Origin of the sequence: Paenarthrobacter sp. NPDC090520 (assembly GCF_044769205.1) — a bacterium.
GTDB lineage: Bacteria > Actinomycetota > Actinomycetes > Actinomycetales > Micrococcaceae > Arthrobacter.
In genome coordinates, this window is the sequence record NZ_JBIVXM010000022.1 from 1 (window position 1) to 55,292 (window position 55,292).

Genomic DNA, 55,292 nt, shown 5'->3' on the forward strand with positions numbered 1-55,292 from the left:
GAACCCACACACCGTATATCGGACAGACCCCGGCCGGACCCGTGGGAAGTGAGAGAGCGTCGGGCTTTTAGGGCTGTTTGGTGAGAGAGCGTCGGGTTTTAAGGGCTGTTTGGTGAGAGAGCGTCGGGGGTGAGGGCTTGGACGAAGTGCGGGGGCCAAGGCTGCGCTGTCGCGTACCCGGCGGGGACGTGCGCCGTCGTGACCGTTCCGTAAGAGGCCACGACGGCGGCTGCCGGGCTGCCGGCTGCCGGGCTGCCGGCGTCGGGGGTTCCTGCCGAGGCCGGCAGCGGGTGGCCGAGTACCTCGAATTCCAGAGTGAGCGAGGTCCGGCCGAGCGCTTGTACCCGCACCGACGCGGTGATGCGCTGGCCGAACCACAGCTTCGCTTTGTAGTTGATGACCTGCTGGACGCGGGGCGCGCTGGGGAAGTAGTCGGGCAGCTCCAGCGAGCGGAACAGCTCGGCCTCGGCGGCCTCCACCCAGCGCAGGATCGCCGAGTTGTGCTGGTGGCCGGAGGCGTCGGTGTCCACCCACTCCACCGTCCGCTGGACGCTTGCTTCCGGCATGGTTCTCCTAGCCGACGCTGACCGCCGCGTCTTGCTCGTCGGGGTCAGCGGTTGCTTTCCCTTCGGTCACCCGCGCTTCCTGCTGCGGCTTCGGGATAAGTGCGACGGCGGCAGCGGCCAGGACCGCGATACCGGCGAAGATTCCGAAGTTCGCCTCAAACGGGAGCTTGGAACCTGCGATCCACCCTCCGATCAACGGCCCGGAGATAGCGCCAAGCCGGGCGAAGCTGAGTGCCCAGCCCGTCGCCGTGCCGCGGACCTTTGCCGGGTAGTAGTCGGCGATGTACCCCGTGAGGACCAGCGACGTGGAGATGGAACCAACGCCGGCGAAGGCCACGAGCAGCAGGTTGACCACCATGGTGTTCGGGAAGACCAGGAGCATGATGCCCAGGCCGCCGAGGATGTAGAACACCACCAGGATGAGTTTCTTGCCGTATTTGTCTGCCGCCCGGCCCAGAAGCAGGCCACCGATCGCCGAGGCGAGGCTGAAGACCAGGAGGAACGTCAGGGACGAACCGAGATCGTAGCCGGCCTTCTTCATGATGCTCGGAAGCCAGGTGTTGAGGCCGTAGACCAGGAGCAGGCCGCAGAACAGCGAGATCCAGAAGAAGACGGTCGAGCGGAGATACTGCAGGGAGAACATGGTGGTGATGGTCTTCCACCACGGGTCTGCGGCTTGGTTGCTAATGGGCTTGGCGGCCACCACCGGGCGGTAGTCAGTGATTCCGAGCCTGGCAGCCAACGTCTTTGCCTCTGAACTGCGGCCCTTCGACTCTAGGTACTCAAGGGATTCCGGCAAGAACTTCCAGATGACCGGCAGCAGGATCACGGGGGCTGCGCCGATCGCGATCACCGCCCGCCATCCACCCAGCGGAAGGACGAACAGGGCTGCCAGCGCGGCCGCGACAATCCCCAGCGAGTACCCGGAATACATGAGTCCATAGTTATAAGAGCGCTTGTTCGGAGCGGAGTACTCGATGGTCAGCGCCGCTGCCACGGGGATCACGCCGCCCATGCCGAGCCCACCGATCAGGCGGAAGAGGCCGAAGAGTTCAGGCGTAGGAGCCCAGGCTGCACCGGCCTGCGTCAGCGTGAAGATGATCATGGACGCAAGCAGCATCTTTTTGCGGCCCACAAGGTCGCTGAGGGTGCCGATGAACAAGGCACCGATAAGCATGCCGATCAGGGCATATGACCCCAAGCCGCCCAGAGCCAGCGGCGAGAGGTTCCACTCTTTGTACTCGGCGAGGGCCGGGAGGACGGCTCCCAGCACTCCGACGTCGTAGCCTTCGGCGAGAATCGCCAGCCAGCAGCAGAGGAGCACAACACCTGTGGTGCGCTTAGGCACGTTCCAGGTGTTCAAAGGTGCGGCGGCCACGGCTACTTCACCAGGACCGATGCTGCGGCGGCGGCAGCAGGGGTCCAGCGCAGGTGCGTGATGGCTTCCTCGGCGTCCGGTTCCTTGAGCAAGGACAACCGCGGTCGGACAGCGTCGGTGCGGGAGCTCGGGGGCTTGCGGCGTCCGGCGCGGAATTGCGGGATCCACTGGGCACCCGGGCCGTGGTACTCCTGCTCGGCGGCTGCGTGGAGGGTCCATTGGGGGTCGTAGAGGTGCGTCCGGCCGAGTGCGATGAGGTCGGCGCGGCCTGCGAGGAGGATCGAGTTCACGTCGTCGTAGCTGGAGATTGCGCCGACGGCAATCACTGCCACTCCTGCCGGGGCGGCGACTTCCTGGCGGATGCGGTCCGCGAACGGGGTCTGGTAGCTGCGGCCGAACGCGGGCTTCTCTTCCTTGGCCACCTGTCCGGTGGACACGTCGAGCCCGACTGCGCCGTGCTCAACGAAGGCCTTCGCGATCTGCAGCGAGTCGTCGGAAGTGTTGCCGCCGTCGATCCAGTCCGTCGCGGAGATGCGCACCGTCACCGGCCTGTTGGCAGGCCACGCCGCCCGGACGGCGTCGAACACTTCCAGCGGGAACCGCAGCCGGTTCTCCAGGCTGCCGCCGTATTCGTCCGTGCGCTGGTTGGAAACGGGAGACAGGAAGGAGGAGAGCAGGTAGCCGTGGGCTGCGTGGATCTCCAGGAGGTCGAAGCCGGCTGCCTCGGCGCGCTGCGTCGCGGCGACGAACTCGGCCTTGATGGCGTCCATCCCGGCGCGGTCCAGTTCCAGCGGGGTCTGGTTTTCGGGGCCGTACGGCAAGGCGGAAGGCCCGACGGCGGTCCAGTTGCCGGAGTCGAGCGGCTGGTCGATGCCTTCCCACATGAGCTTGGTGGAGCCCTTGCGGCCGGAGTGTCCCAGCTGGGCACCGATTTTCGCGGTGGAGCGGGTGTGCACGAAGTCGACGATTTCCTTCCAGCTCTCGCGCTGTTCGTCGGTGTAGAGGCCGCTGCAGCCTGGGGTGATGCGGCCGGATTCGGAGACGCAGACCATTTCGGTCATGACCAGCCCTGCACCGCCCAAGGCCTTGGAGCCGAGGTGGACCTTGTGGAAGTCGCCGGGGACGCCGTCCGTCGCGGAATACATGTCCATCGGGGAAACAATGATCCTGTTCTTCAGCTCGAGTTCGCCGATGCTGAAGGGCTGGAACATGGCCGGTGCCACCTGGCTGAGGCCCTGCGAAGAAGCGAAGTTCCGGTCCACTGCCTCCGCGAATTCGGGGTCGCGCAGGCGCAGGTTCTCCTGGGTGATGCGGCGGCTTCGGGTGAGCAGGTTGAACGCGAACTGTGTGGGGTCCTGGTCCTTGTACTGGCCGATCCGTTCGAACCACTCCAGCGAAGCTTGCGCGGCACGCTGGGTGGACGCGACCACGGGGCGGCGCTCGGCTTCGTAGGCTTCCAGTGCCTCTGCGACCGTGGGGTGCTCGTGCAGGCAGGCAGCCAGTGCGAGGGAGTCTTCCATGGCCAGCTTGGTGCCCGAGCCAATGGAGAAGTGAGCCGTGTGCGCGGCGTCGCCCAGCAGGACCACGTTGCCCTTGCGCCAGCTCTGGTTGCGGACAGTGTTGAAGTTCAGCCACTTGGAGTTGTTGGACAGGACCTCGTAGCCGGCCAGTTCCTCGGCGAAGATCTCGCGGATCTTAGCGATGGCCTTCTCGTCGGAGACTCCTGGTGCGAAGACCTCGTCGGCGGTCTCGTCGAAGCCGGCCGCGTGCCAGACGTCCTGGTGCATTTCGACAATGAACGTGGAGCCTTCATCCGAGTACGGGTAACCGTGGATCTGCATGACGCCCCACTCGGTTTCCTTCACGAAGAACTTGAAGGCCTCGAACACCTGGTCTGTTCCGAGCCACATGTACTTGTTGGTGCGCGGGTCCAGGTCCGGGCCGAACGCGTCAGCGTACTTGGCGCGGATCTGCGAGTTCACGCCGTCCGCGGCAAGGACCAGATCGTAGCCGGCTTCGAGTTCCTCGATGGCGGGGGCCATGGTGCTGAACCGGACATCGACGCCGAGTTCGATGCACCGGCGCTGCAGGAGTTCCAGGAGTTCCTTGCGGCTCATCGCGGCGAAGCCCTGGCCGCCTACGGTGATCATTTCGCCGCGGAAGTGGATGTCGATGTCCGACCAGCGGGCGAAGCGCCGGCTCATGTATTCGGCGACCACGGGATCGGCGTTGCCGATGCCACCGAGGGTCTCATCGGAAAACACGACGCCGAAGCCGAACGTGTCGCTCGCGGCGTTGCGTTCCCAGAGGGTGATGTCGTGGGACGGGTCCAACTGCTTCATCAGTGCTGCGAAGTACAGGCCACCCGGGCCGCCTCCGACGATTGCGATTTTCATGGTGGTGCTCCTTCTACGCCTGGCCCTGGCCGGCGGGGGTAAGTTCGTGGGTTGCTGTTTCCTCTGCGAGGACACGGTCGCGCAGCTTGAAGTGCTGCAGCTTGCCGCTGGGGTTGCGGGGCAGTTCGGTGACGAATCGGATATCCCGCGGGTACTTGTACGGGGCGATGGTCTGCTTCACGAAGTCCTGGATTTCCTTGCGCTTCGCGGGGTCGCCAATGACTCCTTCGCGCAGGACCACGAACGCGCACACGATGCTGCCGCGCTGCTCGTCCGGAATGCCGACGACAGCGTTCTCCACCACGTCCGGGTGCTGGTCGATCGCGGCCTCAACCTCGGGGCCGCCAATGTTGTAGCCGGACGAGACAATCATGTTGTCCGAACGGGCCTGGTAGGTGAAGTAGCCGTCCTCATCCATGGAGAAGGTATCTCCGGTGACGTTCCAGCCGTTCACGACGTAGTTCAACTGCCGGGGATCGTCCAGGTACCGGCACCCGGTGGGCCCGATGATCGCGAGGCGTCCGGACTGTCCCGGGCCGAGTTCCTTGCCCTCGGGATCGAGGATCGTGGCTCGATAGCCCGGCACCGCCTTGCCCGTAGTGCCGGGGCGGATGTCATCCCCTGCAGCAGAAATGAACACGTGCAGCATTTCCGTGGCACCGATCCCGTTCACCAGGCTCAGTCCTGTGGCTTCATGGACGGCTTCCCACGTTTCCTTGGACAAGTGCTCCCCGGCGGAAACGGCAATCCGAAGACGGCTCAACAGCTCGCCGCGGTTCTCCTTGAGGATGGCCCGGTACGCTGTCGGAGCCGTGAACAAGATGGTGGCTCCCGCCTCGGCAGCGCGTTCGGCCAACTCCACCGGACCGGCCTTCTCGGTCAGCAAGGCAGAGGCCCCGAACCGCAGCGGGAAGACCACCAGTCCACCCAGGCCAAACGTGAAAGCCAAGGGCGGGGAACCGGCGAACACGTCGTCCGCAGTGGGCTGCAGGATGTGGCGGGCGAACGTGTCCGCGTTCGCCAGGATGTCCCGGTGGAAATGCATGGTCACCTTGGGCACACCCGTAGTTCCGGACGTCGGGCCCAGCAGGGCAACATCGTCCGAGGACGTGTCCACCGCCGTGAACTCCCCACTCTTGCGCCCGCAGCGGGCGGTGAGGTCGCCGTCGTCGTGCGCTCCATAACTGAGGACGGCAACGTCATCCCCGGCAGCGACAGCGAGTTCGTCGACGAAGCGGTGGTCCGAGATGGCGACCACGGGCTTGGTCAGCTGGATGATGGTGGAAACCTCAGTGGAGCGCAGCATCGGCATGGTGGTCACCACCACGGCTCCGGCCTTGATCACGCCGAGCCACGCCGCGACGATCCACGGGTTGTTCGGGCCGCGGAGCAGGACCCGGTTGCCGGGGACGATTCCGAGATCTTCGGTGAGGACCTGGGCCACCTGGTTGGAGCGGGTCTGGAGTTCCCCGTAGCTCCAGACTTCGCCGTCCGGGGTACGGAGTGCCGGGCGGTCTGCGCCGAACTGTTCGACAGCGTCGTCGATCAGCACTGAGGCGGCGTTGAGCCGGTCCGGGTAGTTGAGTTCGGGGAGGGTGAATTCGAACGCCGGCCAGGTTTCGGCGGGCGGCAAGTGGTGGCGGGTGAACGTGTCCACGTGGGCCGATGGCAACATGCTCATGGCCGTTCCTTTCAGTGGTGCGTCGTTGGGGCTGGGTGTGGGTGAGTCAAGCGCGGATCATGCCTTCTTGGGCGACCGTGGCCAGGAGTCTGCCTTGCCGGTCGAAGAAGCGGCCCATAGCCAGGCCGCGGTTGCTTTGGCCGGAGATGGCTTCCTGGGCATATAGGACCCAGTCGTCCACGCGGCCGTCGCGGTGGAACCACATGGAGTGGTCCAGGCTGGCGGTAGCGAGTCCGGGGCTTGACCAGTTCAGGCCGTTCACCCGGAGGAGCGGTTCGAGGATGGTGTAGTCGCACACGTACGCGAGGGCAGTGCGCTGGAGGTTGGCGTCATCCGGGAGCGAGTCGAATGCCTTGACCCAAATGGCCTGCTGTGGCGCGGCCCCGCCCTCAAGTTCGATATATACCGGACCGGGAATATGCCGCATGTCGAAGCTGCGACCGGTACCCCAGTAGTCGGCGGCGCTTCCTTCGATACCGGCCAGCACTTCCGCTGCCGAGCGAAGGGATTCAGGTTCGACGGCGGCAGGCGCCTGGGGCTGGAAGTCCGGGCCGTCTTCGGGAACCTGGAAGGAACCCATCGCGGCATACAAGGGCTTGCCGTTCTGGAAACCCCGGACGGTACGGGTGGAGTACCCGCGGCCATCCCGCAGCCGCTCCACTTCGTAGCGGACCGTGGAACCAATATCCACCGGGCGCATGAAGTAGCTGTGCATCGAGTGGAGCTGCCGGTCGGCATCCACCGAGCGCATCATTGCCGCTGCGGCCTGGGCCACCATGTCTCCACCGTAAGCCTTGGGCCACGGAACGTACTGCGTGGTCGCTTCGTAGGCCTCGTCGAAGACCTGCGCCTCGGTTTCCGTGAGCTCGACGGCCCGGAGGAACGTCTCCGAGGTCAGGGTTCCCGTGATCATGGCTTAAGCCCGGCGGTAGTCTGCGAGAGTTTCGTCCGGGACGTCCTCGAGGTTGACCACGAGGTTTTCCGGGGTCCGGGCGGTCAGCCAAACAAGCTCCTCGGTGACGGACATGTTCGCTTCGACGTGCGGCATGAACGGGGGCACGAACACCCAGTCGCCGGCCTTCATGTCGATGAACTCTGAGTAGTTTTCGCCAAAGTAGATACGGCCGTGGCCGCGCAGCACGTAACCGCCGGTCTCAGCTTCGCCGTGGTGGTGCGGGAGGGAACGGTAGCCGGGAGTGTTGGAAACCTGCCCGAACCAGATCTTGGTTGCCGGGGTGTGCTGGATGCTGACGCCGGAAACGCGGACACAGTCGCCGGACTGCATCGTGTTGGTGTCCTCCTCACCGGCACGGGTGACGACGGGGACAACCTTGCCGTCGGGCTGGGCGTAGATGGAGTTGTCGCCTTCGAGGCGGTACTCGGTGGTGGTCTGGCTCATGGGTTTCTCCTTGTGTCTCTTACGCTGAATGTCTCTTACGCCGAAGCGGTTACGGGTGCGTGGATGCGGAACTGGTTCTCCAGCCGGCCGATTCCGTCGATTTCGGTGACCAGGATGTCGCCGTCGTTCAGGAAGCGCGGCGGGGTCATGCCCATCCCCACTCCCCCGGGCGTTCCCGTCAGGACGAGATCGCCCGGGCGAAGGACGGTGAACTGTGAGATGTAGGAGAGCAGCTGTGCGGGGTCAAAGACGAGCGTCTTGGTGTTCCCGTCCTGCACGAGTTCGCCGTTGACATAACCGCAGACTCGGAAGTGCTCTCCGGCTTCATCTGCCGTGACCATGACCGGCCCTACGGGCGTCGTCCGGTCCCACGCCTTGCCTTGGAACCATTGCAACGTGCGGCTCTGCCAGTCGCGCATGGAGACATCGTTGGCCACGGTGTACCCGGCAATGGCGTCCCGGGCCTGGTCCTCATCAGCCCGGTACAGCTCCGAGCCCACGACGACGGCCAATTCGGCTTCCCAGTCGACGCGGGCACTCCCCTGGATTTCCACGGCATCGTTCGCGCCAACCAGGGTGTCCGCGTACTTGGCGAACAACGTGGGGTACTCGGGAAGGTCGCGGCCCATCTCCTGGATGTGGTCCCCGTAGTTCAAACCGCAGCAGATCACCTTGCCCGCGCTGGGCACGAGGGGCGCGAAATCGGGGTTGGTCAGGACTTCCCCGCCCGCTGCTTCGGCCACGGTCTTTTCAGCCACTGTCCGCCAGTTTTCCTGGGCCAGGAGCGCGCCAACGTCACTGGCCGGGAGCGCGAGGTATGTGCCATCGCCCGCGGCGAGTGCCGCCGTCGTACGTCCGTCTGCGGTGCGCAGAGTGGCAAGTTTCATCGGTTGGTTTCCCTTCGATTTTTTGATGTGTCGACTTTTTTACGATCGTCACATATGCTCAACGTAGCAGGGCGGGAATGATCTGCATAGGGGCTTTTCAAAACTTTTCGCAACTGCCACAACTGAGGAGGACCACCATGAGCCACAAGACCATCAACCCGGAATCACTGCCCAAGCCATCGGGTTTCGCGCACGGCATGCTCGCCGGAAATACCGTGTTCCTGGGCGGGCAGACAGCTCTTGATAAGGACATGAACATCGTGCCGGGCGGCATCGTGGAGCAGTTCACGCAGGCCTTTAGCAACGTTCTCACCACGCTCCGCGAAGCCGGCGGACAGCCCGAGGACCTGGTCAACGTGACCATCTACCTCACCGACGTGGACGATTACATGGCGAACGGCCGGGAAATCGGGCGCATCTGGCGCGACATGGCCGGCTCGCAGTACCCGGCGATGGCCGGTATCGGCGTCACGCGCCTGTGGCAAAAGGAAGCGATGATCGAGATCCAGGGCATCGCCGTCATTCCGGAGCGGTAAGCCTCTGGCCTTGGCTCTTGGGCGTGCGGCAGCATAGCCGTATGGGAACCGTCACCGAGTACTTGGAAAACGTCAGTGCTGCCAACCGACCGGCGTTGGACCGGATTGTTGCCATTGCGCGAGAGCTTGCGCCGGACGCCGAGGAAGGCACCAGTTACGGCATGCCTGCTCTCATGGTTGGGGGCAAGGGATTCGTGAGCGTCCTCGAAACCAAGAAGCACTTGGCGCTGTATCCGTTCAGCGGGCAGATCCTGCCTGAGATGTCCGAGGAGCTGGGTGGGTACTCGTGGTCGCCGGGCACGCTGCGGTTTTCCGTGGACAATCCCGTGCCCGATTCGCTCGTCCGACGGATCCTCGAGACCCGGCTGGCGGCGATCCGCAAGTAAGCACTCCCCGCGCCCAACTGGGTCGCAATTAAGCGCGTTTTGACCGCTGAAAACGCGCTTAACTGCGACCTACTTGGGTCAGTGCTTGGCGGAAACGTCCTGGGAGATCGCGTCCGCAGTTGCCACGACTTCCGCGCGGACCGAATCGAGGTAGCCTTCCGGCTGGGCCGCGACGGCTTGGGCCTGCAGGGACACGTTGATGGCCGCGACAGTGTCGCCGTTGTTGCGGTTGTGCACGGGCGCCGCAATGGACATGAGGCCGAGCTCCAGCTCCTGGTCCAGCAGGCACCAGCCTTGCGTTCGGACGCGCTCGACGGCGGCCCTCAAGTCGGTCGCGTTGGCTACGGTTCGCGGGGTGAGGGGCGTGAGTTCGGCCTTCTCCAGGTAGGCGTCGAGCTTGGCCGGCGGCAGGCCGGCGAGCAGCACCCGGCCCATCGACGTCGCATATGCGGGGAAGCGGGTGCCCACGGTGATTCCCACGTTCATGATCCGCTTGGTAGCGACTCGGGCAACGTAGAAGATGTCCTGCCCGTCCAGGACCGCAGCCGACGTGGACTCCCCCAGCTTCAGGCTGAGTTCTTCAAGGTGGGGTTGGGCGAGCTGCGGCAGGGACAGAGCTGAAAGGTACGAGTACCCCAGCTGCAGCACCTTGGCCGTGAGCGCGAAGGTCTTGCCATCCGTGCGGACGTAGCCGAGTTCAACCAAGGTGTGCAGGAAACGGCGGGCCGTGGCGCGGGTCAGGTCTGTTCGGGCCGCGACTTCGCTGAGGGTCATCACCGGGTTGTTCGCATCGAAGGCCCGGATCACTGCAAGACCCCGAGCCAACGACTGAACGTACTGGTCGCTGGCCTGTGGGGTCGTTGCGGATTCGCTCATGGTTACCAATCGTAGTTTGCGTTGTGGGGCCTGCTGTGCGGGCCAATTCCTGCGGGCAGGGTGTTCTGCGGGCCCCACAACGGGAGTTACTCGGCCTTTGTGAGGGCCAGGGGCACGAGTTCCTGGATTTCCTCAAACGTGCAGCCGAAGGTTTCGCGGACGGTGACGCCTTCGGGGCCGGTGAGGAACACGGCTTTGTCGGTGTAGACGCGGGTGACGCAGCCGACGCCGGTGAGCGGGTACGTGCAGGCTTCGACGAGTTTGGAGGCACCGTCGCGGGTCAGCAGGGTCATCATGACGAACACGTCCTTGGCTCCGGTGGCCAGGTCCATGGCACCTCCGACGGCGGGAATCGCATCGGGCGCGCCGGTGTGCCAGTTCGCGAGGTCACCGGTCGCGGAGACCTGGAAGGCCCCAAGGACGCAGATGTCCAGATGCCCGCCGCGCATGATCGCGAACGAGTCGGCGTGGTGGAAGTACGAGGCTCCGGGGAGTTCGGTGACGGGGATCTTGCCGGCGTTGATCAGGTCACCGTCGACGTCGTCTCCTTCCGCGGCGGGGCCCATGCCGAGCATCCCGTTTTCCGTGTGGAGGGTGATGTTCTGTTCTTCTGTGAGGTAGTTCGAGACCAGGGTCGGTTGCCCGATGCCCAGGTTCACGAACGAGCCCGGGGCGATGTCTCGGGCCACCAGCTGGGCGAGTTCGTCGCGGCCAAGGGGCTTTTCGGACGTTTGGATGCTTGTCTCGGTGCTCATGGTCAGGCCACCTTTCCTGTTGTTCCGGCAGATCCGACCCGCACCACCGCATTGACGTAAATACCGGGCGTCACCACGTTCTCCGGGTCCAGCGAACCGGTCGGTACGATCTCGGAGACCTGGACGATGGTGTGCTTCGCCGCGGCGGCCATGATCGGGCCGAAGTTCCTGGCGGTCTTGCGGTACACCAGGTTGCCCTTCCCGTCCGCTTTCAACGCCTTGATCAGTGCGACGTCGGCGTGGATCGGGGTTTCGAACACCTGCCATTTCCCATCCAGGAAGCGGGTTTCCTTACCTTCGGCCAGGGTGGTGCCGTACCCGGTGGGTGTGAAGAACCCGCCGATACCGGCCCCGGCGGCGCGGATACGCTCGGCCAGGTTTCCCTGCGGGACCAGCTCCAGCTCGATCTCCCCGGCGTGGTACTTCGCGTCAAAATGCCAAGAGTCGGACTGCCGCGGGAAGGAGCAGATCATCTTCTTCACGCGGCCTTCCTTGATCAGCAAAGCCAGGCCCTGATCGCCTTGGCCGGCGTTGTTGTTGACCACGGTCAGGTCTTTGGCACCGCAGTCCATCAGCGCGTCGATCAGCTCGAACGGCTGCCCGGCGTTGCCGAACCCGCCGATCATCACCGTGGAACCGTCCTTGATCCCGGCCACGGCCTCGCCAACAGTGTCAATGAAAGTCAACATTGTCCCTACGCTCCTTCAACGCCAGCGGTTACGTTTTCCAGCACCACGGCCAGGCCTTGCCCCACGCCGATGCAGATCGCCGCGACGCCCCATCGCTGCCCGGAAGCCTGCAACGATCGTGCCAGCGTGCCCAGGATGCGGGTACCGGAGGCCCCCAGCGGGTGGCCCATCGCGATCGCGCCGCCGTGACGGTTCACGATGGACGGGTCGATCCCCCACGCGTCCACGCACGCCAGGGACTGGGCGGCAAACGCCTCGTTAAGTTCGACGGCGCCAACCTGGTCCCAGCCGATGCCCGCCTTCGCGAGGGCCTTGTTCGCGGCCTCCACCGGGGCGAACCCGAAGAACTGGGGGTCGTTCCCGTGCGCGCCGCGCCCGGCGATGCGCGCCAACGGTTCCAGGCCGAGGATCGACGAAGCAGCCTCGGACCCGATCCACGCCGCCGAAGCACCATCAGACAACGGCGAGGCATTCCCGGCGGTGACCGTGCCGCCGTCGGGCCCTGAACCTTCGGGACGGAACACCGTCTTCAACCCGGCCAGCTTCTCCGCGGAAGACCCGGCACGGATCCCCTCGTCACGAACCAAGTCAGTGCCCGGAACCGCGGTCACCAGGTTGTCGTAGAAGCCTTCGTTCCACGCGGCATCAGCCAGGTTGTGCGAGTCCGCCGCAAACTGATCCTGCCGCTCGCGCGTGATCCCGTACTTCTCGCGCAGTCGTTCGGTGGCCTCGCCCAGTGAGATGGTCCAGTCCTTGTTCATGGCCGGGTTCACCAAACGCCAACCCAACGTGGTCGAGGCGAGGGTCATGTCCCCTGCAGGGTACGGCTTGGACGTCTTGGGCAACACCCACGGCGCACGGGACATCGACTCCGCGCCGCCGACCAGCATGAGTTCAGCGTCGCCAGCGCTGATCTGCCGCGACGCGATGATCGCCGCGTCCAATGAGGAACCGCAGAGACGGTTCACCGTCGTGCCAGGAATCGAGACTGGCAGGCCCGCCAGCAGCGTAGCCATGCGGGCAACGTTGCGGTTTTCTTCGCCGGCGCCGTTCGCGTTGCCGAACACCACCTCATCGATCCGCTCAGGATCCAGTCCGGGAGCCCGGCGAACGGATTCACGGACCACGTGCGCGGCCAAATCATCGGGGCGGACAGCAGCCAGCCCCGAGCCGAACTTGCCAAACGGCGTGCGCACGGCATCGTACACAAAAGCCTGGTTCATAAGATTTCCTTCGTTTCTACGTACCCAACTAGGGGACAGTAAACGTCGCTATGGGCGTTCAGTGGGACGTTTGCTGTCCCCTAGTTGGGTGAGAGGGGTTAGTTGGGGGTGGGGGACGCCTCAGAGGCAGCGTCGATGTCCTGGAATACTTTCTGGGCCGTCTTGAACGCCGAGTTAGCCGACGGAACGCTGCAATAGATCGCAGTCTGCAGCAGGATTTCCTTGATCTCGTCCCTGCTCAGGCCGTTGTTGAGGGCCGCCCGGACGTGCATGGCAAGCTCCTCCCAGTGACCGTGCGCCACCAACGCCGTGAGGGTGACCGCGGACCGCATCTGCCGGCTCAGGCCGGGCCGCGTCCAGATCCCACCCCAGGCGATCCTGGTGATCATGTCCTGGTAGTCCTCGGTAAAGGAATCCGTGTTGGCGTTCGCCCGGTCCACGTGCGCGTTGCCGAGTACTTCGCGGCGAACCACCATGCCGGCGGCGTAGATCTCCTGGCCGGTGGCCTCGGGCTGCACGGCTCCGTAGCGCGACGGATCACCGCTCCGCTGGGGGTTTACTGCGTTCACAGCCCGTTCTCCTTCATGAAGTTCCGCATCAAACCAGCCACGACTGAAGGCGCCTCGGCCGGCGCAAGGTGCCCCACGCCGTCGAGCGCTTCAACAACGGCAGTACCGCCCCCGGCGCGAATGCCGGCAGCAGTCTCCTCAGCCACCGACGGCGGCGCCACCGAATCCTCGACGCCGGCAATCGCCTGCGTGGGGACGGTGATGCTCCCGAGTTGCTCGCGGACGTCGAATGCGGCGAGGGCGTCGCAGCAGAACGAGTAGCTGAAGCGGTCGGCGTCGCGGAGGGCGTGCAGGAGGCGGCTGCTGATGTCCGGCTGGCGGTCCATGAATCCCTTGGCGAACCAACGTTCTGCCGAACCCTGGATCATCACCGGCGTGCCGAGCGAGCGGACGGTTTCCGCGCGCTCCAGCCAGCCTTCGGGTGTGCCGAGCTTCGCGCCGCTGCACTGGACGGACAGGCTGCGGAGCCGGTCGCCGTGCTTGATGCCGAGCTGCAGTCCGGTGGCCCCGCCCAGCGAGACGCCAGCGTAGTGGAACCTCGCGCCCGGCACTACAGAGTCGACAAGATCGACGACGGCGTCAGCCAGTTCCGCTACATCGAAGCCTTCCGAGGCGGTCGGCGAAATGCCGTGACCGGGCAGGTCCCAGCCGATGACGTCGAACTCGTCACCGAGCAGGGCAGCGGTCTCGGACCACAGAATGGTGGACGTGCCCAGCGACGGGCCGACCACCAGGAGCGGCTTGGCTCCCAGTTCGCGCTGCGGGGACAGCAGCACAGCCTTGACGGTTGGCTTAGCCACGTGGGGCTCCCTTCGTTGAAGAAGTGAAATCGGGGTAGGCGGCGAGGATGCGACGGCTGATTTCCGTGGCCTCGCCCAGGTAGCTTGCGGGATCCAGGAGGGCGTCGAGCTCATCGTCCGGGAGCTTGTCGGCGGGTATCGCTTCGCGCAGGAGCTTGCGGTAGGTGTCCGACTGCTCGGATGGCGGTGCCATGAGCGTTTCGTCGACGACGGCCTGCAGCTTCTGCTTTCCGTCATCGCCCAGGCGAGGTGCGACGGCGGCCGACACACCTTCGCTGACGAGCAGCGGACCCGAGATCTCCAGGTTCCGGCGCATCGCGTCGGGGAATACCCGGAGGCCCTCAGTGAGTTCGCGGAGCTGGATGGCAGCCCCGATGGTGAGCGCGAGAAGGCGCCGCAGGGCCGGCCATTCCGTGTGCCACGCGCCGTCGGGGCGCTCATCATTGAAGGTCGCTGCAGCCAAGTGCAGCTGTGATGCGAGGCCCGGCGCCTGGAGTGCCGCACTGCGGACCAGCACGGACAACACGGGGTTCTGCTTCTGCGGCATGGCCGAGGAAACACCGCGGCCGGCAGCCAGGGGTTCGCCGAGTTCGGCCACCTCCGGGCGGCTCAGGAACAGCAGGTCGGCGGCGATCTTGCCGAAGGAATCCACGAGTGCGGCCAGTCCATCGCCCAAGCCGGTGACGGCCAAGCGGTTGGTGTGCCACGGGGCAACTGCCGGCGAGAGCCCCAGCTTGGAAGCCAAGGAATCGGCCAGCGTGAACGGGGTTGAGCCCGAGCCGGAGGCTGGGCCGGAACCCGAGCTAATCGCGGAGGCTGCGCCGGAACCCGGGCTAACCGCCAGGCTTGAGCCGGCAGCCGAGCCAGAATCGCCGGTCAGCTTGGTACCGGAGGCCAACGTTCCGCCCGCGCCGCCGAACTGCACGGGCAACTCCAAGGAAGTGAGCCGCGATGCAGCGGCCGCCACACCCTGGAACCACTGCGCGGACCTGAGCCCAAAGGTGTACGGAAGCGCATGCTGCGTCAGGCTCCGGCCCACGCACAGCGTGTCTGCGTGCTGCTCCGCCGAGGCGGCGAGCGCCGTCGTCGTTCCTTGCACCTCGGCGAGCAGCGCCGAAACGGTACGGCTGGCCAGGAGCATGAGGGCGGAATCGAGCACGTCCTGGCTGGTGAGAGAGGTATGCACAGCGGAAGCTGCCCCGATGCCGTCAGCGTCCAATTCGCGGACCTTCGCACGGAGTTCGCCGAGGAGCGGGATCACCGGGTTGGCGCCGCCCTGGGCACGCTCGGCAAGGAGGGCGAGGTCGTAGTGACCGGGATCGGCGGCTTCGGCCACCACAGCGGCGGACCCTTCCGGGGCGAGCCCGGCATCCTCAAGGACGGCCGCCCAAGCGGACTCGACGTCGAGGATTGCCGCGATCACGGCACGGTCGCCCGTCAACGCCGTCACGGCAGGTGAGGCGGTGACGGGGCTGAGGAGGCCGAAGTCGCCGTCGATCATGGCTGTTCCGAAAGGTCCAGCGACCCGTCCTGCTGGAAGTCCAGGAACACGGTCTCGTCGCCGCCCTGGAGGCGGATGTCCCAGGTGAGTCCACCATCGGCGTCGCGGCGCGCGATGAGGGTCTTGCGGCGCTCGGGATCGAGGGAGCTCAGCAGCGGATCGTTGGCCAGTGCTTCCTTGTTTTCCGGGAGGTACACGCGGGTGAAGAGGCGGTTCATGAGGCCGCGGGCGAAGACGGCCACGGAGATGAAGGCCGCAGCGCCAGGCTTGGTCGGACCGGGGTTGACCGTGGTGAACGTGTAAACGCCCGAGTTGCCCACCGATCCGCGGCCCCAGCCGGTGAAGGTGTAGCCGTCGCGGACCAGCGAGCCGGTGCGCTGGACGATGTTGCCTTCTGAGTCCGGCTGCCAGATCTCAAGGATGGCATCCGGGATGGTGTTGCCCGCGCCGTCGTACACCGTGCCCTGGAGGCGGATGCTGCCGGGGCTGCCGGGTGCCAGGAGCTCGTTGTCCTTGGTGAAGGGGAGGGCGTAGCCGTAGAAGGGGCCAACGGTCTGGCCCGGTGTGGGTGTCAGCTTGCTCATGTGCTTACTCCTCGTCCCCGGCGTCGCCGTATGCTTCGTTTTCGGTCCAGGTCCGCTTGGAACCCGTCAGGATGATGTCCCACTTGTAGCCGAGGGCCCATTCGGGGCTGGTGAGCTCGTGGTCGTACTGGGCTACGAGCCGGTCGCGGGCGTCCTGGTCAACGATCGACTGGTAGATCGGGTCCAGCGGGAAGAGCTGGTCGCCCGGGAAGTACATCTGGGTGACGATGCGCTGGGTGAACTCCGAGCCGAACATGGAGAAGTGGATGTGCGCCGGACGCCAGGCGTTCAGGTGGTTCTTCCACGGGTAGGCGCCGGGCTTGATGGTGGTGAAGGAGTAGGAGCCGTCCTCGCCGGTGATGCAACGTCCGACGCCGGTGAAGTTCGGGTCGAGCGGGGCGGGGTGCTGGTCACGCTTGTGGATGTAACGGCCGGCGGCGTTGGCCTGCCAGATTTCCACGAGCTGGCCGGCAACCGGGCGGCCGTCGCCGTCGAGCACACGGCCGGCAACGATGATGCGCTCACCCTGCGGTTCGCCGTTGTGCTGGATGGTCAGGTCCGACTCCAGTGCGTGCACGTCCTGGTGCCCGAACGCCGGCGAGTAGAGCTCAATGGTCTCCGGGTCCGCGTGGTGCAGGCTCTTGGTGGGGTGGCGCAGGATGGAGCTGCGGTAGGGCGCGTAGTCCAGGCGCGGCATGGTCTCGGGAGCCTTGCCGTTCTTCAGCGACTCCGCGTAGCGCTGCTTGATGCCGTTGATCTCGGCACTGAGGTCTGCCTGCGTTTCCACCTTCTTGGAATCGTGCGCGGCGTGTGGCTCAGCTGGCGGCACGAGTTCCTCGGATTCGAGAGCTTGTGCGGTGTTGTCTTGCGGCACAGCCGGCTCCTTTCTATGGATTCTTTGTCGGGTTCGGGCGGCTATGCCCGGTGGAGCGAGTCGTATTGGACGGCATGGCGCACAGGGGCGTTGGGCGCTCCGTAGCCGTCGTAGGTGCCGCGGCGTTCCACCATCTCGAAGAACACGCTGCCCACAGTGGCCGTGTAGAAGTGGAGGAATTCGCCGTTGGCGTCCCGGTCATACAGGAGGTTGAGCTCCTGGAGCGTGTCCAGGAAGCCGGGTTCAAGATCGAACCGGGCGTCCAGGTCCTCGTAGTAGTTGGCCGGAATCTGCAGGAACTCAAGGCCGCGCTCCCGGGCGGAGCGGGCAGTTGCCACGAGGTCGTCCACGGCGAACGCGATATGTTCCTGGTAGGTTTTGCGTGCTTTGTCGGCCTGCTGCGCCGGGGCCAGGTTCAGCACCAGCCGTACCGCGCCGTCGGTGGTCTGCATGACCTGCGAACGCACCAAACCGCTGGGGCTGGGTACTTCGGCGAACGGCTGCGGCTCGAGGGCCAATGCGCTGGTGTAGAAGAGGACGGCTTCGTCAAAGTGCTGCCACGGCTGGGCGAGGTTCACATGGTCAATCACGGCGTTTTGATGTGTCGCCGGGTGTTCCAGCCCCTCGCCGAACTCGTGCGTCCAGGCGGCCGTGCCGTCAGGGCTGCCTTGGCACAGGAAGATCTCGGTGGAGTCCGGCGCGGCGATGCCTTGGAACACTTCCTCGTCTGCCTGGACCTTCCGGGCCACCACCGGCGCCTTGAGTTGCTGGGCGCGGGCGGAGGCAATCACGGGAGAGTCGACGTCGAACCCCAACGCGGCAATAGCCGGTTCGGCGTGCGAGGCGGCTTGTTCGTTGATGATCACGCGGGCCTGGCCCATGGTCCACAACTGGACGTCCTTGGTGCGGTGCCGGCCCTCGAATTCGAAGCCGAGCTGGCCAAGGAGCTTCTCCAGTTGGGCGGTGTCGTCCGCCTTGACCTCGGCGAAGTTGAAGCCTGCCGGCTCGTTCACCTTGGGCAGCGTGGCCAGTTCCATGGGATAACGACGGCGGCCGGGACTGCCGTTGCCGGCTGCGGTTTGACTGGACGTGCCCGCCAGCCACTTGGCACTCTGTTCCTCAAGCCAGATGAGCGAGCGCATGGCATCCACGGCCGTCCGCTCCACGTCCGACTGCCGGAACACATCGTTGAACACCTCCAGGGAAACCGGGCCGGTGTAGCCCGCACGGACCACGTGGCCCATGAACTTGGCGAGCTCGAACTGACCCTCCCCGGGGAAAACCCGGTAGTGACGGCTCCAGGACAGCACATCCATGGAGAGTTTGGGAGCGTCGGCCACCTGGACGAAGAAGATCTTCTCCGCGTTGATGTCCTCGATCGGGGCAGTGTCCCAGTCGCGCGAAAGAATGTGGAACGAGTCCAGGCAGGTGCCCAGGTTGGGGTGGTCCACCATCTCCACCAGGCGGTAGGCGTGCTCGTAGTCATTGACGTACTTGCCCCACGCGAGTGCCTCGTACGCCACCTTGACGCCGTGGTCCCCCGCCAGTTCGGCGAGTTCGCGGAGCTGTTCGGCCCGCAGGTCGTCAGTGTCGATCGTTGCCGTAGCCACGTTGGAGCACACCAGGATGGTGTCCATGCCCAGGCGTTCCATCAGGTTGAACTTCGCCTCGGCCCGCTTGAGGTTGGCCTTCAGCAGGTCCGGAGTGACGCCGTCGAAATCGCGGAACGGCTGGTACAAGTCAAGGCCCAGGCCCAGGTCTGCCGCCATCTTCCGGACATCCTCCGGGCTGAGCGAGGACGTGACGAGGTCCTGCTCGAAGATTTCAATGCCGTCGAAGCCCGCGATGGCGCAGGCCTGCATCTTCTCCTTCAGCGTGCCGGAGAGGCAGACGGTTGCGATTCCGGTGCGCATCAGTGGGCCGCCTTTGCCAGTGCGGGTGCTTGCTCTTCGGAAGCGACGAGTTCAAGGAAATGTTCACGCATGCGGTCGCGGTCAGCGTCCTTTCCGGTAAAGATCTTGAAGGCGTCCGCCGCCTGCCCAACTGCCATGCGGCCGCCGTCGAGCACTTCGCAGCCTTTGGCGCGCGCTTCGCGGACCAGCTGCGTTTCGATGGGGCGGTAGACGATGTCCGCCACCCAGTGGCGGGCTTCCAGGAGCTCGATGTCCAGCGGCAGGCCCGGGTGCGCGGCCATGCCGATGGGGGTGCAGTGCACCAGGCCGTCGGCGAGGGGCATGACCTGTCCCAGTTCGGCGATGCTCCGCGGGGTGACTGTCGCGGCGGGGAAGAGTTCGCTGAGTTCGGCTGCCCGTTCCGCGGCACGCTCAGGGTCCATGTCCACGAGATCCAGCTGCCTGGCGCCTGCCTTGAGCAAGGCGTACGCGACGGCGGATCCGGCACCCCCCGCGCCCAACTGGACGACGCGATCGAGCTTGGCCTCCGGAAGCCCGTCGGCGAGCGCCGAACCGAAACCGGAGTAGTCCGTGTTGTGGCCGATGAACCGGCTGTCGTGGATCAAGACCGTATTGACGGCGCCCAGGCGACGGGCGTCGTCGGAAATTTCGTCCAGGTGCTCCAGCACCAGCTGCTTGCACGGATGCGTGATGTTGAGGCCGTTGAAGCCCATCTGCCGGGCCGCTTCGAGCAGACCCCCGACGGCGGTAGCCGGCAGTGCGAGCTCCAGCAGGTCGATGGGGCGGTACAGCAAGCGAAGGCCCTGCACATCGGCCTCGCGTTCATGCATGGGCGGAGTGAGCGAGGGCATCACGCCTTCGCCAATCAGGCCCACCAGAACGGATTCGGCTCGGTTGCTCATCCTCAAGCTCCTTTTACTTTCACGTACCGCCGGTGCGTATCAACGCGGTCCCGACCGGACGTATGACTCAGGTTACTACAGTTGTTCATATTCCGCACGCTTGTTCTTATCGCGAACATTTCGGTTGCACCTGCACCCAACTGGGTCGCAATTAAGCGCGTTTAGAGCGGTCAAAACGCGCACAAATGCGACCCAGTTGGGTCAGCGCTGCGGGAGGCGGGCCGCGAGTTCTGCCGCGGCCTCCTGCAGGGTGGGGACGTGCGCCACGAGCTCCTCCATGGTCAGGCGGAACACTGGAACAGCGACGGCGATCGACGCAAAAGCGTTGCCCTGCGAGTTGAGAATCGGCACGGCCACGGCACGCATGCCGATCTCGTTCTCCTCATCCATCACGGCATAGCCCTGGCGGCGGACCTGCCCGATTTCCTCGCGGAACTTGTCCCGGTCGGTGATGGAGTGCTCAGTCAGGGCCTCAAGGGGAAGTTCTTCGAGCAGCCGCTTGCGCTCGATCTCCGTCTCGAACGCAACGATCGCCTTGCCCACGGACGTGGTGTGCAAGGCGCCGAGGTGTCCGGGGTCGCTCGTGACCCGGAAGGACTTGGGTCCGTCCACCTTGTTCACCGTGAGGTGATGGTCGCCGTCGCGAACGGAGAGGATGGTGGCCTCATGGGTGCGTTCGGTAACCCGTTGCAGTACAGGCAGTGCAGTTGCCGCAAAACCGTGATGATTGGAAACGCGCTGGCCGAGCTGGAACACGCGGAGGCCCAGATGGTACCGGCGGCCGTCCGGCTCGTAGTCCACAAAGCCGTCCCTCGTCAGCGAGCCCAGCAGGCGATAGGTGGTACTGAACGGCAGGCTCGCACTCCTGGCAAGATCCGCAGCACTTGCCCCCTTCGGCTCGTTGCCCAGCAGTACCAAAAGGCTCAAGGCCTTGCCGACCATGTCGGTCTTTGTGTCCTCTTTCACACTCATAGGAGAAATGCTCTCACATTGTGAGAGCTATTTCTAGATGGTGATTACTTCTCTTGACAAGTGACCGCACTCACAGCCACTATTGCTGTATTACACAAGTAGCTCTCACCATGTGGTTACTTATCGGGAAGCTCAGGCCGCACCTCGCCCGGGATCCCCGCACAGCTTTATCCGCGACATCGTCGTCACAGAAGGAACACCCCCATGAGCCAAACAATGCCGTCAGCGACGCCAGGCACAGAAACAACCAAGGGAACGCCCAAGAAAGCCGCACTCGCCAGCTTCCTCGGCAGCGCCGTTGAGTACTACGACTTCTTCATCTTCGGATCGGCCGCCGCGCTGATCTTCCCGCACGTTTTCTTCCCGGATGCGGACGCCAACGCCGCCATCATGTCCTTCGCGACCTTTGGCTTCGCCTACGTCGCTCGCCCGGTGGGCGCCATCATCCTGGGCCACTTCGGTGACCGGATCGGCCGCCAGAAGGTCCTGATGTTCACGCTGGTCCTTATGGGTGCGGCAACCTTTGTGATCGGCTGCCTGCCGGACTTCAAGACCATCGGCTGGTGGGCACCCGTACTGCTGGTGCTGGCCCGCCTGGCCCAGGGTCTCTCCGCCGCCGGCGAGCAGGCCGGCGCCTCCTCCATGACGCTGGAGCACGCTCCGGACAACCGCCGTTCGTTCTTCACTTCCTGGACCCTCACCGGAACGCAGGGTGGACAGATCCTGGCAGCGCTCGTCTTCATCCCGGTCGTGGCACTTCCCGACGAGATCAAGTACGGCATCGGCTGGCGCATCCCGTTCTGGCTCAGTGCCGTGGTGGTGATGGTGGCCTACTTCATCCGCCGCACCCTGCACGAGCCGCCCGCATTTGCCGAGGCCAAGAAGAACAACCAAATCGCAAAACTGCCCATCGCCGACCTCCTGAAGCTGCACTGGCGCGACGTCCTCCGCGTGGTGTGCTGCGCCTTCATCGCCGCCGTCAGCACGGTGTTCGGAACCCTGGCCATCAAGTACGCCCAGGACGTAGCCCACGTAAACAGCACCATTACGCTGTGGCTAGTGGTTGCGGCCAACATCGTGGCACTTGGCACCCAGCCCCTGTTCGGCATGCTGGCGGACAAGATCGGCCGCAAGCCCGTGTTCGTCTACGGAGCCCTGGCCAGCGCCATCATGACACCGGTCTTCCTCCTGACCCTCGAAGGCGGCAATGTGCCGCTGATGTTCCTGGTCTCCATCGTGTTCTTCTCGTTCGGTTATGCCGCAGCCAACGCCGTCTGGCCGTCGTTCTATGGAGAAATGTTCAGCACCAAGGTCCGTTTCTCCGGCCTGGCCATCGGCACGCAGCTCGGCTTCCTCATGGCAGGCTTCGCTCCGGCAATCGTTACGGCCATGGGCGGAACCAAGGCCGGCGGATGGGTCCAGATCTCCATCTTCAGCGGCATCATCTGCGTGATCGCCGCCGTCTCCGCCCTGACGGCCCGTGAATCCGCAAAGGTCCCGACGGCCCAACTCGGCCTGCACAAGTAGTCCAGCCTGTAACGGAGGAGCGCTCCTTCCCGGCTCCTGGGAGCGCCCACCAGTGACGACACACAGAAATGCCCGGCATGTTCCCCAACATGCCGGGCATTTCAGCGTCCCGCGCAACCTGATTGCGGAGCACGCAGCGCGAGTAGGCGAAGGAATGCTGGCGGGACTACCGCGGATTCAGGGCCACCGGCTTGAACTTGCCTGCGCCGGTCCCGGAGTACAGCAGCAACGAGCCATCCCCGGCTGCCCCCACCACTGAGGGGTCGCCAGTCCCGGTAAATCCGTTGCCCAACGCCGCGATGCCGGAGAACATGTTCCATCCGGACCCGAGGTAGGAACGCGACAGGAAGCCACCGGATCCGTCGCCCGGGTAGAGCCATAACCCACCATCGTTGCTCCGGCCCAGGATGTCCTCCCGGCCATCGCCATTGAAGTCGCCGGCCTGCAGCACCAGGTTGAACATGTCCCAGCCGGAGCCGATCTGTTTCCGGGCCAGGAACCCGCCGCTGCCATTCCCGGGATAGGCCCACAACGTTCCATCCGAGGACGCCGCCACGATGTCCGGCTTTCCGTCACCGGTGAAATCGCCGGGGGCAAGCATTTGCGTGAACCACTGCCACCCCGTACCAATCTGCTTCCGGGCCAGGAACTGCCCCTTGCCGTCCGTCGGGTAAAGCCACAGGGTCCCATCGGTTGCCCGCGCCACCAGATCGGGACGGGAATCGCCGTCGAAATCGCCGGCGCTGAGCACCGTGGTGAACATGTTCCACCCCGTCCCGATCTGCTTGCGCGGCAGGAAGCCCCCCGAACCGTTTCCCGGGTAAAGCCACAGAACGCCGTCCTTGCCACGCGCCAGGACGTCAGCCACGCCGTCGCCGTCGAAATCGCCGGCCTCCCAGACCTGGCTGAAAGCGGTCCAGCCGGCACCGATGGCAAGACGGTCAGCGAAACCGCTGCCGTCGCCCGGGTACAGGGTCATGCCGCCGCCCGGCGCGGCCGCCAGGACATCCGCTGACTTGTCACCCGTCAGGTCCGGGCCGCCGATGAGGTCGCCGGCACCGTTCCAACCACTTCCGACGGCGGCACGCGGCTTGAAGCCGCCCTCACCGTCGCCGGGGTAGACATAGAGGGTCCCGTCACTGGCCCGGGCGAGGAGTCCGGCAGTGCCGCCGCCGAAGGAACCCGCCGGCGCGAGAGTGTTGAAGACATCCCAGCCTTGGCCGATCTGCGTCGCGGCCAGGAAGCCACCCGAGCCGGTGCCCGGATAGAGCCACAAGCGTCCATCGTTACCGGCGGCAAGGAGGTCGTTGCGCGAGTCGCCATCGAAATCCCCCACGGCCACAATCTGCGGGAAACCCTGCCAGCCGAAGCCCACTTGGCTCCGGGCCAGGAACCCTCCCTTGCCGTTGCCGGGGTAGAGCCACAGTCCGCCGTCGCTGGCCCGCGCGATGATGTCCGCGAAGCCATCGCCGTTGAAGTCGGCCGTGCCGAGGACCGCGTTGAAGATGCCCCAGCCCGATCCGATCTGCACTGGATCTTTCAGGCGGTTCCCGGGCTGGCCGCCGAAGAGAAGGAGCGAGCCATCAGCCTCGCGGGAGATCACGTCGGGAAGCTTGTCGCCGTCGAAATCCCCTGCCGAGAAGCGCATGCGGGTCTTGAGTTTCGGATCGGCATTGATGGTGACCGTGGCGGACGTGCTGGAGACCGTGTTGATGGTGACCTGGGTGCCGGTGTACGTCGTGAACGTGCTGCCGGCCTGCCACGCGTGGTTCTTGGCGTACCAGGGTTCGGTGAACGGGATGGTGGACGGCATGAGGATCAGCGACGATGCGATGGTCGCGCCCCCACGTTGGACGATCTTCACGCCGCGGTTGCCCTCACGGCCCGCCGCGGAGAGGTAGCTGTCGTAGCCCACCGGCTGGCGGAGCTCGAGGTAGTAGACCTCCTTGCTCACAGGGTCCGTGAACTTGATGGCCCGCTGCGCGTCGGTTCCGCCCCACGGTTTGAGGGTGTAGCTCTTGACTCCGCCGGCAACCCCCACGTCCCGGATCTCGTCTCCCCGCCCGAAGCCCGCGTAGTCCCAGAACGACGAACTCACTACGGGCTGCGCATATTGCGCCGCACCCATGATGTCCGTGGTGTCACCGTACTCGCGGATGTAGCAGGAGGGGTCCGTGAACCTGCCGCTGCTGTCCGTCCCGACGTCCGGCACACCGCTTCCGCACTGCAGGGCGTCAGCGTGCATCAGGCCGATCACGTGTCCGAACTCGTGGGTCATCACATTGCTGGAGAAGCTGCTGAGCTGCGGCATCAGCACCCGGCCGCTATAACTTCCGCTGCTGTAACCGGCACCCAGTGCGTTGCCGGACAAGGTGGAGCTCGGGATGAAGATGACCAATGCCGTGTAGGGGCTCGCCGACCATTTCAACTCGCTGGTGATGGTGGAGATGATGGTGCCGTAGCTGTCCGTGGAGCGGGCGCTCGACTGGAATCCGGCCACCCGGGAGTCCACAGTCATGGACAGCCGGCCCGCCGTCATCGCCTTCCAGTAGCCACTGGTGGCTGCCACTGCCTGCTCGGCTCCGCTCATGGACACCGTGTTGGTATTGTCGGCCAGCTTCGCGGTGACGAGCCGGATCCGGATGTCACCGTTGGGACCCGTCGCGGCCACGCCGTCGCTGAGGCGGCGTTCGACGTCGGTGGATCCTTGGGAGGGTTGCGGCGCAACAGTGGGCGGCGTCTCGAAGACGTGATCCGAGTGCGGTGTGCCCTCGACGAATCTGACGTTCGGATTATCGGGGCCGGGCAGCGGCACGGCCGTTGCCGGGGCCTGGACAAAAAACAGGCCGGTGGCACAAACCACCAAGCCCGTGGAAACCGCAATTGCACGCCGCAGCAAACCCATGGAATCTCCCAGAGACCGAGCCTTCGGTTCCCGTGAGTCCCAAGAACCGACATCAGGCTACAACCGGCCCCGCTGACTGCGGCGGACGTTCGGGCCAAGCGTCGGCGCGTCACCCCGCCGGTGGCGCGTTCCGGCGTCGGGCATTTCCCGAAACTCCGGCAGCGCCCAATGCTAACCGGACCCTAACCATGCCGAAATACCCCGGCAACAATGCCCCGCCACACTGGAATAGCCGGCAAGTGCAGGCACCAGCTCCAGCCAGGAGGACACCATGATGAAGGAAGTCAAAACTCGAATAACACGTATACGCGCGATTAGCCAACTCCACCGCGGAGACGAAATCGAGGCCCGCATGTCCGTGGGCCCGGCCTACGACGATGTTGTGATCCGTCGCGGACTCGTCCAGGAAACAGCGCCGGGAATCGGCGTTGTCTGGATCATGGACCGCGTCTCCGGGATGAGGAAAGCCATCAATACCGACGAGTGCAGCGTTTGGCGCGTCGCCTGAACCACCACCCTCCGAGTTTTGGGCACGGGCCCAACCCAGGCACCCGCTCAGCCGCCGGCCACGGACTGGATAATCAAGACCTCCTGGCCGCCAGAAACTTCCGTATCCAGCCCTTTGAGTCGCCGGACCTCGTCACCGTTCACGTAAATATTCACGAAACGGCGGAGCGCACCGGTTTCGTCACGCAAGCGCCGGGCCAGGACCGGATATTCACCGGTCACAGTGTCCAGCAACTGTCCAACGGTTACAGCCCCGTCGGCGGACGCAGTCAGATAGGACTGTCCGCCGACGAGTGGCTGCAGGACACCAGGCAGCAGGACCGTTATGTCAGCCACAACGGACCTAAGCGGGTGCCGGGGCGCCGGTAGGATCTTCGGGCGCCCCGGCTGCTTTCGCAGCTGTCTCCACGATCTCGGCCGCCTCCGCCAGTACCGTCACTTCGGCGGCTGCCAGCGGGGCTTCCACGCCCGCCGGGTCTCCAACCACGACGGCGGCCCTCACGCACAGCACGTCCGGCAGGTGTGAGGCTACTTCGGTAAAGGTCCCGCCCTCGTCGGCGCTGGCATAGACGGACCCGCCGCGGGTTCCGAAGTACACGCCGACGGGGTCTCCGGTGTCCACGGCGGCAGCATCACGCAGCACCGCGTTGTACTCGTGGTCCGGAAGTCCCGTGTGCAACTCCGTCCAGGTGTTGCCGGCGTCCTCGGTGCGGTGGACGCTCAACTTGCTGTCCGGCGGGATGCGTTCGCCGTCGGCCTTCAACGGGATCACCCACGCCGTGCCTTCGCGGCGCGGGTGGGTCAGCATCACGAATCCGAAGTCTGCGGGAAGTCCTTCGGCGATCGAGTTCCAGTTCTCCCCGTTGTCATCCGTGCGGTACACGCCGTGGTGGTTCTGGGCGTACAGGCGGCCCGCCACCGTGGCATCGGCCGCAATCTTGTGGACGCACTGGCCGAACTCCGGGTTGGGATCGGGCATGAAGTAGGCCGAGATGCCCTTGTTCCGAGGCTCCCAGGAGGTACCGCCGTCGAGCGATCTGTAGACGCCACCCGTGCTCATGGCTATGTGGACCTGCTCGCCGGAGGGGTCCACGACGATCGAGTGTGCGGCCGCGCCACCGTAACCGGCGCCCCACTCGCTGCGATGCGGGTGGTCCCACAGTCCGCGGTTCAGCTCGAAGTGCTCACCGCCGTCGGTGGACTTCCACACCGAGATCGGTTCGCAACCGGCCCAGACGACGCCGGGGCGGGATTCGGCGTCGGGGTAGATCTGCCAAATGCGTTCCAGGGCGGCATCGGTGCCTTCGGGGAACGTGATGGCACCGTTGTCAGGCTCGGTCCACGTGGCACCAAAGTCATCCGAATGTGCCACGGTGGGGCCCCAATGTTCCGAACGGACACCTACCATGATGCGTGTTTTGCCGGCCCGCGTATCAATCCCGATGCTCGGTATCTCGTTCATCAGGAAGTGGGGGCCGGAGAGGGACCAATCCTTGCGGTCAGGGCTGGTTGCCAGCCACAGACCCTTTTTGGTACCGATCGCCAAGACATAACTCTGTGCGGTACGTGGGGTTGCCATGAGTCCCATCGAACCATCGTGGGGCGGGGAGGGCAATGGGTATGCGGCTTATGTGGATAGGCCGGTGCCCCCAACATGCGCCTACCAAGGCGTCAGAAGGTCAGCTCAGCGGAGATCCTGTCCGCGTGGGCCCGGAGCTCCTCGAGATGTGTCTGGCCATATGGGTTTCCGGGGCGTTCATTCGCCCCGAAGCGCGACGACGGACCGCTGACGGTGAGTGCGCAAAGAGTCCTGCCCTTCGGACGCTTCACCGCAACCGCGAGCGCAGCTACTCCAGGTTCCACCTCGTTGATGCTCTGCCCGAAGCCCTGCTCGCGGACCCGGCGTACCTCCGCCACGAACCGCTCCATCGACGTCGTGCCCGCCGTCGTCAGGGCAGCGGGCAGGCCGTCCGGATAGAGACTGGCCAACTCGGCCTCGTCCCGAAGGGCCAGGAGCAGCTTTCCAGAGGCCGTGGCGTTGGCAGGCATCAACGTCCCCACGCGGCTTGTCACGCGCATGATGTTTCGGGACTCGACGCCGGCAACGAAGCGGATCGACGCCTTGTGCAGAACGGCCAGTTGGACGGTCTCACCGGATACATCACGCAGGCTCTCCATATGTGGCTGCGCCTTTTCGATGCAGTGCTCGATGGCCGATGCGTCGTTGGCACCCAGCATGGCTGGACCGAGTCGGTATTTTTTGCCGGTCGTGACTCTCTGCACGTAACCGGCCTCGGCCAACGTGGAGATCAGCCGGTGCGCTGTGGACATGGCACACCCGAGTTCCTTGGCTATGTCAGTAATTCCGAGCTCGGACCTGGTTTGCAGGGAGTCGAGGATTCGGAGGGCCTGTTGAACTGATTGCAGGGTGTCACTCACGGGTTCATCACCACTAAATTCCGCATAAAGGAATTCTAATCTAAGCTATTCCGTCATGCGGAGACCAAAGCTAGATTTAACCATCTGCCGCTGATCGAGCGGCAACTTCCAGCAGAGATCAGGAGCGGTTGTGGCGGGAATCGGCGTAATTGGCGGCGGCGGAATTGCAACAAGTATTGCGTCGTACGTTCTGCAGGCGGCGAGCCACCAGTTGACCTTCGTCCAGGGACGCTCCCTGGGCGCTGGGATTGCCACTACCACCTTGGCCACTGATGACGAACTTCGCGAAACCGATCTTGTGGTTGAGGCGGCCCATCCCGATGTAGTCAAGGAACACGGCGCGCGGATCCTGAGGACATCGGACCTTATGGTCCTTTCGTGCGGCGCCGTGGTGGACGACGCCGTCCGGAATGCTCTGGCTGAAACCGCAACAAAGCATGGGACTCGGCTGATCCTGCCGCACGGAGCCCTGGTGGGCGTCGAAAGCTACCTGCCCCAGCAATGGAAGTCGGCGACCATCGAATTTGTGAAGTCCCCGTCCAGCCTTGAGCCGGCACCCAAGCACACGGACAGGCGGATGGTCCTCTACGACGGACCCGTGCGGGGAATCGCCGCGCTGTACCCACGGAACGTCAACGCCATGGTGACGTACGCGCTGGCAACGGTCGGTCTGGATCATTGCCGCGCGCGGCTGGTCAGTGACCCCGACGCACCCGTGGGACGCCTGGAAACAAGCGCGGCAGGAGCCGACGGGTCGCGCCTTCACGTCGTCAAGGAGCAGCCCATGAAAGGCGTCTCCGGCACGGAAATGGCCGCTTCCGTTCTCGGAAGTCTGCAACAAGCCATGGAACAGCGGCCGGGCCTGGTTTTCGGCTGATCACTACCCCCTGCGCCCGGGCAATGACGCCTGCGCATACAAACAAACGAGGTGAACTGTGAAGGAAACGATCTCACCCGAGACTGTCTCGAACCAGAATCCGGAATCCCGTCCATCACTCAGCAAACTTGCCGTGGCGTCCTGCGCCGGCACGGCGATCGAGTACTACGACTTCCTGGCCTACGCGATCGCAGCGTCAACGGTTTTCAACGCCGTGTTCTTCCCGGCCACGGACCCGGCAATCGGCACACTGTTGTCCTTGGCCACCTTCGCCACAGGTTTTCTCGCCAGGCCTCTGGGCGGAATCATCATCGGGCACTTTGGGGACCGGCTCGGGCGCAAGAGAATGCTGCTCCTGACCCTTGTTTGCATGGGTGGCGGCACAGTTCTTATCGGCGTGCTTCCCGGCTACGCCCAAATAGGGATCTGGGCGCCCATCATCCTGGTCCTCCTGCGGCTTATCCAGGGATTCGCCGCGGGTGGCGAGTTTGCCGGGGCCGCGCTGATCGCCATCGAACATGCTCCAGCCAACAAGCGGGGGTTCTACGGAAGCTGGACCATCCTGGGCGTGTCCATCGGCGCACTGCTGGCAACCGGAGCGTTCTCCTTGCTGGGTGCGCTGCCCAAAGACGACTTTGCTGCCTGGGGCTGGCGGCTGCCCTTCCTTGCCAGCATCGTCATTGGCGCGGTCGGACTCTTGGTCCGGTTTGGCATCGACGAAACACCGGCGTTCCTCAAGAACCAAGACGCGTCCAAGCCGGCGAGGCTCCCGTTGGTGGAGGTTATCCGCAAGCAACCCAAGGCCATCCTGTTGTCCACGGGAGCGCTGGTGGGCTATTCGACGTTCGTCTACGTCGTCTTCACGTTCCTCCTCAGCTACGGCACGCAGGAACTGGCACTTCCCCGCACGTTGCTGCTCAACGCCTCGATGCTGGGTCTTCTGCTGCAGGTCGTCACCGTTCCAGCCTGGGCAGCACTCTCCGACCGGATCGGCCGGAAGCCAGTGATGCTTCTCGGCGGGGCCTTCCTGGTGGTCTTTGCCTTTGCATTGTTTCCGCTGGTCCGGACCGGCAACACAGGTGTCATCCTGGCGGCCGTAGTCGTTGCGTACAGCGGCTCCGCAGCCATCCACGCACCCATGGCGGCGTTCTTCGCCGAACTCTTCGGGACTGGCGTCCGCTACAGCGGCATCTCCCTGGGCTACCAGCTCGGCAATGTTTTGGGTGGAGGCCTGGCGCCGGTCATTGCCACAGCCCTCTTCGCAACGAGCGGGAAAAGCACGGATCCAGTCGCCATTTACCTGGCCGCGACCGCCGCGGTGAGCATTCTTTGCCTGCTGGCCCTGCCCAACACAGGCCGGAAGGGATCCCTGGACCTTGAAGCCTGATTCCCAGGCCGGCGCCGTGTCCGCAACCACCCGCCGTCGTTAGCCACGTACGGCCGTGGCAGCCCCTGCCCCGCACGGATTGGACTTCAACTAATGTTGAGGTTTTAGGGTAGGAGAGGCTCCGGATTCCCGGGCCAGCAACGAAAGCACAGGTTATGCCCCTCTCCAGCGCCCCGGCCGACACAACCCACCATCTTTTCCGCAGCGCGTTCCGCACCCACCCCGCCGGAGTGGCCGTGGTGACCGCGGCGGGCGAAGGGGGACCCGTAGGGCTCACCGCGTCCTCGGTTGCTTCGGTGTCCGCCGATCCTCCGGCACTTTCCTTCTCTTTGTCCGGCAGCAGATCGGCGGAACAGCTCATCCAGGCCGAAACGGTGGTGGTCCACATGATGGATGCCGCCCAGCTGGAACTGGTGAACATCTTCTCCCGGCCAGGGACTGAACGCTTCACCGCCGGCATGGACTGGGTCACGCTGCCCACGGGTGAGCCGTTGCTCCGGGCAGCACCGTGGGCCTTGCGTTGCCGTATCACCCACCGGGTCCCGGTGGGTACATCCATCCTGTTGGCCGCGGAGGTACTGGAGATCCACGGCGCACCAAGTACCGCTGAGCCGTTGGTCTATCATGACCGATCGTTCCACCGGCTCACAGACGCGTCCCGCATCGGCTAGGAACGCCCGACGGCGGATGGTCACCAAGGCGACCATCCGCCGTCGTTGTTTGTGCCTCAGTTGGAAACAGCGGCGGGCTGCTCCTGGAAGGCGGGCACCACGTGCTCGATGAAGAGCTCAAGGGAGCGCTTCTTTTCTTCGTGGGTGAGGCTGTTGTCGGACCAGACGCTGAACTCGGTGACGCCCAAGGATTCGTAGTGGCGGAGCCGTTCGATGATCTCGTCGGGCGTGCCGATCATGGCCGTCTTGTGGAGTGCTTCGGGCGTGAACTCGGGGCGCTCGGCGAATTTCTCCTCGGGGCTGGGCTCGAGGAATCCGTTGACGGGCGTGGTCTTGTTGCCGAACCACGCGTCGAACGTCCGGTAGAACTTATTGATGCCTTCGGCGGGGCGGCGCCAGCCTTCGGGTTCGTCGGCGGAGTGGACGTGGGTGTGCCGGAGGACCATGAGGTCCGGGCGGGGAACGTCCGGGTTCTTTTCCACGGCGGAATCGAACTTCCGGGCGAGGTCCTCCACTTCCTCGTCGCCCTTCATCAGCGGCGTCACCATGACGTTGCAGCCGTTTTCCACCGCGAACTCGTGGGAGGAGATGTCCCGCGCTGCAATCCACATGGGCGGGGTGGGCTTCTGGAGGGGTTTGGGGACACTGGTGGAGGTGGGGAATTGCCACACTTCGCCGTCGTGGGCGTAGTCGCCTTCCCACAGCTTCCGGACGGCCGGGACAAGCTCGCGGAGGTGCTTGCCGCCGTCGACTGCTGACATACCGCCCATGAGGCGGTCGAACTCAAACTGGTACGCGCCGCGGGCCAGGCCCACTTCTGCGCGGCCGTTGCTGATGACGTCCAGGAGGGCGCACTCACCGGCTACACGGAGGGGGTTCCAGAACGGCGCGATGATGGTGCCGGCGCCGAGGCGGATGCGCGAGGTCTTGGCCGCCAGGTAGGCCAGCTGCGGCATGGGGCTCGGGGAGATGGTGTATTCCATGGAGTGGTGTTCACCGATCCACACTGTGCTGAACCCGCCGGCCTCGGCAAGGAGGGCAAGCTCGGTCAGGTTTTCGAAGCATTCCTGGTGCGAGACGGACTCGTCCCAGCGTTCCATATGGACAAAAAGGGAAAAACGCATTGGTAACTCCTTTGGTTCACGGCGAGGCGTACCGCCGCTGTGGGTGGCTGCGGCTACCGGGATGATGCCGCGTTGCGCTCGGCGATGGTTTGGTTGCCGCGGGACCAGTGTTCGTGCTCGATTTCGCGGATAATGACCGTGGTGTTTTCCGGGACCGCACCCACTGCCGTTTCGGCGGCGCGGTGCAGTTCGGTGATGAGCGAGCGGAGTTGCTCGGGCGAACGGCCTTTGGCGATGGAGACTTCGATAAGTGGCATGCGGGACTCCTTTAGCTGCGCAGGACGAAGGGATCGGATACCGGACCCTCATCGGTGTTGATCCACACGCTCTTGAGGCGCGTGTACTCGTGCATGGACTCGAGTCCGTGCTCAATGCCCACGCCGGAATTCTTGAACCCCTGCCGAGGGGACATGGGAGACATGGCGCGGTAGGTGTTCACCCAGACCGTTCCTGCTTCAAGCCTGCGGGCCATGCGGTGGGCACGGGCCAGGTTTTGGGTCCAGATGCCGGCAGCGAGTCCGTACTCGGTGTCATTGGCCAGACCCACTACCTGGTCCTCGGTGTCGAAGGGCATGATCGCTGCCACAGGACCGAAGATCTCCTCCCTGACCACTTGCATCGTGTTGTCCACGTCGGTGAGAACGGTGGGCGAAAAGAAGTAGCCGGGAAGATCGATGTCCGGCCGCTTCCCGCCGGTGCGTACCGTTGCGCCCTCACGGACCCCGATGTCCACGTAGGAGCTCACCTTGTCCAGCTGGGCTCCGAACGCGAGCGGTCCAAGTTCGGTGGAGGCGAGGAGCGGGTCTCCGATGATGATCGAGGAGGCACGCTCTGCAACGCGTTCCACCAGTTCGTCGTAGACGCTGCGGTGCGCGAACACCCGGCTGCCCGCAATGCAGGTCTGTCCCGCAGCAGCGAAGATTCCCGCGATGACGCCCATGGCGGCGTTGGACACATTAGCGTCCTCGAACACGATGTTGGGGCTCTTGCCGCCCAGTTCCAAAGTGGAGCCGATGAAGCGTGACGCTGTTTCGGAGGCTATGCGCGCCCCGGTTTGAGTGGACCCGGTGAAGGAGATCTTGGCGAGCTTGCGGTGGCTCACCAAGGCAGCACCGGCTTCCTGGCCGAATCCCGTGACCACGTTGACCACGCCGTCCGGGAACCCGGCCTGGCTGGCGAGTTCGGCCACGCGGAGAATGGTCCGGGACGTGTACTCGCTGGGCTTGATCACCAGGGTGTTTCCGGCCGCCAACGCGGGGGCCAGCTTGGACGTGGTCAGGGTCAGCGGGGAGTTCCACGGGGTGATGGCGCCAACCACGCCCAGCGGCTCACGCTGCGTGTAATTCAGCATGGTCACGGAGTTCGTGGGGATCTGGCTGCCCTGCACCTTGTCCGCGAGACCTGCGTAGTAGTAGAGGTACTCCGGGAGCGAGGCCAGCTGCCCGCGCATTTCGCGCAGGAGCTTGCCGTTGTCCAGGGTTTCCAGCTGGGCGAGTTCTTCGGCGTTCTCGCCGATCAGGTCGCCCAGCTTCCGCAGGAGGTGGCCGCGCTTGGTCTGGCTCAGGTCCCGCCAGGCGGGATTCGCGAAAGCCGCACTCGCGGCAGAAACGGCACGGTCGACGTCGGCCTCGTTGCCCCGCGCTGCCTGGTACAGCACCTCGAGGGTTGCCGGATTGGTGCTGTCGAAGTAGTCACCGCTGGTGGGCGGGACCCATCCTCCGTTGATGAAGTGGTCGTAGCGACGTTCACCGGACATGTGAATGCTCCTTGATGAAAGCTGTGATGGTGGTGGCGAGTTCCTGGGGGCGTTCCACGGGCATCATGTGGCGCGTTCCTTGGATGACGGAGTACGTGCTGCAGGGAATGGCCGCAGCGAGCCTGGCGCTCATGTCCGGAGTGGAACCGGGATCCAGCTCGCCCGTCACGGCATGGGCCGGAACGGTGATGCGCGGCAATTCCGGGGCGATCTCCGCGTCAGCAGTGGCGAAGACCCGGTAGCAGGCCAGGAATGACTCGGGATCGTTCCTTTGCAGGACCGCCCGCGTTTCCTCGATGACCTGGTCCGGAACACCGGACCCCTCCGGGAACCACCGCCGGATGGAGGCTTCCACTGTTGCCGGGAAGTCCGAGGCAGCTGACGCGAGGCGGACCATGACCGCAGCGTGTTCCTCGGACGTGCGGGCACAGACCGAGGCGACGGATACCAGCGTGGACACGAGATCGGGCCTGAACCTGGCCAGGTGCTGGGCCACCAGGGCTCCCAGCGAGAAACCCACCAGGTGCGTTCCCGGCTGGAGTTGCCCTGCGATGTCCGCCGAGAGTTCCCCGAGCGTCACACCGTCAGGGGCCTTCGCCCGGCGTCCATGGCCCAGGAGTTCCAGGACCTGGACCTCATACTCCGGCTCAAGGAATTCGCGCAGTGGCGCCCACATGGATCCGTCCAGTCCCACTCCGTGGATCAGGGCTATGCGCTGGCGGCTCACGGCGGAAGGCACCTACTTCGATTCGGTGGAGAACGCTGCCAGGCGCTGCTGCGGACGTCCCTGTGCTGCGGCTGCGAGGGCGATCACGATCTCGTCGGCATGCGGGGCATCGTTGATCCGGACCTCGATGGTCTGGTGGTGCGAGCGGATGGTGGCGTCCGTGATGTGCTTGAGCGGGATGTCGAACAGCACACCTGCGGGACCACGCTTCTCGACAGCCGGCAGGAGCGTGGTGGCGTTGGCGGCGTCGCGGAAGTGGTTCCCGAAAGCCAACGTGTGGATCAGGCCCGAACCGTGCTCGATTTCGCCGTTGAGGCCCACGATCGCAGCCTTTCCGTAGGCTTCTGCCGGAGCACCAAGGGCTTCCAGGACGCGCGGTGCCAGCAGGGCGCCGATGTCCGAGGCGTTCTCATCGATACCGGGTGTGAGGTCTTCGACGAAGCCTTGGCCGGCCCACGGGTTCTTCACGATCGCCGCGACAACGGCGACGCGGGCTGCCGGGCTGACTTCCCGGCCCCCTTCGAGGAGGACGTCTTCGGTGAAGGTAACAATTTTTCGGATGCTCATGAGACAAGTTCTCCTAGTGTTTCTGCTTTGACGATCGGATCGGTGAGGCGGTCGCCGATCCTTGAGTGCGGCCGCGGGCCAGTGGACGCGGCGAGGACGACGACGATCTCGCCGGGGCGCGGAGCGTCACCGATGCGTGTGGTTGCGGTTTGGTAATGGGTGCGGGTGGCGGCGGCGTTCTTGTGCCACAACGGCACGACGAGGGAGGCGCCTGCGTCGGCCCTGTCGTCGGCGAAGCAGATGATCGATTCGCCTTCGAAGTATTCGCGGACCAGGTTCCCGAAGAACGGGGTGTGGATGAGGGCCGCTCCGTGTTCGATTTCACCGTCGGTACCCACCACGGCCGCTTTGCCGAAGGCTTCGATCGCGTCCACGCCGCCCAGGTTGGCAGCGAGGATGTCGGTGAGTTGGCGGGCCAGGACGGGAGCTACCTGGATGACCTCCGGACTGAGGTCATCAGTTGCTGTTCCCTCAAGCCACGGGTTCGCGATGACCGCGGCAACCGTGGCCCGGACAGCAGGGACTGCCGGGGCAGCGTCGTTTTCGAGCAGGATTTCTTCGCTGTAATAGACGATCTTGCGGATGCTGGGCCCGGTCATGGCTTGGTTCCGGGGTGGTCAGGCAGGCTGAAGAAGCGCATGGCTTCCTTTCGGTTTATGGGGTCAGTGCTTGTGATCGGCGTCAGGACCCGGCATGAGGGCTTCACGCGAGGAAGCGTGGACGTGGTTCCGCATGGCGGCTTCGGCACCGAAAGGGTCTTTGTGTTCAATCATTTCCAGAACCGCACGGTGTTCCCGGGTGGAGGCTTCGATGCGCCCCGGGTGCTCCACGGTCTGCAGGACCAGCCGCTGGTAAGCCAACTGGTTCATGAGCCGTTCGTAGTGCTCAACAAGTTTGCGGTTGTCCGAACCCCGGACGATGGTCCAGTGGAACTCGTGGACCAGCCGGGCGTACGCGTCAGGATCGTGGGTGAGGCCGGCCATTTCAGAGGCCTCGAGGTTCCGGCGCAGGACGTCCAGTTCCGGAACTTCGCCCCGACGGGCCAGGAGCGACGCGGCGAGGCCTTCCAACGATTCCTTGAGCTGGAAGAGCTCGATGATCTCCCTGCGCGTAGGTTCGCGGACAAAGGTGCCCACCTTGGGCCGGATCTCCACCAGGCCCTCATGCTGAAGCTGCTTGAGCGCTTCCCGGATAGGAGTGCGGCTCACGTCGAACTCCTGCGCCAGGAAGGCCTCCGGGAGGACCGCGCCCGGAGGGAATTGTCCCCCGAGGACCAGTCGCCGGATCTTGCCGAGGAGGCCGTCCTGCTCAGCGGATTCGCTCATAACTACGAGTTCGTCTTGCATACATCACAGCGTATGTTGCATGCATCAGGGCGTCAACAGTTGGGCTCCAACTTTTCCGAAATCCCAGCAATTGCAAGGAACTTGCCTGAATATCAGCAGAGTATTGACCTTTCCTTGTGAGCTGGCTTACTGTCATTGGTATGCAACAGACGTTGGAACCGCTCATCACATCAGCATGGTTGGCAGCTTGGGACAAGGGAGACCTCGACGCTCTCGACGCCCTCATGGCGGCCGGCTACATACGCACCAGCAAGGCGACAGGAGCAACCGTCGATCTTGCCGGCCTCAAGGCGGAAATCGCTGCGGTCCGGGAGGCTTTCCCCGATCTGAGCACTACCGTTGACGACGTGGTTGAAGGAGACGGCACTGTGGCCGTGTTCTGGACTTCCACCGGCACACACACCCACGAGTACCTGGGCGTTCCGCCCACTGGGCTGACCGTCCAGACCCGGGGCTCGAACATCCTGACCCTGGACAACGGGAAGATCATCCGTGAATCCGTGACCTGGGATGGCAGCGAATTGCTCGCGGGCCTGGGCATCCGCCCGCTCCGCGGCATTGCGGCACCCGTAGTGCCGGACGTTGTGGACCTGCCCGAGTTGGACCCGGACCTGATGAAGTCCTTCAACCGCCAGTTCATCACCGGCGTCACGGTAGTTACCACCAAGGAAGGCGACACTCCCAAGGGGCTGGCAGCGAACTCCTACTGCTCCGTCTCCCTCGAACCGCCGCTGGTGCTCGTCTGCGTCCAGAAGACGTCCAGCACCTACTCGGCACTCTTTTCCTCAAGCCACCTCGGCATCAACATCCTGGGTACGGACCAGCGCGAAACCGTCCGTACTTTCGCCTCCAAAGCCGCGGACAAGTTCGCAGAACTTCCCTGGCACGACGGACCCAACGGCAGCCCGCTCCTGGACGGCTCCGCTGCCTCGCTTGAGGCAGAAATCCAGGAACGTTTCCAAGCCAAGACCCACACGGTCTTCATCTGCCGGGTCCGCCATGCGGAAACCGGCGGCTCGGCACCCATGGTCTACAAAGCCGGTCGATTCTTCGACGGCGACGCCCTGGCCGAACTCTAAAGAGCCGGCGCGGCTGCCCAACCTCGGACAAAGGAAAACAGCCACGCCAGCCTGTCTGCTCGTAAGCAGTGCACCTAGGTGCGCTTCCCACATTAGGACACAATCATGAGCCCTGAAACCATGCGCGCCGCCGAAGACAGCGTCGCCGAAGATCGCGGCTACCGCGACAGCCTCACCAAGATCGAACCCTATGGCATCGAACATATTCCGGACGTCGAGCGCCACGGCAAGCCGCGTTCGCAGTTCTTCCTCTGGTTCGCCGCCGGCATGAACTTCCCCATTGTGGTCCTCGGCTTCAGTGCCACGTACTTTGGCCTTCCCTTCTGGGCGGCTGTCCTGGCCATCATCCTGGCAGGCGTCATCTCCTCGGCTGGCATGGGTTACCTGTCCGCCATGGGTGTCCGGCTGGGCATTCCACAGCAGATGCAAGGCCGTGGTCCGCTGGGCTTCGTGGGGAACTTGTTCCCCGTGGCGTACGTGAACGTCTTCGCCGGCATCGGCTGGGCAGCCGTAACCGTCATCCTGGGCGGACAAGCGATCGCCCTCCTCACGGACATTCCTTTTTGGGTCTCGTCCCTGATCCTCATGGGAATCCAGCTGGGCGTTGCCGTGATCGGCTACAACCTCATCCACTTCCTCCAGCGCATCCTGTCCTTCGTCCTGGTGATCGGTTTTGTCTTTATCACCATCGTCGCCGCCGCCAACGGCAAGGTGGTCAACGTGGCCAACGAGTCGGCTCCCGGCTTTGACGGCGTGGGCGGCTGGATCATCTTCTTCGGCTGGTTCTTCTCCTTCATCGTCGCCTGGATGCCTTTCGCTTCCGATTACTCCCGCTACCTGCCCAACACCGCCGCCAACCGCCGTGGTGCCGGTTGGGCAACCATGCTGGGCAACTTCATCACCCTTGTATGGATGGGCATCCTGGGCACCCTGCTCGGCTCTACCACCACCGCGACGGACAGCATCGGCGCCTTGAAGGAAGTCATGGGTCCGTGGGCCGCTGTGGGCCTGTGCGTCGTCGCACTGTCTTCCTTCACGCAGAACTTCCTCAACGTGTACGGCGGAGCCATCTCCATCCAGACCATGGGGGTACCGGTCAAGCGCCATATCGCCGTGATCGTCATCTGCGTGGCCTCCTACCTGGTGGCACAGTGGGGCCAAACCGGCTTCAACGAGGGCTTCACCGCCTTCCTCAACCTCACCGCCTACTGCATCGCCCCTTACGTCGCCGTCCTGGTGTGCGACTACCTCCGAGGCGGCCGCCGCACAGAGAGGGGCCTGCGCGAACTGTTCGACAAGACCCGTAAGTTCGAGTGGGGCTTCGTGGCCTGGGCAGCCGGCGTGGTGCTCTCCTCGCCGTTCTGGATGTCATCCATCTACACAGGCCCCATCGCTGCAGCCTTCCCCGGCATCGGTGACCTCTCCTACTACGTGGGTGGTGCTGTCGCAGCTGGCGTCTACTTCGCCACCCATCGCCGCAAGCGCCTGTCCGGGCTGGAGATGCTGGACCGCCGTCCGGAGGCACAAACCCTGTGACGCGCTTGGTAGTGGTGGACATGCAACGGGCTTTCCGCGACGCAGGGCAATGGCAGGTCCCCCGGTATGAGGAGATTGTGCCGGTCATCAGCCGCCTGCAGGAGAACATCGGCCCCACCACGGTGTTCACCCGGTTCGTCCGGGACCAGCAGGAAAACGGAGCCTGGTCCGCCTACTACCAGCGCTGGGACCAGATGCGGTTTCCGCCGGAGGCCGCGGCCTGGGACATCACCATGGATGTCCCAGGGACGGCAACGGTGATGGACGCACCCACCTTCTCCAAATGGGGTCCGGAGCTCGCGGCCTTGGTGCCCGCGGGTTCGGAAATGGTGCTCACCGGAGTCGCCACGGACTGTTGCGTCCTCTCCACCGCCCTTGGCGCAGTGGACGCAGGCAGGTTTGTCACCGTTGTATCGGACGCCTGCGCTGCCGTCAGCGACGCAGCCCAGGAACAGACCCTCGCGCTCCTGAAACTGCTCTCACCCCTCTGCGAAGTCCTGACCAGCGAGCAATTCCTCCACCGGAACGCCTGATGGATGCCCCAACCCTCCAGGGGGCGGCCCCGGAAACGACCGAAGCGTCCGCCGGGCCGCCCCGCGAAGTTGTTGCCGCCGTCGTGCACTGGCGCGGACGGCTGGCCCTCTTCAAACGCAGCCAGGGCGTGGGACACGAGCGGGGCCTGTGGCACTGCATCACCGGTTACCTCGAAGCGGGCATGTCCCCCGAGCAGCAGGCCCTCACGGAACTCCGCGAAGACGCGGGGCTTACCCGCGCGGATCTCACCGCCTTCCACCGCGGAGAGCAACTCCTCATCCCGGATGCGGAGGGCAACCCGTGGCTGGTCCACACGTTTACGGCCGTCAGCACGCAGCGACGACTCACCCTCAACGACGAACACGATGCGTACCGATGGACCCTTCCATCCAAGATCAGCCGTTTCTGCAACCGCGTTCCCTGGCTGGACACCGTCATCCAGGCCGCGGGCAAGTGAACCGGCCGCCTATCTCCTAGGAATCACATGACCACTTTGACGATTGACCGTGAAATGTCCCTGCTTGCCGCCGTCCCGACCGGCCTGTTGATCGGCGGGCAGTGGCGGGACGCGTCCGACGGCGGGACGTTCGAGGTGCACGATCCCGCCACCGGGGAGGTACTCGCCACGCTCGCTTCAGCCACGAGTCAGGACGCGATTGCGGCCCTCGACGCGGCTGACGCCGCGCAGGCCTCCTGGGCCAGGACCGCACCACGGGTGCGGGCCGAGATCCTCCGCAAGGCTTTTGACCTGGTGGTTGAGCGGGCGGAGGACTTCGCGCTGCTCATGACCCTGGAAATGGGCAAACCCCTGGCCGAAGCCCGCGGCGAAGTCACCTACGGCGCCGAGTTCCTGCGCTGGTTCTCCGAAGAAACCGTCCGCGACTACGGTCGCTACCTCACCACCCCCGAGGGCAAGAACAAGATCCTCGTCCAGCCCAAACCCGTCGGCCCCTGCCTGCTGATCACCCCGTGGAACTTCCCCCTCGCCATGGCCACCCGCAAAGTAGCCCCCGCCGTCGCAGCCGGCTGCACCATGGTCCTCAAACCCGCCAAACTCACACCCCTCACGGCACAGTACTTCGCCCAAACCATGCTCGACGCCGGCCTCCCACCCGGAGTCCTCAACGTCGTCTCCTCCGCCTCAGCGTCCGGCATTTCCGGGCCTTTGCTCGCCGACCCGCGCCTGCGGAAAGTCTCCTTCACCGGCTCCACCCCCGTGGGCAAACGCCTCATGGTAGACGCCGCCCACAACGTGCTCCGCACCTCCATGGAACTCGGCGGGAACGCCCCCTTCATCGTGTTCGACGACGCGGACCTCGACGCCGCCGTCGAAGGGGCCATGGCCGCGAAAATGCGGAACATGGGCGAAGCCTGCACCGCCGCGAACCGCTTCCTCGTCCACGAATCCGTCGCCCAGGAGTTCACCGCCAAGTTCGCCGCCGCGATGGGCGCCCTGACCACCGGCCGCGGCACCGAACCCGCAACCCAGGTAGGGCCCCTTATCGACGCCGGCGCCCGCGACGACGTCCACGCCTTAGTGCGTGCCGCCGTCGACGCCGGAGCTACCGCCCTCACCGGCGGGCAGCCCGTGACCGGCCCGGGCTACTTCTACCCACCCACCGTCCTGGCCAACGTCCCCAACGACGCCGAAATACTGTCCCAGGAAATCTTCGGACCCGTCGCCCCCGTCACCACCTTCACGGACGAGGCCCACGCCATCAGGCTCGCAAACGCCTCCGAATACGGGCTCGCGTCCTACCTCTACAGCCGCGACATCAACCGGCTCCTGCGCGTCGCCGAACAGATCGAATTCGGCATGGTCGGCTTCAACGCCGGAGTCATCTCCAACGCCGCAGCCCCCTTCGGCGGCGTCAAACACTCCGGCCTCGGCCGCGAAGGCGGAACCGAAGGCATCAACGAATACACCACCACCCAATACATCGGCCTCGCAGACCCCTACGGCCGTTGATGGCACACGTGGGTTAATTGATCTGCCTGGTGCAGCCGACTGCCCGGTGGGTGGTACTGCCATAACCCGTACCCGCCGTACCCTCGCTAACTTTCCCTGCACGGGGTTTAGTAGAGGAACCTAGGGAACGGAGACGTGCTGATGCGCGCAACAATCATCCATGCACCCGGCGATGTCCGGGTGGAGGAACGGGAAAAGCCCACCATCCAGGAGCCCACTGATGCGGTCATCAAACTAGCGGCTGCTTGCGTGTGCGGTTCGGACCTGTGGCCATACCGTGGCGCCGACTCCATCGAGGAACCCCGGCCGATGGGCCACGAGTACGTGGGGATCGTGGAGGAGGTTGGCGATTCCGTGGTCAACGTGGAGGTGGGGCAGTTCGTCGTGGGCTCGTTCTACGCCTCGGACAACACCTGCGAGATCTGCTTGTCCGGTTACCAGTCGGGCTGTATCCATCGCGAAGGCGTGGGCAGCGCCCAGGCCGAGTATCTGCGTGTGCCCCTCGCGGACGGCACCCTGGTTGCCACCCCGGAAATGCCCGACGCCGGCAAGGTCGCCTCGCTGCTGGCCGCGTCCGACGTCCTGGGGACCGGATGGTTCGGCGCCAAAGCCGCCGAAGCGGGCCCCGGCAAGACCGTCGCGGTGGTGGGGGACGGCGCCGTCGGGCTTCTTGCCGTCCTGGCCGCCAAGCACATGGGCGCCGAACGCATCATCGCCATGTCCCGCCACGCCGCACGCCAGGCACTGGCCCGCGAATTCGGCGCCACGGACATTGTTGAAGAACGCGGCGACGAGGGCGTCGGGAAGATCAAGGAACTCACGGACGGCCTGGGTGCACATTCGGTGATCGAAGCTGTTGGCACGCAGGAATCCATGATGCAGGCCATCCGGTCCACGCGCCGGGGCGGACACGTCGGTTATGTAGGGGTTTCCCACGACGTGGAACTCCCCGGCCGGGAATTGTTTTCTTCCCACGTCCACCTCCACGGCGGACCGGCACCCGTGCGCGACTACCTGCCCGAACTGATCGACTTGATCTTCAAGGGCGAGATCAACCCCGGCAAGGTCTTCGACCTGGAGCTTCCCCTGGAGGAGGCCCCCGAGGCCTACAAGGCCATGGACGAGCGCCGGGCCATCAAGGTGTTGCTGCGGCCGTAATTTACGTTCCTGCGAGGAGGAATTCAATGAAATACACACAAAGCGGCGGCCAAACCGGAGCCGGACCTGCGGAGTGGTTCACGGGCACGGTGCAGATTGACACGATCCGTACCCCCGATGACCAAACGGCCATCGGCTGCGCCCACGTCCGGTTCGCGCCCGGTGCCCGCACCGCCTGGCACCACCACCCCAAGGGCCAGACGCTGTACGTGACGGACGGCATCGGCTGGGTTGCTCGCCGAGGAGGAGAAATCCAGGAGATCCGTCCCGGCGATGTGGTCTACATCGAACCTGGCGAGGAACACTGGCACGGAGCCACGCAGGACAGGTTCATGGCCCACATCGCCCTTCAGGAAGCCGACGGAAACGGGCAAGTGGTGACCTGGCTGGAGCACGTGAGCGATGAGGAGTACGGACTGTAGTTGAACGCGGCAGTGCCCGGAGAACCTGTAGCGGTTCCCCGGGCACTCCTGTGCTTTCTGCTGCTCATGTCCCCCGTCGATGCCCACGGGTGGTTTCCGGAATACTCTTGTAGGAAATGACGCACCGTGTGCAGGGAGGAAACCGTGCGAATCCCCTCAGAGGAACGAAAAGAACAACTCATAGCCGCCACCGTGGAATTGATGAAGCGTGAGGGAGTTCAATCGGTAACCATGCGTGCCATAGCCAAGGAAGCCAATGCCCCGTTGGCTACGGCACATTATTGCTTTGACAACAAAGACGTTCTCATGGAGGCCGCCGCTGGCGCTTGGCTGAAAAACCTGGGCCGTTTTTCCCGTGACCTGCCACTGCATTTGGGGCTGCGCAAGACACTGGAACAGGTAGCGGAAGGATACTGGCGGTCCCTGGAAGAAGAACCCGCGAGTTTGCTCGCAGAATTCGAGCTCATCCTCTGGGCAACCCGCAACATCGGATCGAGCCAGGTTGCGGCGAAGATTTACCCGGCGTACGTCGTCGAACTGGGAAAATTGCTCTCTGAAGCCGCCAGTTATGATTCCGAGGTGTGCCGGATGGACATCGATACCTTGGTACGCGCGTTCCTGATGATTTTTGATGGGGCCTCCATTCAATACATCACCGATCCCGAGGCAGTCGATCACCGTGCCAACTACTTCATGATGATCGACGCGCTATTGATCAAGGCAGGGCTCTAAGCGGCACTAGGACCGGGAGACCAGCGTGGAATCGCCATCCCGTTGGGGTTCGTTGTCCGCGTCGGGTACAGCGCCTGACTCGGATCCTTTGGCAGCAGCCGCCCTCTTGTGGCGCGCTTGCTCGTATTGCGTGAAGAACCAAATGGGAACGTAAAGAGCCAGCGCAATGAACCCGAGCCACGTAGGGGCCCAACCGATCTCCAGGCTGTTCAGGTAGACGACGCCCACCACGCAGAGGGGCAGATTGAACAGTCCAAAGAACAACGCCACCTTCGTCCACCCGCGGGGTGCGCGGAAGGGCCGATCCAAGCTGCTGAAGGACGGGTGCTTCTTGGCCTTGACGTAGGCGAACAGGCTGATCCCGTTGGCACACGTGTAACCGATGGCTGCGGCCGCGAGGATTGCCGGAATGGATCCCAGGGAGATCAGGGCCACGTTGAAGGCAGCCGTGAAGAACATGGCAACCCAGGGAGTTCCGTGGCGGTTGGTCCTTCCGAACACCTTGGGAAGGTTTCCTTCCACCGACATCGAGTGCATGGCCCGTGATGAACCAAGGTAGGCCGTCTGGATGATCAGGACCATGGCGGCTATCAGCATGATGATGGTGACCACCGATCCAACACCGCCAAAGACGGCTTGTGCCACGGGAATCAAGGGCGAAATCGGTTCTGCCATCACACCGTCAACACCAAGGACACCGATGACGGCTGCCTGGACAAGCACGTAGGAGAAGAAGCAGATGATGCCGCAGGAGAACAGTGCCTTGGGTACGTCTTTTCCTGGCTTCTTGTACTCCGGACCGTAGATGGCTGCCGTTTCCCAGCCGCAGGCACTCCATTGGGCGATGGCAAAGATACCGAAAAGAATGAGGACGTGGTGCATGTCCCATGACCAATCGGCGGGCACCCAGCTTCCGCTGATGTGCGCGAAGTCCACATGCCCGGTCGCAAACGGGGCAACAGTCAGGACGACCAGGGGGATCAAAGAGACGGCGGCAAGGATGTACCCCAGAATGGCGCCGTCCTTCAGGCCGAACCAGTTGACGATGGACAGGACCACAAAGATGGCCAGGCCTGCGATCAGGGAGAGCTGGTACTCGGTGAAGGCTTCAGCCAGGGCCGGAAACAACCCATGCAGGTAACCCCCTACCAGCATGGCGAAGATGGCCAGCACCGGATTCCAGGCGAACCAGTAGCTCCACGCACTGAATCCGCCGATTAGCTGTCCTTTGTTGAACCGGCCCTTGTGGTTTTCGGTACGGAAGACGTGCTGGGCAAATCCAGGAAGACCGGACGCCTTGGGAAAAGTGGTGGCCAGTTCCGCATAGGCCGTGTTCTGGAAGAAGCCTTGAACCACCGACAATCCCCAGATAAGAATTGCCGCTGCAGAAACGTACATGGGCAGGTAGCCCAGGGAAGGAAGGATCAGCAGCGGCACGCCCAGCGAAATGGCCAGCCCCTGTTTCCAATCGATTGACCGTTTAAGGTGGTCCGCTCCGTTCAAACTGTCTTGACTCATTGATTTCTCCTTTGAATGGCAATGGAATCTGCAAACCGGGATGTTTACAGGCAGGACAATGTCACTGCATGCCGAATGGAGTTGTTCCAATTGATGATCAGAATGCAGTTACTTGCGCAGCATCGCGTCCATGGATGCGGGAAATGGCGTTTGATGTGGACGCAGCTGTTCGCCGCGTACTCCGGATACGGAGCGGTTTAGATTTCGAAGTAACGGAATGAATCCGACTCCAGGCCTTCAGGGTTGGGGCCGTAGATGGTGACCATATGGGCGTAAACCGGCGCCCAGTAGCGGCCGAGTTGGCCGGGGTTGACCCGGGCAACGTCGCCTGGTTTCAGGATGACGGTTTTGCCTTCACTCTCAACGTAAAGTTCACCCGCAAGAAGCACGTTGGTCTCGGTGTGGGGGTGGAAATCCTCCCAGCCACACGCTTCCAACTCCCACTCGGACAGAATGAAGTCCGCCCAGCGGCCAACAGGCTTGGAGTTGATGAATCGGCACCGCAACCGTGGCCATTCCGCTTTCATGGGCGTCATGGGTTCAGCTGGCCAGAGGTCCAGTACCTCCCCCGTCATTGGGGTCCAGGACTGCAGCGCGGGGGTTGTGGTCATAGTTCTCACCCTTTCGTAGGCGTGGCCGACTGCCCCGCGGACTCAAAGGGAGTTCGTGGCACATCGCGCCAATATGATGCGGGTCACAGCGAGGTCAACTGTGACAGGAACAGATGTTCAAGTCAACGGTTCAAGAAGAAGAATTCCTTAGGCAGGAGATCCGATTAACTTTTCATGAACGGTTGACTTGTACAGGCGTTCATGTCAACGTAATTCAGGCAAGGGAAGTGACTCGTATCACAGATCCAAGGCCTTCGAGCCGACTCGTCCGGCGGCCAATGGGCGATGAAAATTACCAACCAGTCCCTTGGCGCAGCTCTGCCGAAAATCCCACCAGATCCCTAAGGAGAAAATCATGGAAACGCTTAACGGAACCCTGAGCAAGGCTGGATCCATCCACAAGGTTGAGGGCGGTTTCCTCAACCTTCCATCGATGAACGAGGAGGGTTGCGACGCAGCCATCGGCGACTCGCTCTCCAACCCGGCCGGCTCGGTCATGTGTGCCGGATTCTTTGAACTGAAGGCGTCCAAACCGCTCGTCTACACCTACACCTACGACGAGATGAAGGTTGTAGTGGCCGGCGAATTCATCCTCACCGACCAGGCAACAGGCGAAGTCACCCACGCCAAGGAGCGGGATGTCCTGTTCTTCCCCAAGGGGACAACCGTCAAGTTCGAAACCCCCGACTACGCCCTCGGGTTCTTCGCCGGCGACCGCGACTTCGCTGCCTAGGTTCCGGCACCTTCACACCATCTGAAAGAGGTAAGCAGCATGACACTTCGAGTCGGAATCATTGGCGCAGGACCCAGCGGTCTGGCCCAACTGCGCGCGTTCGAATCAGCGCGCCAAAAAGGCATCGACATCCCGGACATCAAGTGCTTCGAGAAGCAGGACGACTGGGGTGGCCAGTGGAACAACAGCTGGCGCATCGGCTTGGACGCCAGCGGTGAACCGGTCCACTCCAGCATGTACCGGCACCTCTGGTCGAACGGCCCCAAAGAGTGCCTGGAGTTCTCGGACTACTCGTTCGATGAGCATTTTGGACGGCCCATTTCCTCCTTCCCGCCCCGCGAGGTGCTCTTCGACTACATCAAGGGCCGGGTGGAAAAGTCGGATGTGCGCAAGTACGTCAAGTTCAACACCGTGGCGCGCCACACCACCTACAACGACGAGACCCAGGAATTCACGGTGACCGTGGAGGACCTGCGGACCAATCTCACGGAGACCCACGTGTTCGACAAGCTGGTGGTGGCCACCGGGCACTTCCACGTTCCTGCCGTACCCGAATTCAAGGGCATCAAGTCATTCCCCGGCGAGGTCCTGCACGCCCACGACTTCCGTGGAGCCGAGCGTTTCGTGGGGAAGAGGCTGCTGATGATCGGCAGCAGCTATTCCGCCGAGGACATCGGCATGCAGGCCCACAAAATGGGCGCCGCCTCCATCACCATGAGCTACCGGAGCAACCCCATGGGCTACCACTGGCCATGGAACACGGTGGAGCGCCCGCTCGTCACGCACTTCGAGGGCCGGACGGCCTACTTCAGCGATGGCACCCATGACGACTTTGATGCCGTGGTGCTTTGCACCGGCTACCAGCACAAGTACCCGTTCCTGCCCGGCGAACTCTCGCTGAAATCTCCGAACGTGCTCTACCCGGGGAACCTCTACAAGGGCGTGGTGTGGCAGCAGAACACCAATCTGTTCTATCTGGGCGCACAGGACCAGTACTACACCTTCAACATGTTCGACGCCCAGGCCTGGTTTGCCCGCGACGTCATGACCGGCGTCGTAAACCTCCCGTCCCTGGCCGACCGCGAGGCGGACATCGCGCTTTGGCTGGAGCGCCAGGCGGCCCTCCAGGACCACGATGCCGAAGCCGATTTCCAGTCCGATTACCTGCGCGAGCTCATCGATGCCACGGACTACCCGTCCTTCGACCTCGACGCCGTCTCCCAGCTGTTCAAGGACTGGATGCACAACAAGCACACCGACATCCTGGGCTACCGCGACGCGGTGCACCGCTCAGTGGTGACCGGCACCATGGCAACCAAGCACCACACCCGGTGGATCAACGCCATGGATGACTCCCTGGACCGGTACCTCAACGGTCCCTCCCAGGAGCTGGCCAGCGGGTCGCCCAAAGTCCTGGCTGACGAACGCGCCTGACGCACGCGGTTGGCCCTTCGCCGGCTGGAGATACCGGCGAAGGGCCAACCATGGAACAACGTGGAGAATCGTGGTGAGAAGAGCCTATTGTCTGGCGGACCGGCAGGAGTGGGAAGCGGAACTCTTCGCCTCCCTCAACAGGACCGTCCGGTACGAGCTGAGACATGACCTGCGGTGCCTTGCCTGCGGCGGCAAGGCGTTGTTCCGCAGCGCATCCGCACGACGGCCCGCCATGTTTGCGGCCCGGCATTCGCCGGCCTGCCTCCTCATCAACCACCCGGCGTGGGGCGTCTTCAGGTATCTCCAATAGGCTGCAGCGAGGCGCCTACGCCTCCAGCGTGCTCGTCGTCGCGCCCGGCTCGCGGGATGCCTGCAGTTCCAACAGTTCAGACCGCAAAGCAGGATCCAGCGCCGCGTCCAGCACGGTCAGCGCCAGGACCGTAGCCCCGTCCACTACGGCGTCGTCGGCTTCGGGCGTGATGGCATCTGCCGTGAAGTCCGGGTGGTGCGGAACGGCGGTGCTGTTGCGGACTACCACCATGCCATGCACTGAGGGAAGGACCTGCGACACATTGCCCATATCCGAGGACCCGCCGCCGAAGATCGGCGTGTGGTCCACCGGACGGCCGATGCCCTCCATGTTGGCATCCCACAGTTCGCCCAACCCGGCATGCGTGTCGATCGGCGCGTAGGGGTGTTCGGTCTGTCGGTGGGTCCAGGTACATCCGGTGGCGATGGCCGCACCTTCGAAGCAAGCGAGCACGCGGCGCTTGAGGTCCCGCCACACGTCAACGTCCCCCGCGCGCACCTCCACCTGTACCGTGGATTCCCCGGCGATCACGTTGGTGGCGCCGCCGCCGTGCGAGATGAAGGCATTGGTGTTCGCGTTCTCCGGCAGGTGCTGGCGCAACACGGCCATGTTCATCAGGGCCAGGCTCGCTGCCGCACCGGCATTGATCGCCTTGTCAGGGGCACCGGCCGCGTGGGCTTCGCTGCCCTTGAACTGCACCTCGAAGCGTTCCACGGCAGCCATGCTGAAGGCCGTGGCGCTGCGCTCCACCCCCGTCATGCCGTGCACCATGAGCGAAAACGCGGCGTCCTCCCAGGCGCCGGCCTGCAGGAGCGACACCTTGCCGCCGCCGTGCTCTTCGGCGGGAGTGCCCAGGACCTTGATGCGCAGTCCGGCGGCGTCGGCTACGGGCTTGAGCGCCAAAGCGGCACCGACGCCCGCCGCCGCGATGATGTTGTGGCCGCACGCATGGCCGACCTCGGGCAGGGCGTCGTATTCTGCGCAGATCACTACAGTCAGTTCGCCCACACCATAGGTGGCCTCAACCGCCGTCGGAATTCCATACGCACGTTCAGTTACGACGAAGCCACCCTCACGCAGCACCGCGGCCACGGCCGCCGCCGACTCATGTTCTTCCCACGAGACTTCGGCCAACGCGTGCACTGTGTGGCTGAGTTCCAGGATGGAAGGTACGACGGCGGTCGCGGCCTCGCGTACGGCGTCGCGCAGGGTTTCCTTGGAGGTGATGTCAATCGAAACGGTCATTGTTTCTTTCCTTCTCTGTTGAGGTTCAGTTGGCTGGTTCGAGGGCCTGCTCGGCGGCAGGGTCCTGTGGCCGGGATGCCTGGTGCCCGGCGGATTCCGGTGCCACTTTGGCCGTCCGGATGAAGAGCACGGCGACGGCGAAGAGGACACACAGTCCGGCGCAGATCCACCAGACGGCGTGGAAGGAGAACTGCGTGGCTACGCGTGTCCCCGACGCGGAGGGAGCAGTGAGGGCGGACATCAGCAGCGCGAAGAGCGCACCGGCAACGCCGCCCGCGGCCGTGCGGGCCGTGTTGTACAGGCCGGACGCGATACCCACGGAATCGGCGGCCGCACGCTGGACCACCAGCGTGGGAAGCGTTCCGCTGACGATGCCCGTGCCGAGGCCGGCCACCACCAGCCACACCGTGAAGGTGACCAGCGTTCCGGGGGCCAGGATCATGAGCAGATAGGCCACGGCTCCGAGGAGTCCGCCGAGGGAGACGGTTCGTGTGCCGCCCAGGATGCGGGAGACGCGGTCGGCGAAGGTCGCTCCGAGGAATGCCGCCAATGCCATGATGCTGAGCAGGATTCCGGCTGCGGACGCGGCAGCACCGAAACCGAATCCGAGCGTCGCGGGATCGGAACGCAGGTAGACCGAGATCGGGGCCTGGGCTCCGAACAGCTGTGCACCGAACAGGAAGGCCACCACGATCGGCAGTCCGATGCCGCCTCGAAGCAGCATGTTCAGGTCAACCAGCGGGTGTTTGATGCGACGGGCGGACACTACCCAGCCCGCGAGCAGTGCCACGCCGACGATCATGGCGATGCCTACAGTCAACGGGGGCCACGTGGCCAAGTTGGATGCACCGCCCAGGACGGCCACCAGTCCGCCACCCAGCAGGACCGCGCCGAGGTAATCCACCTTGCCTTGGCTGCGAAGCGGGGTTTCCTTGACGAAGATGGCGATGCCGGGGATGCACAGGGCCATGAAGATCGCCGGGAACAGCAATGTCAGGGACAGGCTGCCGACGGCGTCAAGGACGATGCCGGACAAGAAGCCGCCGATCGTGGCACCGAGAGTCAGCGCAGCGACAAGCCGGCCGATGCTTCGGCCCGACCGTTCCGAGTCACGCTGGTGGACAATGGCGAATTCCAGGGGCAGGAACACAGCCAGCGGTGCCTGGATGGCGCGGCCCACCAGGAACAGTTCGTAGTTTGGCGCGAACGCGACCAGGACGGACGCGGCTGCGACGATCGCCGTGGCGATCATGAGGACGCGCTTGTGTCCGTGGATGTCTCCGAGCTTGGACAGGAGGGGAACAACCAGGACCGTCGCCAGCAAGTAGGCGGCACTGATCCAGTTCAGCGAGGCGGCCGAGACACCGTGATGCTCTCCGATCGATGAAAACAAGGGACTCAACCAGCCTTGCAGGATGCCGCTGCCAAGCTCCATGACAACCAGGAAGCCGACGGCTCCGGCAGCGGTGGATTTCTGCGCAGTTGTACGCATATGCGCTCCGATGTGATGAGAAGTGAACGGGATCACACCATGATGGAAGCGCCGTGTTTCCGATGGATGAAATTGAAGCTTTCCATGGATTATCTTGCTGATATGCAGGAATACATGCTCGATCCCCTTGAAGAGCGCATCATCCATGCCTTGCAGATCGAAGGCCGGGCCTCGTGGGCCGAGCTTTCGCCCCTTCTCGGCGTGGACGCGGTGACACTTTCGCGGCGCTGGGAATCCCTCCGGGAAAGAGGACTTGCCTGGGTGACGGGGATCTTCACCGAAGGGGCCAGTGCCCTGGTGGACATCACCTGCATGCCCCAACACACAGCGAGGGTGGCGCAGGAGCTGATCAAGATTCCGGCTGTGATGACCCTGGACCACACCTCGGGTGGCCGGGACCTGCTGGCCACGTGCCTCGGGGAGAATCCTTTGGCGATCTGGGACGTGGTGACCAACCAGATCGGCGCCCTTGATGGCGTCCGGAACACGCAGACGCACCTGGTCACCGAAATGATCATGGAAGCCTCGGCCTGGAGGTTGCGTGCGCTCACGCCCGCAGAGGCGGGCAAGGTGGCCAAGCCCAAGCCCCCGAGCGCCCGGGCCCCGCGGACTGTACATCCCGACGTCGAATACGCGCTCCGGCACTGCCTGCTGGAGGACGGGCGCCGTCCCGTGAGCCGCATCGCCGCTGAACACGGGCTCAGCGAACAACGCGTCGCGGACGGACTGGCCCGGCTGCGGGCCGACGGACGGCTGCGGCTGCGCACGGATGTAGCCCGCAGTGTCACCGGCTGGCCCGTCTACGCCTGGTACTTCGTGCGGACCGCAGCCAAGCACATCCAGCAAATGCGCGGGCTCATGGCCCAGATTCCGGAGGCCCGCACGGCCTTGGCCGTGGCCAGCCAATACAACCTGGTGGTGGCCGTCTGGCTGCGGGAAATGACCGATGTGATGCGCTTCGAGGCGGCCCTTGAGGCGGCGGTTCCGAGCGCCCGGATCGTGGACAGGAGCGTGGTCTTCCGGATGAGCAAGCACCTGGGGCACGTCATCGACGACCAGGGAAGGGCCACACTCGGGTTCGTCCACCCCTTCACCCCGTAGCAAGGAGTGCGGTTAAGTAGAGCTAAACCGAAGGGAGCGTCAGTGCTGGACATCCGACGCCTGCATATCCTCAAGACCCTTGAGCTCGAGGGCACCATGACCGCCGCCGCTGCCAAGCTGCACATGACAACGTCGGCCGTCAGCCAGCAATTGGCCGTGCTCGAGAAGGAGGCCGGCCTCGCGCTGCTGGTCCGGACGGGCCGGAAGGTCAGGCTGACCGAGGCGGGCGCCTTGCTGGTGGAGCACTTTGGCCGGATCGCCTCGGAAGTGGAAGCCGCCGAAGCCACCCTGAAGAAATTCCAGACCGACGTCCGCGGCCGTCTGGCCATCAGCGCGTTCCCGAGTTTCTGCAGCACCGTGCTTCCCTCGGCTGTCATGTCCCTGCAGGCGGCCTACCCGAGGCTGGACGTCACCATCTCCGACCTCGAACCGTCCGAAAGCGTGGCCCAACTCCGCGCCGGAAACATTGATATTGCCGTGGTGGACGACCTCAGCGAAATCCAGGACGAGGGCCTGGTAAAGACCGTTTTGGCCCGCGACGAGATCATCCTGGTCCTGCCCCGGGACCGGCCCGTGCCGGACAGCGGCACTCCCGTCAGGCTCCCCGACTATGCCCATGAAAGCTGGGTTTTGGACCAGGAAGGCAGCGTCTTTGAACGGTTCGTGCTGCAGACGTGCCGCGAAGCCGGCTTCACTCCCAAAGTCATCGCCAATTGCCGGAACCTGATGGCCACGCTGGGCCTGGTCCGTGGCGGGCTCGGGGTGGCCCTGATGAGCGAGTTGAATCTTGGCCGCGAGACCCAGGATCTCCAGGTCCGCCGCGTCGATCCGAGCTGCGGCCGCAACATCATCATCCTGTACCGAGCCGCGGGCAAGGCCGCTCCCGCCATTGCCGCTGTCATCGAGGAACTCCGGATCGCCACCGAGGCCCGCCCCACGGCCTGATCGTTAAGCTCAGCTTGACGGTTGTTTCACTAATTCCCGATGGACGCGCGCGCCGCCACCCTCCACAGTTGAAAGGGAACCCAGCCCCTATTGCTCCCTTGGAGGATCCCATGGCATTGAGCGCCCTCGACCTGTTCTCGATCGGCATCGGCCCGTCGTCGTCCCACACGGTGGGTCCGATGCGCGCGGCCCGCACCTTCGTTGACGCCTTGGAACAGGACGGAAAGCTCGACGCCGTTGATCGGGTTCACGCCGGACTGTTTGGTTCGCTGGGGGCTACTGGAAAGGGACACGGCTCGGACAAGGCCGTGATCCTCGGTTTCATGGGCGAACTCCCGGAAACGGTTGACCCCATGGCCGCGGACCGCATGGTGGCCGAGGCTACGGAAGCGAAGAAGATCCTCCTGGCCGGGCGCCGGATGGTCTCCTTCAACCGGGCAAAGGACGTGGTGCTGCATATGCGCCAGTCCCTGCCGGCCCACCCCAACGGTATGCGCTTCCAGGCCTTCGACGGCCAGGGAAACCTTGTCTCCGAGCGGGTGTTCTACTCTGTCGGCGGCGGTTTCGTGGTGGACGAGGACGCCGTAGGGCAGACGCAGCAGGACGCCGTGGCGTTGCGTTTCCCCTTCAGCAACGGACAGGAACTGCTGGACCACTGCGAGCGCGAAGGCATGTCCATCAGCGACGTCATGCTGGCCAATGAAAGCGCCTGGCGAAGCGAAGAAGATACCCGTGCCGAGCTTCTGCGCATCTGGGAAACCATGAAGGAGTGTGTTTCGCGCGGCTGCAGCCGTACGGAAGAGCACCTGCCCGGAAACCTGATGGTCCGCCGTCGTGCGCCGCGTCTCTTTGCCGACCTGCAGACCAAAGACGACGCCACTGACCCCCTGCGCGCCGTGGACTGGGTGAACCTGTTTGCCCTGGCCGTGAACGAAGAGAACGCCACCGGTGGCCGCGTGGTCACCGCGCCCACCAATGGTGCCGCCGGAATCATTCCCGCCGTTTTGCACTATTACATGAAGTTCGTACCGGGTGCCTCAGAAGACCACATAGTCCGGTTCCTCCTGACCGCGGCGGCCATCGGCGTGCTGTTCAAGACCAACGCGTCCATTTCGGGTGCGGAGGTGGGCTGCCAGGGCGAGGTTGGTTCTGCCTGTTCCATGGCCGCCGGCGCCCTGTGCGAAATCCTGGGCGGGACCCCGCTGCAGGTGGAGAACGCGGCCGAGATCGGCATCGAACACAACCTCGGCCTGACGTGTGATCCCGTGGGTGGCCTGGTGCAGATCCCGTGCATCGAACGCAACGCCATGGCCAGCAACAAGGCCATCAATGCGGCGCGGATCAGCCTGCGCGGGGACGGCATCCACCACGTGTCCCTGGACACCGCCATCAAGACCATGCGCGAGACCGGCGCGGACATGAAGAGCAAGTACAAGGAAACCTCGCGCGGCGGCCTCGCCGTCAATGTCGTGGCTTGCTGAGGGTTACTCCGTATCGACCCACGCTGACCGCCACTCCGGCGCTTCGAAGGCTTCACTCCAGTAGGCCGTTTCCTTGGCGATCCTGCCGTCCCGGAATTCGAAGATGAACACGGTCTCGTACTGCGGGCCGGCATAGTCCAGCAGCGCCTCGGCAACCACCAGGTCCCCTCCGCTGGTCATCCTTCGCGGGGTGATGGTGGGCAGTTGCGGGAACGCGTTGTAGATTCCCCGTCGGTTCCCGGCCCCACGCACCACCTCGCCGGATTGGGGCC

The 55,292-nt window shown here is 64.3% G+C and carries 56 protein-coding genes (1 of these 56 running past the window's edge); 21 read left to right on the forward strand and 35 right to left on the reverse strand.

All coding sequences use genetic code 11. The features are described from left to right. Positions 1-98: 98 nt before the first annotated feature. Genes ACIQTZ_RS20250 through ACIQTZ_RS20280 form a run of 7 tightly spaced genes read right to left on the reverse strand, consistent with a single transcriptional unit; the run spans position 99 to position 8,307 of the window. Positions 99-566, reverse strand: a complete 468-nt coding sequence (locus ACIQTZ_RS20250) for an acyl-CoA thioesterase (RefSeq protein WP_402947495.1) — start codon at positions 564-566, stop codon at positions 99-101. Positions 567-573: 7 nt separating this feature from the next. Continuing rightward, positions 574-1,944 (reverse strand): MFS transporter, encoded by a 1,371-nt coding sequence (locus ACIQTZ_RS20255; protein ID WP_402983349.1) that lies wholly within the window; start codon positions 1,942-1,944, stop codon positions 574-576. 2 nt (positions 1,945-1,946) lie between these two features. Next, a complete protein-coding gene (locus ACIQTZ_RS20260; RefSeq protein ID WP_402983352.1) occupies positions 1,947-4,340 on the reverse strand; it encodes a bifunctional salicylyl-CoA 5-hydroxylase/oxidoreductase in 2,394 nt (797 codons plus the stop codon). 13 nt (positions 4,341-4,353) lie between these two features. Further along, positions 4,354-6,021, reverse strand: coding sequence for an AMP-binding protein (locus ACIQTZ_RS20265; RefSeq protein ID WP_402983354.1), 1,668 nt, complete (start codon positions 6,019-6,021; stop codon positions 4,354-4,356). 46 nt (positions 6,022-6,067) lie between these two features. Then, the gene (locus tag ACIQTZ_RS20270) at positions 6,068-6,934 is read right to left on the reverse strand and encodes an acyl-CoA thioesterase (RefSeq protein ID WP_402983357.1); all 867 of its coding nucleotides are present in this window, start codon (positions 6,932-6,934) and stop codon (positions 6,068-6,070) included. A gap of 3 nt (positions 6,935-6,937) precedes the next feature. Further along, entirely contained in the window at positions 6,938-7,420 is a 483-nt protein-coding gene (locus ACIQTZ_RS20275; protein ID WP_397325220.1) for a cupin domain-containing protein, read from the reverse strand. Between the two features lie 35 nt (positions 7,421-7,455). After that, complete coding sequence (locus tag ACIQTZ_RS20280) at positions 7,456-8,307, reverse strand: fumarylacetoacetate hydrolase family protein (protein WP_402983360.1); 852 nt, start codon at positions 8,305-8,307, stop codon at positions 7,456-7,458. Between the two features lie 137 nt (positions 8,308-8,444). Between ACIQTZ_RS20280 and ACIQTZ_RS20285 the strand changes: the two genes are divergently transcribed. Both ACIQTZ_RS20285 and ACIQTZ_RS20290 read left to right on the forward strand, forming a co-directional pair. Then, positions 8,445-8,843, forward strand: a complete 399-nt coding sequence (locus ACIQTZ_RS20285) for a RidA family protein (protein ID WP_402983363.1) — start codon at positions 8,445-8,447, stop codon at positions 8,841-8,843. A 41-nt stretch (positions 8,844-8,884) separates the two neighbouring features. Then, complete coding sequence (locus ACIQTZ_RS20290; RefSeq protein ID WP_402983366.1) at positions 8,885-9,229, forward strand: iron chaperone; 345 nt, start codon at positions 8,885-8,887, stop codon at positions 9,227-9,229. 78 nt (positions 9,230-9,307) lie between these two features. Here the strand turns inward: ACIQTZ_RS20290 and ACIQTZ_RS20295 are convergent, their stop codons facing one another. From ACIQTZ_RS20295 to ACIQTZ_RS20350, 12 genes are all read right to left on the reverse strand, one after another. Further along, positions 9,308-10,105 carry an IclR family transcriptional regulator C-terminal domain-containing protein gene (locus ACIQTZ_RS20295; RefSeq protein ID WP_402983369.1) on the reverse strand — a complete coding sequence of 266 codons (798 nt, stop codon included), beginning with the start codon at positions 10,103-10,105 and terminating at the stop codon, positions 9,308-9,310. An 86-nt stretch (positions 10,106-10,191) separates the two neighbouring features. Beyond that, positions 10,192-10,860, reverse strand: a complete 669-nt coding sequence (locus ACIQTZ_RS20300) for a 3-oxoacid CoA-transferase subunit B (protein WP_402983372.1) — start codon at positions 10,858-10,860, stop codon at positions 10,192-10,194. A 2-nt stretch (positions 10,861-10,862) separates the two neighbouring features. Further along, positions 10,863-11,549: a 3-oxoacid CoA-transferase subunit A gene (locus tag ACIQTZ_RS20305; protein ID WP_402983375.1), complete on the reverse strand. Its 687-nt coding sequence runs from the start codon at positions 11,547-11,549 to the stop codon at positions 10,863-10,865. Positions 11,550-11,554: 5 nt separating this feature from the next. Beyond that, positions 11,555-12,772, reverse strand: a complete 1,218-nt coding sequence (locus ACIQTZ_RS20310) for a thiolase family protein (RefSeq protein ID WP_402983378.1) — start codon at positions 12,770-12,772, stop codon at positions 11,555-11,557. 98 nt (positions 12,773-12,870) lie between these two features. Continuing rightward, the gene (pcaC, locus tag ACIQTZ_RS20315) at positions 12,871-13,341 is read right to left on the reverse strand and encodes a 4-carboxymuconolactone decarboxylase (protein WP_402983381.1); all 471 of its coding nucleotides are present in this window, start codon (positions 13,339-13,341) and stop codon (positions 12,871-12,873) included. Further along, positions 13,338-14,141 (reverse strand): alpha/beta fold hydrolase, encoded by an 804-nt coding sequence (locus ACIQTZ_RS20320; RefSeq protein WP_402983384.1) that lies wholly within the window; start codon positions 14,139-14,141, stop codon positions 13,338-13,340. Before ACIQTZ_RS20320 ends, pcaC begins: the two co-directional genes overlap by 4 nt. Further along, positions 14,134-15,642, reverse strand: coding sequence for an adenylosuccinate lyase family protein (locus tag ACIQTZ_RS20325; RefSeq protein WP_402983387.1), 1,509 nt, complete (start codon positions 15,640-15,642; stop codon positions 14,134-14,136). The genes ACIQTZ_RS20320 and ACIQTZ_RS20325 overlap by 8 nt, the downstream gene beginning before the upstream one ends. Further along, positions 15,639-16,226, reverse strand: coding sequence for a protocatechuate 3,4-dioxygenase subunit alpha (gene pcaG, locus ACIQTZ_RS20330; protein ID WP_402983390.1), 588 nt, complete (start codon positions 16,224-16,226; stop codon positions 15,639-15,641). The genes ACIQTZ_RS20325 and pcaG overlap by 4 nt, the downstream gene beginning before the upstream one ends. 4 nt (positions 16,227-16,230) lie before the next feature. Continuing rightward, positions 16,231-17,100 (reverse strand): protocatechuate 3,4-dioxygenase subunit beta, encoded by an 870-nt coding sequence (gene pcaH, locus ACIQTZ_RS20335; RefSeq protein ID WP_400332903.1) that lies wholly within the window; start codon positions 17,098-17,100, stop codon positions 16,231-16,233. 41 nt (positions 17,101-17,141) lie between these two features. Beyond that, positions 17,142-19,013 carry a bifunctional sugar phosphate isomerase/epimerase/4-hydroxyphenylpyruvate dioxygenase family protein gene (locus ACIQTZ_RS20340; RefSeq protein WP_400332901.1) on the reverse strand — a complete coding sequence of 624 codons (1,872 nt, stop codon included), beginning with the start codon at positions 19,011-19,013 and terminating at the stop codon, positions 17,142-17,144. After that, positions 19,013-19,915, reverse strand: coding sequence for a shikimate dehydrogenase (locus tag ACIQTZ_RS20345; protein WP_402983394.1), 903 nt, complete (start codon positions 19,913-19,915; stop codon positions 19,013-19,015). Before ACIQTZ_RS20345 ends, ACIQTZ_RS20340 begins: the two co-directional genes overlap by 1 nt. A 201-nt stretch (positions 19,916-20,116) precedes the next feature. Then, entirely contained in the window at positions 20,117-20,887 is a 771-nt protein-coding gene (locus ACIQTZ_RS20350) for an IclR family transcriptional regulator (RefSeq protein WP_402947544.1), read from the reverse strand. A gap of 204 nt (positions 20,888-21,091) precedes the next feature. Between ACIQTZ_RS20350 and ACIQTZ_RS20355 the strand changes: the two genes are divergently transcribed. Next, positions 21,092-22,414, forward strand: coding sequence for an MFS transporter (locus ACIQTZ_RS20355; RefSeq protein WP_397325189.1), 1,323 nt, complete (start codon positions 21,092-21,094; stop codon positions 22,412-22,414). A gap of 166 nt (positions 22,415-22,580) precedes the next feature. Here the strand turns inward: ACIQTZ_RS20355 and ACIQTZ_RS20360 are convergent, their stop codons facing one another. Continuing rightward, a complete protein-coding gene (locus ACIQTZ_RS20360) occupies positions 22,581-25,319 on the reverse strand; it encodes an FG-GAP-like repeat-containing protein (RefSeq protein WP_402983397.1) in 2,739 nt (912 codons plus the stop codon). 271 nt (positions 25,320-25,590) lie between these two features. Between ACIQTZ_RS20360 and ACIQTZ_RS20365 the strand changes: the two genes are divergently transcribed. Further along, the gene (locus ACIQTZ_RS20365; protein WP_402983400.1) at positions 25,591-25,827 is read left to right on the forward strand and encodes a hypothetical protein; all 237 of its coding nucleotides are present in this window, start codon (positions 25,591-25,593) and stop codon (positions 25,825-25,827) included. A 47-nt stretch (positions 25,828-25,874) separates the two neighbouring features. Here the strand turns inward: ACIQTZ_RS20365 and ACIQTZ_RS20370 are convergent, their stop codons facing one another. The 3 genes from ACIQTZ_RS20370 to ACIQTZ_RS20380 all read right to left on the reverse strand — a co-directional run bounded on the left by ACIQTZ_RS20370 (position 25,875) and on the right by ACIQTZ_RS20380 (position 28,265). Continuing rightward, entirely contained in the window at positions 25,875-26,162 is a 288-nt protein-coding gene (locus ACIQTZ_RS20370) for a MoaD/ThiS family protein (protein ID WP_397325185.1), read from the reverse strand. Positions 26,163-26,169: 7 nt separating this feature from the next. Further along, entirely contained in the window at positions 26,170-27,414 is a 1,245-nt protein-coding gene (locus tag ACIQTZ_RS20375; protein ID WP_402983403.1) for a WD40/YVTN/BNR-like repeat-containing protein, read from the reverse strand. A gap of 83 nt (positions 27,415-27,497) precedes the next feature. Further along, positions 27,498-28,265 carry an IclR family transcriptional regulator gene (locus tag ACIQTZ_RS20380; protein WP_402983406.1) on the reverse strand — a complete coding sequence of 256 codons (768 nt, stop codon included), beginning with the start codon at positions 28,263-28,265 and terminating at the stop codon, positions 27,498-27,500. 130 nt (positions 28,266-28,395) lie between these two features. Between ACIQTZ_RS20380 and ACIQTZ_RS20385 the strand changes: the two genes are divergently transcribed. The 3 genes from ACIQTZ_RS20385 (at position 28,396) to ACIQTZ_RS20395 (ending at position 31,200) form a co-directional block, all read left to right on the forward strand. Then, positions 28,396-29,142 carry an aspartate dehydrogenase domain-containing protein gene (locus ACIQTZ_RS20385; protein ID WP_402947559.1) on the forward strand — a complete coding sequence of 249 codons (747 nt, stop codon included), beginning with the start codon at positions 28,396-28,398 and terminating at the stop codon, positions 29,140-29,142. 58 nt (positions 29,143-29,200) lie between these two features. Continuing rightward, complete coding sequence (locus tag ACIQTZ_RS20390; RefSeq protein WP_402947562.1) at positions 29,201-30,529, forward strand: MFS transporter; 1,329 nt, start codon at positions 29,201-29,203, stop codon at positions 30,527-30,529. A gap of 155 nt (positions 30,530-30,684) precedes the next feature. Continuing rightward, the gene (locus ACIQTZ_RS20395; RefSeq protein WP_402983409.1) at positions 30,685-31,200 is read left to right on the forward strand and encodes a flavin reductase family protein; all 516 of its coding nucleotides are present in this window, start codon (positions 30,685-30,687) and stop codon (positions 31,198-31,200) included. Positions 31,201-31,256: 56 nt separating this feature from the next. Here ACIQTZ_RS20395 and ACIQTZ_RS20400 read toward each other — a convergent pair whose 3' ends face one another. From ACIQTZ_RS20400 to ACIQTZ_RS20430, 7 genes are all read right to left on the reverse strand, one after another. Further along, on the reverse strand, positions 31,257-32,324 hold the full coding sequence (locus ACIQTZ_RS20400) for an LLM class flavin-dependent oxidoreductase (protein ID WP_402947567.1): 1,068 nt from the start codon (positions 32,322-32,324) through the stop codon (positions 31,257-31,259). A 53-nt stretch (positions 32,325-32,377) separates the two neighbouring features. Continuing rightward, positions 32,378-32,581 (reverse strand): 4-oxalocrotonate tautomerase family protein, encoded by a 204-nt coding sequence (locus tag ACIQTZ_RS20405; RefSeq protein WP_402983412.1) that lies wholly within the window; start codon positions 32,579-32,581, stop codon positions 32,378-32,380. Positions 32,582-32,592: 11 nt separating this feature from the next. Next, complete coding sequence (locus ACIQTZ_RS20410) at positions 32,593-34,080, reverse strand: aldehyde dehydrogenase (protein ID WP_402983415.1); 1,488 nt, start codon at positions 34,078-34,080, stop codon at positions 32,593-32,595. Further along, positions 34,070-34,807, reverse strand: coding sequence for an alpha/beta fold hydrolase (locus tag ACIQTZ_RS20415; protein WP_402983418.1), 738 nt, complete (start codon positions 34,805-34,807; stop codon positions 34,070-34,072). The genes ACIQTZ_RS20410 and ACIQTZ_RS20415 overlap by 11 nt, the downstream gene beginning before the upstream one ends. Positions 34,808-34,819: 12 nt before the next feature. After that, complete coding sequence (locus ACIQTZ_RS20420; protein ID WP_274258137.1) at positions 34,820-35,374, reverse strand: amino acid synthesis family protein; 555 nt, start codon at positions 35,372-35,374, stop codon at positions 34,820-34,822. Beyond that, the gene (locus tag ACIQTZ_RS20425; protein WP_402947580.1) at positions 35,371-35,973 is read right to left on the reverse strand and encodes an amino acid synthesis family protein; all 603 of its coding nucleotides are present in this window, start codon (positions 35,971-35,973) and stop codon (positions 35,371-35,373) included. The genes ACIQTZ_RS20420 and ACIQTZ_RS20425 overlap by 4 nt, the downstream gene beginning before the upstream one ends. A gap of 63 nt (positions 35,974-36,036) precedes the next feature. Then, a complete protein-coding gene (locus ACIQTZ_RS20430) occupies positions 36,037-36,720 on the reverse strand; it encodes a GntR family transcriptional regulator (RefSeq protein WP_400332847.1) in 684 nt (227 codons plus the stop codon). 140 nt (positions 36,721-36,860) lie between these two features. On the opposite strand from ACIQTZ_RS20430, the gene ACIQTZ_RS20435 reads away from it, so the two are divergent. The 8 genes from ACIQTZ_RS20435 to ACIQTZ_RS20470 all read left to right on the forward strand — a co-directional run bounded on the left by ACIQTZ_RS20435 (position 36,861) and on the right by ACIQTZ_RS20470 (position 44,150). Then, positions 36,861-37,799 (forward strand): flavin reductase, encoded by a 939-nt coding sequence (locus tag ACIQTZ_RS20435; protein ID WP_402983421.1) that lies wholly within the window; start codon positions 36,861-36,863, stop codon positions 37,797-37,799. 105 nt (positions 37,800-37,904) lie between these two features. Beyond that, positions 37,905-39,335, forward strand: coding sequence for a purine-cytosine permease family protein (locus ACIQTZ_RS20440; protein ID WP_400332842.1), 1,431 nt, complete (start codon positions 37,905-37,907; stop codon positions 39,333-39,335). Further along, entirely contained in the window at positions 39,332-39,868 is a 537-nt protein-coding gene (locus tag ACIQTZ_RS20445; protein ID WP_402983424.1) for a cysteine hydrolase family protein, read from the forward strand. Before ACIQTZ_RS20440 ends, ACIQTZ_RS20445 begins: the two co-directional genes overlap by 4 nt. Beyond that, positions 39,868-40,326: an NUDIX domain-containing protein gene (locus ACIQTZ_RS20450; protein WP_402983427.1), complete on the forward strand. Its 459-nt coding sequence runs from the start codon at positions 39,868-39,870 to the stop codon at positions 40,324-40,326. The genes ACIQTZ_RS20445 and ACIQTZ_RS20450 overlap by 1 nt, the downstream gene beginning before the upstream one ends. 27 nt (positions 40,327-40,353) lie before the next feature. Continuing rightward, the gene (locus tag ACIQTZ_RS20455; protein ID WP_402983430.1) at positions 40,354-41,838 is read left to right on the forward strand and encodes an NAD-dependent succinate-semialdehyde dehydrogenase; all 1,485 of its coding nucleotides are present in this window, start codon (positions 40,354-40,356) and stop codon (positions 41,836-41,838) included. Between the two features lie 141 nt (positions 41,839-41,979). Beyond that, positions 41,980-42,996, forward strand: coding sequence for a zinc-dependent alcohol dehydrogenase family protein (locus ACIQTZ_RS20460; protein WP_402983433.1), 1,017 nt, complete (start codon positions 41,980-41,982; stop codon positions 42,994-42,996). A 26-nt stretch (positions 42,997-43,022) separates the two neighbouring features. Beyond that, complete coding sequence (locus ACIQTZ_RS20465) at positions 43,023-43,418, forward strand: cupin domain-containing protein (protein WP_400332824.1); 396 nt, start codon at positions 43,023-43,025, stop codon at positions 43,416-43,418. A 144-nt stretch (positions 43,419-43,562) separates the two neighbouring features. Next, positions 43,563-44,150 carry a TetR/AcrR family transcriptional regulator gene (locus tag ACIQTZ_RS20470; protein WP_402947598.1) on the forward strand — a complete coding sequence of 196 codons (588 nt, stop codon included), beginning with the start codon at positions 43,563-43,565 and terminating at the stop codon, positions 44,148-44,150. Between the two features lie 6 nt (positions 44,151-44,156). On the opposite strand, the gene ACIQTZ_RS20475 is transcribed toward ACIQTZ_RS20470, so the two are convergent. Continuing rightward, positions 44,157-45,668, reverse strand: a complete 1,512-nt coding sequence (locus ACIQTZ_RS20475) for an APC family permease (protein ID WP_402983436.1) — start codon at positions 45,666-45,668, stop codon at positions 44,157-44,159. A 197-nt stretch (positions 45,669-45,865) separates the two neighbouring features. Further along, positions 45,866-46,279 carry a cupin domain-containing protein gene (locus ACIQTZ_RS20480; RefSeq protein WP_400332815.1) on the reverse strand — a complete coding sequence of 138 codons (414 nt, stop codon included), beginning with the start codon at positions 46,277-46,279 and terminating at the stop codon, positions 45,866-45,868. A gap of 355 nt (positions 46,280-46,634) precedes the next feature. On the opposite strand from ACIQTZ_RS20480, the gene ACIQTZ_RS20485 reads away from it, so the two are divergent. The 3 genes from ACIQTZ_RS20485 (at position 46,635) to ACIQTZ_RS20495 (ending at position 48,756) form a co-directional block, all read left to right on the forward strand. Then, positions 46,635-47,012 (forward strand): cupin domain-containing protein, encoded by a 378-nt coding sequence (locus tag ACIQTZ_RS20485; protein ID WP_400332813.1) that lies wholly within the window; start codon positions 46,635-46,637, stop codon positions 47,010-47,012. Between the two features lie 39 nt (positions 47,013-47,051). Continuing rightward, a complete protein-coding gene (locus tag ACIQTZ_RS20490) occupies positions 47,052-48,446 on the forward strand; it encodes an NAD(P)-binding domain-containing protein (RefSeq protein WP_402983439.1) in 1,395 nt (464 codons plus the stop codon). A 70-nt stretch (positions 48,447-48,516) separates the two neighbouring features. Continuing rightward, complete coding sequence (locus tag ACIQTZ_RS20495; RefSeq protein ID WP_402983442.1) at positions 48,517-48,756, forward strand: hypothetical protein; 240 nt, start codon at positions 48,517-48,519, stop codon at positions 48,754-48,756. A 15-nt stretch (positions 48,757-48,771) separates the two neighbouring features. Here ACIQTZ_RS20495 and ACIQTZ_RS20500 read toward each other — a convergent pair whose 3' ends face one another. Together ACIQTZ_RS20500 and ACIQTZ_RS20505 are read right to left on the reverse strand one after the other, a co-directional pair. After that, positions 48,772-50,001 carry an amidohydrolase gene (locus ACIQTZ_RS20500; RefSeq protein ID WP_402983445.1) on the reverse strand — a complete coding sequence of 410 codons (1,230 nt, stop codon included), beginning with the start codon at positions 49,999-50,001 and terminating at the stop codon, positions 48,772-48,774. 25 nt (positions 50,002-50,026) lie between these two features. Next, positions 50,027-51,493: an MFS transporter gene (locus tag ACIQTZ_RS20505; protein WP_402983448.1), complete on the reverse strand. Its 1,467-nt coding sequence runs from the start codon at positions 51,491-51,493 to the stop codon at positions 50,027-50,029. A gap of 84 nt (positions 51,494-51,577) precedes the next feature. On the opposite strand from ACIQTZ_RS20505, the gene ACIQTZ_RS20510 reads away from it, so the two are divergent. The 3 genes from ACIQTZ_RS20510 to ACIQTZ_RS20520 all read left to right on the forward strand — a co-directional run bounded on the left by ACIQTZ_RS20510 (position 51,578) and on the right by ACIQTZ_RS20520 (position 55,020). After that, complete coding sequence (locus ACIQTZ_RS20510) at positions 51,578-52,594, forward strand: Lrp/AsnC family transcriptional regulator (RefSeq protein WP_402983450.1); 1,017 nt, start codon at positions 51,578-51,580, stop codon at positions 52,592-52,594. A gap of 42 nt (positions 52,595-52,636) precedes the next feature. After that, complete coding sequence (locus tag ACIQTZ_RS20515; protein WP_402983453.1) at positions 52,637-53,539, forward strand: LysR family transcriptional regulator; 903 nt, start codon at positions 52,637-52,639, stop codon at positions 53,537-53,539. A gap of 110 nt (positions 53,540-53,649) precedes the next feature. After that, positions 53,650-55,020 (forward strand): L-serine ammonia-lyase, encoded by a 1,371-nt coding sequence (locus ACIQTZ_RS20520; protein WP_402983456.1) that lies wholly within the window; start codon positions 53,650-53,652, stop codon positions 55,018-55,020. A gap of 3 nt (positions 55,021-55,023) precedes the next feature. Here the strand turns inward: ACIQTZ_RS20520 and ACIQTZ_RS20525 are convergent, their stop codons facing one another. Further along, a protein-coding gene (locus ACIQTZ_RS20525; RefSeq protein WP_402983459.1) for a nuclear transport factor 2 family protein crosses the window boundary here: on the reverse strand, positions 55,024-55,292 show its 3' portion. The gene runs 112 nt beyond the window's last position; only the last 269 of its 381 coding nucleotides appear in the window; the start codon falls outside the window, past its right edge; its stop codon occupies positions 55,024-55,026.

Coding starts and splice junctions, on each gene's coding strand:
- ACIQTZ_RS20250 (WP_402947495.1), bottom strand. CDS start 566: ATGCCGGAAGCAAGCGTCCAGCGGACGGTGGAGTGGGTGGACACCGAC.
- ACIQTZ_RS20260 (WP_402983352.1), bottom strand. CDS start 4,340: ATGAAAATCGCAATCGTCGGAGGCGGCCCGGGTGGCCTGTACTTCGCA.
- ACIQTZ_RS20265 (WP_402983354.1), bottom strand. CDS start 6,021: ATGAGCATGTTGCCATCGGCCCACGTGGACACGTTCACCCGCCACCAC.
- ACIQTZ_RS20270 (WP_402983357.1), bottom strand. CDS start 6,934: ATGATCACGGGAACCCTGACCTCGGAGACGTTCCTCCGGGCCGTCGAG.
- ACIQTZ_RS20275 (WP_397325220.1), bottom strand. CDS start 7,420: ATGAGCCAGACCACCACCGAGTACCGCCTCGAAGGCGACAACTCCATC.
- ACIQTZ_RS20280 (WP_402983360.1), bottom strand. CDS start 8,307: ATGAAACTTGCCACTCTGCGCACCGCAGACGGACGTACGACGGCGGCA.
- ACIQTZ_RS20285 (WP_402983363.1), top strand. CDS start 8,445: ATGAGCCACAAGACCATCAACCCGGAATCACTGCCCAAGCCATCGGGT.
- ACIQTZ_RS20290 (WP_402983366.1), top strand. CDS start 8,885: ATGGGAACCGTCACCGAGTACTTGGAAAACGTCAGTGCTGCCAACCGA.
- ACIQTZ_RS20295 (WP_402983369.1), bottom strand. CDS start 10,105: ATGAGCGAATCCGCAACGACCCCACAGGCCAGCGACCAGTACGTTCAG.
- ACIQTZ_RS20300 (WP_402983372.1), bottom strand. CDS start 10,860: ATGAGCACCGAGACAAGCATCCAAACGTCCGAAAAGCCCCTTGGCCGC.
- ACIQTZ_RS20305 (WP_402983375.1), bottom strand. CDS start 11,549: ATGTTGACTTTCATTGACACTGTTGGCGAGGCCGTGGCCGGGATCAAG.
- ACIQTZ_RS20310 (WP_402983378.1), bottom strand. CDS start 12,772: ATGAACCAGGCTTTTGTGTACGATGCCGTGCGCACGCCGTTTGGCAAG.
- ACIQTZ_RS20325 (WP_402983387.1), bottom strand. CDS start 15,642: ATGATCGACGGCGACTTCGGCCTCCTCAGCCCCGTCACCGCCTCACCT.
- pcaG (WP_402983390.1), bottom strand. CDS start 16,226: ATGAGCAAGCTGACACCCACACCGGGCCAGACCGTTGGCCCCTTCTAC.
- ACIQTZ_RS20340 (WP_400332901.1), bottom strand. CDS start 19,013: ATGCGCACCGGAATCGCAACCGTCTGCCTCTCCGGCACGCTGAAGGAG.
- ACIQTZ_RS20345 (WP_402983394.1), bottom strand. CDS start 19,915: ATGAGCAACCGAGCCGAATCCGTTCTGGTGGGCCTGATTGGCGAAGGC.
- ACIQTZ_RS20350 (WP_402947544.1), bottom strand. CDS start 20,887: ATGAGTGTGAAAGAGGACACAAAGACCGACATGGTCGGCAAGGCCTTG.
- ACIQTZ_RS20355 (WP_397325189.1), top strand. CDS start 21,092: ATGAGCCAAACAATGCCGTCAGCGACGCCAGGCACAGAAACAACCAAG.
- ACIQTZ_RS20360 (WP_402983397.1), bottom strand. CDS start 25,319: ATGGGTTTGCTGCGGCGTGCAATTGCGGTTTCCACGGGCTTGGTGGTT.
- ACIQTZ_RS20365 (WP_402983400.1), top strand. CDS start 25,591: ATGATGAAGGAAGTCAAAACTCGAATAACACGTATACGCGCGATTAGC.
- ACIQTZ_RS20375 (WP_402983403.1), bottom strand. CDS start 27,414: ATGGGACTCATGGCAACCCCACGTACCGCACAGAGTTATGTCTTGGCG.
- ACIQTZ_RS20395 (WP_402983409.1), top strand. CDS start 30,685: ATGCCCCTCTCCAGCGCCCCGGCCGACACAACCCACCATCTTTTCCGC.
- ACIQTZ_RS20400 (WP_402947567.1), bottom strand. CDS start 32,324: ATGCGTTTTTCCCTTTTTGTCCATATGGAACGCTGGGACGAGTCCGTC.
- ACIQTZ_RS20405 (WP_402983412.1), bottom strand. CDS start 32,581: ATGCCACTTATCGAAGTCTCCATCGCCAAAGGCCGTTCGCCCGAGCAA.
- ACIQTZ_RS20410 (WP_402983415.1), bottom strand. CDS start 34,080: ATGTCCGGTGAACGTCGCTACGACCACTTCATCAACGGAGGATGGGTC.
- ACIQTZ_RS20420 (WP_274258137.1), bottom strand. CDS start 35,374: ATGAGCATCCGAAAAATTGTTACCTTCACCGAAGACGTCCTCCTCGAA.
- ACIQTZ_RS20425 (WP_402947580.1), bottom strand. CDS start 35,973: ATGACCGGGCCCAGCATCCGCAAGATCGTCTATTACAGCGAAGAAATC.
- ACIQTZ_RS20430 (WP_400332847.1), bottom strand. CDS start 36,720: ATGCAAGACGAACTCGTAGTTATGAGCGAATCCGCTGAGCAGGACGGC.
- ACIQTZ_RS20435 (WP_402983421.1), top strand. CDS start 36,861: ATGCAACAGACGTTGGAACCGCTCATCACATCAGCATGGTTGGCAGCT.
- ACIQTZ_RS20440 (WP_400332842.1), top strand. CDS start 37,905: ATGAGCCCTGAAACCATGCGCGCCGCCGAAGACAGCGTCGCCGAAGAT.
- ACIQTZ_RS20450 (WP_402983427.1), top strand. CDS start 39,868: ATGGATGCCCCAACCCTCCAGGGGGCGGCCCCGGAAACGACCGAAGCG.
- ACIQTZ_RS20455 (WP_402983430.1), top strand. CDS start 40,354: ATGACCACTTTGACGATTGACCGTGAAATGTCCCTGCTTGCCGCCGTC.
- ACIQTZ_RS20460 (WP_402983433.1), top strand. CDS start 41,980: ATGCGCGCAACAATCATCCATGCACCCGGCGATGTCCGGGTGGAGGAA.
- ACIQTZ_RS20465 (WP_400332824.1), top strand. CDS start 43,023: ATGAAATACACACAAAGCGGCGGCCAAACCGGAGCCGGACCTGCGGAG.
- ACIQTZ_RS20475 (WP_402983436.1), bottom strand. CDS start 45,668: ATGAGTCAAGACAGTTTGAACGGAGCGGACCACCTTAAACGGTCAATC.
- ACIQTZ_RS20480 (WP_400332815.1), bottom strand. CDS start 46,279: ATGACCACAACCCCCGCGCTGCAGTCCTGGACCCCAATGACGGGGGAG.
- ACIQTZ_RS20485 (WP_400332813.1), top strand. CDS start 46,635: ATGGAAACGCTTAACGGAACCCTGAGCAAGGCTGGATCCATCCACAAG.
- ACIQTZ_RS20490 (WP_402983439.1), top strand. CDS start 47,052: ATGACACTTCGAGTCGGAATCATTGGCGCAGGACCCAGCGGTCTGGCC.
- ACIQTZ_RS20500 (WP_402983445.1), bottom strand. CDS start 50,001: ATGACCGTTTCGATTGACATCACCTCCAAGGAAACCCTGCGCGACGCC.
- ACIQTZ_RS20505 (WP_402983448.1), bottom strand. CDS start 51,493: ATGCGTACAACTGCGCAGAAATCCACCGCTGCCGGAGCCGTCGGCTTC.
- ACIQTZ_RS20510 (WP_402983450.1), top strand. CDS start 51,578: ATGGATTATCTTGCTGATATGCAGGAATACATGCTCGATCCCCTTGAA.
- ACIQTZ_RS20520 (WP_402983456.1), top strand. CDS start 53,650: ATGGCATTGAGCGCCCTCGACCTGTTCTCGATCGGCATCGGCCCGTCG.